Here is a 57,671-nt window from a genome sequence, read left to right on the forward strand (position 1 = left end):
AAATTTGGAGTTAGCATACCTTATATACAACTCTTAAAAGTATCCTTTTATCCATTTTTCGCAGCACTACCAATCTTAACTTTACAGATTTGGTTGTCAATTGTATTCAAAAATCAAGCAATCCCTTTAACTATCGGCATTTTAGGTGGCGTACTATCAATGTATTCTATCATGCTACCAGACTGGATTTTTTGGAAATGGCCCATGCTTATTAATGATTGGAGTAAGGTAGAATACACTGTTTTAGCAGGTATATTAGTAGGTATGATTATTTTTATGCTTAGTCTTATTGATTTTGGGCGAAGGGACGTGAATTAAGTGAAAGCATTTAATAATATTCTACGCTCAGAATGGTTAAAGCTTAGAAAATCACCGATTTGGTTACTTATTTTTGTAAGTCCTGCACTTGCCTTTATTACAGGCTTATTAGCACCGTTAGAAATTCCAGGCGCAGACTGGTTATATACACTTAGTGTGATGACGATCGTTCATGCATTGTTATTTCTACCGTTATTAACTGGCATATTTGCAGCGTTCGTTTGTCGTTATGAGCATGTTGGTGGTAGTTGGAAGCAACTGTTAGCCTTGCCCGTTTCTCGGACTAACGTATATATGTCAAAGCTTCTATTAGTAATGATTATACTGCTCGTTACACAGCTGTTATTTTTAATAGCAATACTCGCTGTCGGTCAAATAAGAGGTTTTGATCAAGCGATTCCTTGGGGTATATTGTTGCGTGGGGTACTTGGTGGTTGGATCGCAACATTCCCCTTAGCTGCTTTACAAATATTTGTATCTATTGCATGGGCCAGCTTTGCTGCTCCATTGGCAATCAATGTTATTTTTACAATACCAAATATTTTAATCATTCAATCAAAATACGGACCTTATTACCCTTGGGCACAACCTATTTTGGCAATGTTACCGAGCGGTGATACTACATTTGGTGTATTAAACTTCTCCTTAATAACGTTGTTATTCGTTATATTAGGTAGCTTTCTAGCCTTTTTCGTTAGCGGTTTAACATATTTCAATAAAAAAGCGATCTAAGAGGTTTATCAATACAGAACTGAACAATTTCTATTAAAAAAGACCACATACACCAAGCACTAATTATAATGATATAGTTGCAATTAGTGCTTGGTTTTATGTGATCTAATCTTTTCAGTTTAATCAAACGTTTGTTTAAATTACCTATGCGAGCATTCTACGAACTCTTTTCTTATAGATTGAATATGCAATGAAGTTTGCTGGGAAAATAAATATGCTAGAATGTGCATTGAAATGGAGTAATTGCTCTTGGAATTCCATTGCATCAAAAAATTCTCCTTGAGAAAGTTGTTTATTTTTCTTTTCCTCCTCAATCTTTTTGAAATAAGCATACTGAATTGGAATCATTACAACATTAATTATAAGTAATAATGTAGCCATAATAATTATGAATAGCACCGAATCATTCATTGAACCAACCTCCAACAGTATATTCATAATACATCTCATATACGTGCCAAACAGTCAAAGCGTTTCATTTTTCTTATATAATTTTCCAAATAAATTTATACACGATAATATCATTATTAATTAAACAACAATAACAGCAGAATGGAGGCGTTGTCACTTTGATGAAGATATCTCAAACACAATTTTATACGTTTGGTACTAAAAATAATTGTTATGTGAATATAGCCATACAAATGAGGCTTATATAATAACTCCCTTTTCTCTAAGAGGATATTTCAAGAGGTTTAATTTACGATTATTCATTTACTGAAGTAATTTTAACTATTGGGTTATTGTTAGCAGGAAATAAATCGACTATTTCTGCAATTGCACTTCCTTGTAAAACAAACATGATTTTTGCCAAACAGTATTCACCAAAAGTATCATATATCCTACCTGCACTCCTCGTACCCCTTGCTACAGTACGAGTGCTATTTGCAATATAACCTATTTTCCCTACATTCGGCATATACACTTCAACCGCTTCATCATCATATGGATTATTATAATCTTTTATAAGTACTACAATTTCTCCCACAGTAATATACTCAGATTTTTCATAATATTTCGCACCAACAATGGTCACAAAAAAAAGCTGAATATTCATCGTTCACCACCTAAAACTTAGCATTTAAACTGTTTGATAATCTCAATATAAAACCTTTTCTTATAGGCGTCCTGTACCATGATAATAAGAACCACACTAAATATGATCATAAATGTTGAATCTACTATTATATTGTTCATTAAGGAAAGATCTCACCAGTATTACCAACGCTAAATGCGTGCACTAGAATTTGAAACATTCAAACGTACCGCTTCTGTCACTTTGTTGCTAGGTTACTATTTGTAGCATATGGTAACGGTTTGGTTGACAGAACCTCTCCTTAGCTATAAAACTAATAAATGTTTACTACTAAATATATAACATTCCTTACTAAAGCCTGGCTAACATCTGATACCAAGAGTAATAAAATTTCCCTGAAGAACCATTGTTGGGAAGTTAGCATAAATAAGTATTCACTTTAATTAAAAGGTGACTCTAGTAACAATTTTCCAAACCCTCTTAGCTATTGTTGGATTTGTGTCATTGTAACCATGAGCCACCTTCTATTATTCCCCTTGTTTAACGTATGAAAATGTATATATTAATCCCCCATTGTTGCATTCGACAAATTAACAGAAATTCCTGCCAATTTTTTATAAAACCCTTTTTTCTCTAGTAGTGTTTCATGTGTTCCTCTTTCTTGGATACGACCATTATTTAATACCAAAATTTGATCAGCCTTACGAATTGTGTTCAGTCGATGAGCAATAATAAAGCTTGTTCTACCGTTCATTAATCGCTGTAGTGCTTCTTGTATTTTAATTTCTGTAATCGTATCGATGCTACTTGTCGCTTCATCTAAAATGAGGATAGATGGATCTGCTAGAATCGCTCGTGCAATAGATAATAACTGTTTTTGCCCTTGACTTATTCCAGAACCGTCCTGTGTTAATACTGTCTCATATTGTTGTGGTAATCGTTGAATAAACGAATGAGCATTTGCTAAAGCTGCAGCCTGTTCAACTTCTTCATCAGTTGCAGTTAGCCTTCCATAACGAATATTTTCTCTTATTGTTCCTTCAAATAAGAATGGATCCTGTAATACAAAGCCCATATTACGTCGCAAGCTCGCTCTATTTACAGTCGTTACATCTCGATCATCAATTAAAATCTTGCCCTTATCCACATCATAAAATCTTGATAGTAAATTAATAATTGTTGATTTTCCAGCACCTGTAGGACCGACAAGGGCAACTGTTTCACCAGGAGTGACAGTAAAGCTGACATCAGTTATCGTGCTTTCAGCTTCTTCATACGAAAAAGAAACATTACAAAAATCCACTTTACCCTGAATAGCCTGAAGGTGAGTCAAATTAGTTCCTTTGACTTCTTCTTCATCTTCGTCTAATACCTCAAACACTCTCTCTGCACCCGCAACAGCTGATAATAGTGTATTAAATTGGTTTGCTAAGTCATTTAAGGGGCGAGTAAATTGTCTTGAATACTCCGTAAAAATAACAATTGTACCGATAGAAATCATACCATTTAATGCAAATAAACCACCGATTCCTGCAATCAAGGCGAAGCTTAGATTATTTAGGACATTCATTACTTTAGGAATAAAGCCTGAATAAGTTTGCGACCAAAACGCTGTCCCTTTTAATCTCTCGTTTTTAACCAAAAATTCAGAGATGACTCGTTCTTCTTGAGAAAAAGACTTAACGATTCTTTGGCCAGATATGATTTCTTCAATGTATCCATTTAAATCTCCTAGATTTCGTTGCTGCTCTTTAAACACTCTTCTCGTTCTCTTTGTAATCCACTTCATCCCAAAAATTAACAAAGGGATAATTGTCATCGTGATCAACGTAAGCAATGGACTCAGCCATAGCATAACTGAAACAGTTCCGATTAACGTAAGTATACTCGATGAAATTTGAATAACTGAACTATTTAACGTTGAGCTCACATTTTCAATGTCATTCGTTACCCTACTCATAAGCTCACCATGCTGACGTTTATCAAAATATGGGATTGGAAGCTTATGGAGGTGTTCAAAAAGTTGATTTCTCATCCTAAAAACTGTTTGTTGCGCGATACCAATCATCCAATAGTTTTGTAATAATAGTGCTAAAGAGCGTAATACATATATAACCGCTAAGCTGATTAATAGCTTTATAAAACCTTCAGTATTTGACGTATTTATGTAATCATCAATCGCTACTCCTACTAAAAATGGCCCTATAATTGCAAGGCCTGAGCTTACAACAACCATAAATAATACTAACGACAGCAAGCTCTTTTTATAAGATAAGTACATCCAAATCCTATTTAATGTTGTTAACCACTGTTGTGGCTTCTTTTTAGATGATTGAACTTGAGTTACTTTGTCATCGTGTTCAACAATTCTTTTATATTGGAAAGGCTTAGTTAGTTGCTTGAGCATCATAAAGTGCCTCCTTTCCAAGCTGTGAATGAACAATTCTGTTATAAAGATCTGAATAAGTTAGTAAATACTTATGATCCCCCTCTTGTATGTTACCCTGTTCATCTATTAGTAAGATCTTATCTGCTTGTTTAGCAGTACTAATTTTTTGAGTAATAACAAATGTAGTGCAAGCATACGTTTTTAACGCTCTTAATAATTTTGACTCAGTATGTACATCCAGCGCACTCGTACTATCGTCTAATAACAGCATTTTCGGTTTCCTCACAAGTGCTCTTGCAATCGAAATCCGTTGTTTTTGGCCACCTGATAAGTTTATTCCTTTTTGACCTAGCTCTGTTTCATACTTATTCGGAAGCTCCCATATCGTTTCATGAATTTGAGCGTGTTTAGCGGCTTCAATGATTTCTTCCATAGAAGCATCTTCTTTCCCCCAGCGTATATTTTCTTTAATTGAACCTGTGAATAATAATACTTCTTGAGGAACGAATCCTATGCTTCTGCGGAGATGTTCAAGCCTCATCGTTTTTATATCGTGATCATCTATAAAAATACTGCCCTTACTCACATCGTAAAGACGAGGAATAAGTTGAACAATAGATGTTTTACCTGAGCCAGTTGCCCCTAAAATGGCGACTGTTTCTCCAGGGTTTACTTCAAAGGATATATTCTGTATAACCGGTTCTTGCTTTTCTGGATATTGAAACGAAACATTGCGAAAAGCTACCTTTCCTGCCCTGATCTGCAAGGACGAATTCGTATCAGATGAATTTATTACATCAATATCTGTTTGAAGCACATCTGTAATACGTTCAGCAGATGCACTGGCACGTGAGAAAGCCATAATGATAAACGAGAATACCGATAGAGCAGCTGTAATTCGAGTCGCATAGTTAACAATTGCAACAACTTCCCCGACTGCTACATCTCCTGCAATTACACCTGTATTCCCATACCAAAGAACAGCAATTACACTAATATTCATAACTAAAAGTAAGATTGGCACAGTTATTTCTAGCAACCTAAACACTGATGTTGTCTGGCCTCTTAACTCAGCGCTAGCAGTTGAGAATCGATTTGACTCGTAATCCTTTCGTACATACGCTTTAATCAATCTCATGCCAGCTAAATTTTCCCTCATTACTCTATTTACAGTGTCTAGCTTTTTCTGCACAGACTGAAATAAGTGCCACCCTCTTCTCATAACCCAAAGAAGAAAGATGAACAATACCGGCACACTTGCTAAAAAAATAAGAGCTAGCTTCACATTCACTACAAGTGCCATAATCGTTCCACCGATAATTAATAACGGTGCACGTAGCATAATTCGCAAGCTCATAAACACTGTATTTTGCACTTGTGTTACATCATTTGTCGTACGGGTAACGAGTGATGATGTCGGAAACTTATTAAAGTTAGCAAATGAAAAAGATTGAACTTTTTTAAACAATTCCTGCCTCACATCGTAGCCGAAGCTCTGACCCACATGCGCAGCATAGAACGTATTAATAATTCCTGATATAAAAGCGATAAACGATAAACCAATCATTAAACCGCCCCACTTCAACACGACGGTCATATCCTGTTGTTGAATTCCATCATCAATAATTTTCGCCATTAACAACGGTTGCCACAGCTCTACTATTAATTCAATAAGCATAAGCAACAGTGCAATAACAACTGGGAGACGGTACGGTTTAAGAAATGATAGCACTCTTGGCATAAATAATCCTCCATACATTACTAATCCGATTTTATATTAAGTTCTATCATACCTTTTCTATCTTAATTTTTAAATTATTTTGGATTAGAACTCGAATTGAAATAATGTAGATAACAAGGGAGCTGTTAAGATTCCTTTTGTTCTATGTTACTATTGGTAAACAATGAGTGGTCACCAGTCATTAAGAGGCACAAGGCAATGAACTTTCTACAATGTAGATGTGGAAGTAGCCGTTAAAATAAATATTATCCATACGATTAGCTTCTCTTATAATTGTAAAGCTAATCGTCAATATATTGGAGTGAAGATGATGGAACCCAAATTAGTTATAGCAACAAAAGCTGATGCACAAGCTATTTTTGATATACAAGTAGCTGCATTTACACCCTTATTACAGAAGTATAAAGATTATGAAACAAACCCTGCAAACGAAAAAATTGATCGAGTAATTACAAGAATTACCGACCCTAACAGAAAATTTTATAAAATCATTGTCAATCAAACACTAATTGGTGGGATATGTATATATTCGAAAGAAGAAACACGATTTTGGATTAGCCCTATGTTTATTCTCCCATCTTATCAGGGAAATGGGCTAGCTCAAAAAACATTACAATTAATTGAGCAAATGTACCCTCAAGCAAAGAGTTGGGAATTATTAACGATCCTAGAGGAAAAGCGTAATTGTTACTTATATGAAAAAATGGGCTATACAAAGATAGGTTTACACAAAAAAATAAACGATAACTTAACACTAGTTTATTATAAACGGGTAGTTCGATAGATTGAAGGGATAAGGAAAGGTGTTTTATTTTTGGAGTAGCTAAACACTTAGCTATTGGAAGCCATTTATACTTCCGCACATTAGAAATCTATTTAAAAATCAAACAAGCTGGAACAAAGCTTTATATAATAAGAATTCAACGAGGTTGAAACTTGATTACAACTCGTTGAATTCTAAAATTGGCTACTTTATATATGTATTTCAATCATTTCACAGAAACATCTCTAGACACCATATCTAATTCATCAAGATGGTTTTGTGACAATTTAAATGTTAGTGCGCCAATATTTTCTTGTGCATGATGGTTTTTTGTTGCACCAGGAATGGCAACGATTGTTTCCCCATGAAAGTGGATGAGCCAATTTAAAGCAACTTGACTTGGTGAAACATTGTATTCATCAGCCAAGTTGTCAAGTAAATCAATCAGTGGTTTCGTTCTTTCAAGTGTAGATGTTTTGAAAGAAGAAAAGTGTTTACGTGGCCCCGACATATTTTTAATTAAATCTGGATTTTTATGAAATTTCCCTGTGAGTAACCCTTGCTCTAAAGGAGAATACGCAATAAGTGTGATACCGAGTTCCTTAGCAGCATCTAATATACCGTTCTTCTCAATTCTCCTGTCTAATAAGCTATATTTCACTTGATTAGAAACCAGTGGAAAACCATGTTGATCCAATACTTTATGTGCTTCCCGCATTTTCTCCTCATTAAAATTACTTACACCCGCATGACGGATTTTCCCACTTTTCAGCAACTCAGCCATTTCATCCATTTCAGCCTTAACACTGGAAAAAGAAAATGGTTGATGAACCATATATAAATCTATCTTTCTTCCTTTTAACGCCTTCAGCCTCTCATCAATTGTTTTTGTAATTGATTTTGCAGTACGCATAGCAGGCCACCATTTTGTAGCAATCAATGCATCATTCGCCTTGTCCCCAAGACCATTCAATGCATCAGCAAGCCCTTCCTCTGACTTCCCTTTCCCATACACCTCTGCAGTGTCAAACCAATTAATACCGCCCTCTAAACTTATTTTTACGATTTCTTGAATCTCTTCTTTTTCTAGCACTGGCCAAAAACGGCCTACCATGCCATTCCCTTTACTAAATTGCCACGTACCAAGTCCCAGTGCAGAAATCTCCAGGTCCGATTTACCTAATTTACGAAGCGGAATCATTGTACTTTCCACTATATTCACCACCCCAATACTGGATATATTTGCTTATTATCATATCATTTAGATATGGTCGTGTATACTATCAACCCTTGTCAATCAGCATTCTCTTATGAAATGATAAAAACACTGATTGATAATACGTGGGATTTATCCTTGTTCAATGAAGCTGTATTACCAAGATAGCATTTTTACTATCAAAGCTTCGACGTTTTCTCTTTTTAGCCAATTACAAATTCGCTAGTACTACATGAATAAGAAACGTACTTCCTAATGATATATTCATATACAAAAAAAACAGAACTAACCTGTCTGTTTTTTTGTCTCTTTTTTAAAATTCTGTTGCTATTTTAAATTATGAAAGTTATATGTGGGATCTCATTAATGGTAAAAGTAAATGCCATAAATGCTTGGTGTATACTTGCTTATATCTTAGAACGACAACAACCAATTCGAGTGACATTTTATATTTATTCCATAGCTACTATTTTGAGTAGCCTGATCTATTTAATGTAAGTTTTGATTTTCTAATTACTTGATTGATCACTTCCGAAAACACAAGACCAATGGCAATAGCACCTGAAATCATAAATGCCTTAGCTGCTAAATTTATTGCAGTATTATAATCATTTTGAACAAAATTCCTCATTGCATCATAGGCTAACCCACCTGGTACTAAAGGGATAATTCCAGATACGATAAAAACAATAATTGGTGTTTTATACATTCTGGAAAAAATCTGACTCATTACAGCAACTACAAACGATGCTACAACTGTTGAAAATACTGAATCGATATCATTATCCGTTAACAAGACATAAATGATCCATCCTAACATCCCAACAAAGCCACACTTAATCAACGATTTTCTTGGAACATTAAACATAATACCAAAGGCTGCTGCTGCAACAAAACTTGTTACAAGTTGTTCTATAATCATTCTTACAGCCCCTTTCTAAAAGATCATAAACACCACTGCTATTCCCGAACCAATTGCAAATGCAGTTAATAAGGCTTCTGCACTTTTTGCTAAGCCTGACATGAGGTGACCAGCCATTAAATCTCTTACAGCATTCGTTAAGAGCAAACCAGGAACTAATGGCATAACTGAACCTATAATAATTTTATCAAGTTCATACCCAAGCTCAATTTGCACAAACAATAAAGCTAACAAACCAATAATGACTGAAGATGTGAACTCAGCAAAAAACTTTATAGGGACTATCCTATGTAAATAAATCACAAAAAACAAGCCCACACCACCAGCAATAAATGCTGGTATGAAATCTCGCCACTCTCCGTCAAACATAATTAAAAAGCAACCGCTGGTAAAAGCTGCAGCTAAAATTTGCACAAAAAATGGAAAAGCTACATTGGACTGTTCTATTTCTCTTAATGATTGATATGCCTGCTCAATAGTTAATTCACCACTGCTAATTTGCCTTGAAATACTATTAACTAAAGTAACTTTATGCAAATCTGTCGTTCTTTCAGAAATTCTAACTAGTTTAGTCTTAGTCGGATCTACCCCTTCAATTGATAAAATGATGACAGTTGGAGTAACAAAGCTATGTGATTCCTTCACATCAAAAGCTCTTGCGATACGCGTCATCGTATCTTCAACCCGATAAGTTTCAGCACCACTTTGTAACATTATTTTTCCTGCAAGTAGACATACTTCCATAATGTCATACGTCTCATTTATTTGATTATTCATTTCCATTCTCTCCAATAAAAGAAGCGTAAGCACCTTCAATTCCACCTAAATACGAGACCTCGTCCTCTGATGACAACGGTGGTATGTTGCCATCCTGCCTCTCCCCAGTAATGCCCTATAATCACATTACACCTGCATGCGCTGGAATTGGTGAAGTCCCCCCGAGTGGAACGTGCCCGAACTAAATATCGTATCTTGTATCGTTAAATTTATACATAATAATACTGTTTACACGTAAGTATCATCATTTGTTTTTCAAGTTTAAATGAAAAACATACATAAAATCAACATCATACTAAAATTAATTTTAAAAACAAAACAGCAGACCCTATCGGGATTTGCTTCTCACCTCTGTTACCCTAACGCTACGTCCAAAATCATCATGACAACAAAGCCACCCATTAGTCCAAGTGTAGCCAAATCTGTGCTGCCAGATGATTGAGATTCTGGAATAAGTTCTTCAACGACAACAAAAATCATCGCACCTGCTGCAAAAGCTAACGCATATGGAAGAATAGGTTGAACGAGTAAAACAGCTGCTGCACCAATGACAGCTGCAATCGGCTCAACAATTGCTGAGAGCTGTCCGTAATGAAATGCTCGTGCCCTAGACATCCCTTCCCCTCTTAATGGAACTGAAAGAGCAGCTCCTTCCGGCATATTTTGAATACCAATTCCTATTGCAAGACCAATCGCACCAATTAAAGATGCTTCACCAATCCCCAACGAAGCAGCACCAAAAGCTACACCTATCGCAAGACCTTCAGGGATGTTATGTAACATTATAGCTAAAAATAACAGTGTAGATTTCTGAAACTTCGTTTCGGGTCCTTCTGCTTTTTCTTTTTTCTCACCTAAATGCAAATGTGGTACGATAAAGTCTAGTAGCCGTATAAACAATCCACCTAGTAAAAAACCAATGGCTGGTGCTAACCAAGGAATTTGACCATTCTGTTCACTAAATTCAATCGATGGAGCTAATAGCGACCAAAAAGACGCAGCAATCATTACACCCGCTGCAAAACCTAACATCATATTTAAAATATGCTTATCAATTTTTCTAAAAAAGAAAACTGTCGCTGCTCCTAGCGCAGTTAACCCCCATGTAAGTATGCCACCTAATAACGCTTGTACCGTTGGATTTAATGAACTAAACCAATCCAAAAACATGATAATCAGTCCTTTCAACCCATAAAAAATTCGACTCAAATCACTAAAAATAGACAATTATTCTTAACTTAAATTATACACCCTTCATTATCTATTTTAAAATGTAGAACATTCAAAGGCTATTTTCTTAAGCTTTGTCTTTTTTGCACTTACATTTGAGCAACTAAATGTTAATAGTCATTAGAGACGAAAAGATGCACCGACGAATATTTACATTCATGCTCAGCTCTTATTATGAAAAGTACTTAATGCAAAAAGAAACTTCCCAATATAAATGAGAAGTTTCTTTTAATATTCCTTTAAAATTATTGCCCCTAAGATGATACTGAATGCTGCTGAGCAATTTTATTTTTTCGACCTTCAAATAATGTAGCTATTATCGCTATTACTAGAAAGATACTGGATAACTGGAACAATGTAGCTATATCAAAAAACGTTGCTAATATACCAAATACTAATCCACCTAAACCAATACCAAGGTCAATAGCTGAAAACAGCATTCCATTCGCTACACCTCGACGGTTAGGAGGTGTTTTAGATAACGTCCACGATTGTAATGTTGGAATTAATGATCCAAAACCAATTCCAAATAAGATACCTGAAATAATAATAAATAAATTAGAGTAAGCCATTGATAGTACCCATAACCCAATAAAGGTTAACGTAAGACAGCTTAACACAATTCCCATTGGACCATTTTTATCAAACCATTTTCCAGAAATTGGTCGAGAAATAGTCGCCATTATCGCATTAAACAAATAAAATAGAAAAATTTGATCTATACCACGTTCTTCTCCAAATATGACGATAAATGTTACAACAGAACCGTAGCCAAATGTTGCGATGATAGTTATAAAAGCTGGATACCAGCTTGATTTTTCAACTAATGAACCCAAATAAGAAAACTTTAAGTCTTCTTTTTTTGTTGCTTTAACTGTATCTGGAGTTTGGTAACGAATGAGAAATAATAAACAAATAGAGATAAGTCCTAGTATTGCAGAAATATATATTAGGTTAGAAAATGATGTAACTTGAAATAAATAAATTCCTAGACTTGGAGCGATAATCATTCCAAGCGTAATAGAAAGGCCAAAATATCCTAACCCTTCCCCTAATCGAGAACTAGGTACAATATCTGAAGCTACCGTTCCATTAACCGTTGTAGACCATCCCCAAGCAAGCCCGTGTAAAAACCTAAAAACCAAAAAAAGGACAACTAATTGAGATACTGGATATAGTAACGTAACTATTAATAAAGAGATGACACCTATTAGCACAAGTGACTTTCTTTCCTTATATTCAAGCATATACCCAATAAACGGACGACTCAATACAGCACCTATTGAAAACAACGCTGTAACTAAGCCAATTTCTAATCCTGACGCACCTATTGACTTAATATATGGAGGTAACGTTGGAATCAACATTTGAAACGACATGAAAACAAATAAGTTACCTAACATAAGCATAATATACGATTTAGTCCATAAAGGCTCTTTAGCTTTCATCACTTCATCCCTCCCCCAAAACTTATAACGATTTATAACCAAAAAAAGATACTCCCTTTATCAAGATTGTTGTCGCAACAAACCCAAGAACGAGAGCAATTTTTTATCGAAATATTCATCTTACACCTAAACAATAATAAAACTCTAACACTTATAAACAATTAAATCAAATTTGCGGTCTTACCTCAATTGCGTTAATCCGGTGATGTGTAATAGTTACATATAGAAGAAGTTATAGATGTTGTCATCTAATGTTTTCGAGGATAAGCTATCGTATAGTTTAGTTGTTCCTTAAGCGACATTTATTTTTATAGAAAACCAACCATCCTAAAGTCAGCAAGTTATTGTAAACATAAATTTTCAAACCAAAAATTAATTACAATCTCAACAAACTCTACGAAAATAAGCCTACTGTTTTGAAGAAAACACCCGTTAAAGGATCCTTATTAGTGCTTGTAATCGTCATTATGGTAAGATGAAAATATACATAAAAAGGGGATGATAGTTAATGTTGAAGAATGAAATGATCGAACGATTTACTTCTTATGTAAAAGTGGATACTCAGTCCAATGAAGAGAGTCAAACATGTCCTTCAACTCCTGGTCAGCTGACACTTGCTAATATGTTAGTAGATGAACTAAAGGAAATTGGCATGGAGGAAGTTTCAATTGATGAAAATGGTTATGTTATGGCTACTCTCCCATCCAATACCGATAAAGAAGTCCCAACGATTGGCTTTTTAGCACATGTTGATACTGCAACTGACTTTACTGGTACGGGTGTAAATCCACAGATTGTTGAAAGCTATGATGGAAACGATATTGTTTTAAATGAAAAATTACATATCACACTTTCTCCAAAGGACTTTCCTTATCTAGCTGACTACAAAGGACATACACTCATTACAACAGATGGTACGACTTTATTGGGAGCTGATAACAAGGCTGGTATTGCAGAAATTATGACCGCAATGGCTTATTTAATTAAGCACCCAGAAATCAAACATGGTAAAATTCGAGTAGCATTTACACCTGATGAAGAAATTGGTAGAGGACCTCATAAGTTTAATGTTGATGCATTTAATGCTACATATGCTTATACGATTGACGGAGGGCCACTAGGAGAACTTCAATACGAAAGCTTTAATGCAGCAGGAGCAAAAGTTAAAGTAAAAGGAAACAATATACATCCAGGCTCTGCCAAAGGAAAAATGGTCAATTCAGCTAAGATTGCAATGGAGTTTAATCGACGCCTTCCAAAAGAGGAAGCACCAGAATACACAGATGGATACGAAGGGTTTTACCATCTCATTTCCATTGAAGGAGACGTTGAGCACACTGTATTGAATTATATTATCCGTGACTTTGATAGAGAAAAATTTAATGCTAGAAAAGCTATGATTCAAAAGATTACTGATGAACTCAAAGCGGAATATGGAAATGACAATATTGTTTTAGAAATGAATGATCAATATTACAACATGAGAGAAAAAATTGAACCCGTTAAAGAAATCATTGACATTGCACATGAAGCAATGGAAAAGCTTGAAATTAAACCGATTATAGAACCAATTCGTGGTGGTACGGATGGTTCGCAACTCTCATACATGGGACTGCCTACACCTAATATCTTTACAGGTGGTGAAAACTTCCACGGTAAATATGAGTTTATCTCGGTGGAAAATATGCTTAAAGCAACAAATGTAATTGTAGAAATAGCCAAATCATTTGAAGAAAAAGCTAAATAAATGCATTATTAAGCGAGCAAAAAAGCTTCTACTTCGTATAATTACAAAGTAGAAGCTAGTTTTTTAAAATCACTATCTCGTGAATATGGGTATCCTCCTTACATAGCAGAAAAGCAAGTATGCCATTTATAGGCTGACTACCAATCCCATTATTTTACTCGCACTGTATAAATTCAATTAATTCACCGTCCAAGCCACTTACAAAGACCGTTTGCCATCCATTATCCAATTCCAATGGACCTTCTACAATCTTGATTTCATTCTCATTTAGCCAAGCAATAATATTGTGTATGCTTTCAACTTCAAACGCAAAATGAATATCGTCACTAGAAGATGCCCGTTCATTTTCATACAATTCAAGACGGAACTGATCAAATATTAGAAACGTGATTGGCTCATCTTCAACAATGATTGTCTTTTCAATTTCAAAGCCCAGTTTTCGATAAAACTGAATGGACTTGTTGACATGCTGAACCTCAAGCGCAATATGGTGAAAGCCTTTGATTAAGCTCATAAGATCATATTCATATCACCGAATTCATGCCATAAATAGCCTTCTTCAATGGCTTGCTGATATGCCTCCATTAAGTAACCCTCATTAATAAATGCTGATAATAATTGTAGGTGACTAGCTTCAGGTTCATGAAACCCAGTAATTAAGCCATCGACAATTTGTAAAGGATAATTTTTTGTTATATATAAATTCGTCCACCCTGTTTGTGATGATAATATATCCCCTTCGTTTGCAACAGTTTCCAATGCTCTGACAACAGTCGTACCGACAGCTATTACTCTATTACCATTTCGTTTCGCTTCTCTAATTATCTTAACTGTTTCTGGAGGTACATCATATGATTCATTATTTTCAGATGGTTGCTGATGGTATTTATCATCCAATAAATAACTTAATCCTGTATGAAGCTGAATAAATGCTACTTTAATTCCCTTTCGCTGAAGCTTTAATAAAAGCTCCCAACTAAATGCACGCCCTGCAGATGGCATTTCAACAGATCCTGGCTGTGCTGCATAGACAGTTTGATAATAATCTAGGCCCCACGGCTCTGTTATATATTCGTATCGAATGGGCTCACCTAGGGAATAAATTTGCTCATAAAGCTCTGAGCCTTTTAACGAGAACTGTAGTAAAAAGAAAGGCTCTCTGTCTGCTCTCTCCTTCACGGTAGCACATAATGTAGGTGAAATCATCAAGCGATCACCGGCCATAACATCATCATTCACAACTAATGCTTCCCAACTACTCTCTGTTAGTCGATGTGCTAAACGTATTTCAACTCGTTTCTTTACTTCATTATGACCCCGAAGTTGCTCACCATATAAAATGGCAGGGACTGTTCGACTATTATTTAAAACGAGTACATCTCCTGCTCCTAAAAATTTGTCTAAGTGAAAAAATGTTGAATGATTTACTGCGCCATTCGTACGATTCAGTACCAGCATTCTCACAAAATCCCTTCGAAGCCCTCGCCTTTCTGGAGGGGATGATGCATTGAGTTGATCAGGTAGTTCAAAGTTCAAAGCAGTCTGCATCATAAACCCTCCTTGTCTTCAAGGTATGTTTGTGCATTTAACCTTTGTCCATTAACCTTACTAGCTTTATCAGAAGCTAAATAGAGAAAAACATCTGTTAAATCGTTTGGATTTGCAAGAGGATAATCGCAATCTGGAACAGCAAGATCATGCATTTCAGTGTCCATCTCTCCCGGGTCAACCATATTTACTCGTACTCCTGTTTCAGCAACCTCATCTGCCCACGTTTCTGTTAATCCTTCTAATGCAAATTTTGAAATACCATAAGCACCCCATCCAGCATAACCAACATGACCAGCTTCAGAAGTAACATTAATAATTGACCCTTTATTTCGTTGAAGCATACTACTAATGACGCGTCGAGTTACAAGAAACGGACCAACTGTATTAACTTTTAAAACTTGCTGAAAATCCTCTTCAGGATAATCAAGTAAATATGGCATCGGACTTGGACCTAGCATTGAAGCGTTATTAATTAGCACATCAATATGACCAAAAGTATCTTCCGTTATTGCCACAAACCTTTCCACATCTCTAGGCTCAGATGCATCAGCCTTCATTGCTAACACCTTTACACCATATGAAAGTAACTCTTGCTCCACTTCCTGTAAGGCTATCTTACCCCTTGCACAAATGGCTAAATTTGCACCTTCCTTTGCAAAAGCTATCGCTAATGCCTTACCTAACCCTTTAGACGCTCCAGTTATCATCACAACTTTATTCTTCATCTGTCCCTCTCTCCTTTGTCTAGTGTTACTTTAATCATAAAAAAAAGCGACGTTGTTAACGTCGGAGAAAGGTATATATTTTTCATCAATAATTAGATTTAGAAGCTCTACTCCAAAAGGTTGAAAAAAGAGTTAAACTAGCTCAGATGTTTCGTACAATTATAAAGGTTACAAGCCCACTTACCTTCTATATTATTTAATATGGTAACTGACGTATTATGTAAATATACTTTCTGAAATTTATCAGGAAGTAAGTGCTTCAAAGTGAGACCGATTAAAGCGCCATGGCTTATTAATAGCACTCTTTTATGTTGATACTTATGTGCTATTTCTTCTATAAACTCGGAACCTCTCTTTGCAACATCGTCAAATGTTTCCATGCCAAGGTCCATCTCAAACCATTTGCTACCCCATCTTTCTACTCTTTCCTCTTCAGTTGTACCTTCAATTTCGCCACAGTTAATTTCACGTATTCTTTCATCGACAAAAGCAATAGGTAATTTTAATTTCTCACCAATAATTTGTCCCGTTTCTATTGCTCTTTGTAGGTCACTTGTAATAAGTACGTCCCAATTCTCTTCCTCAAATAAGCGATTCGCGACAGCTAAAGCTTGTTTCCTGCCTTCTTCATTTAAAGGGATATCTGATATACCTTGAGCTTTGTTTAAATCATTCCATTCAGTAACTCCATGCCTTATAAGCCCTATTGTTATCATGTAAAAACCCTCTCTTATCTACTATTCTATTAATCTATATAAGTTACCCTAGTTCTTTTTCTACTTGTTAACATAGGTCAGCTACATCACGCTTTATCCTATTACGTATTGTTGCTGTTTACTCATATATTGTTATACTTCGTCCTAGAAATATTAAAGAGTATACATCTAATGCACATGGTAACTATGCTACGTTAGATGGCGCTCGGATAGCACACTATCTACTATCTATTTTTAGTTACAAAACAATAAAGTTTACAAAAAGAGCATGTTCTGAAGACAGAATGCTAGGAATATTAATTAGTACGAGGGTATACGAACCAGAATTAGCAAGCTGGAATGACACATTAAACAAACGTTTGTTTAAAAAAGACTCTTTTTTCGGAAACTTTATTGCTATCGTTCGAAAACTTTGAGATAAAGATGTCGCTTTATACAACAGGCACTGTTTTACAGAAGAAAAGTTGCCACGTAATCTAATTGTATACGTGTTTATTTTTTAGAACGAAAACAACAATCTATGCGAGAGCAGCCTTAAATAAATACTAGAGCCTAACTTTACAATTAGACTCACATGTCATAGACCTTAGATACCAATAAAAACAACTCTACGATTTATATTCACTATTTGTAACAAATTGCTCCTCTTTGTTCTCTTTGCTTTCAGAACATTTATCATCGAAATAAACAGTTCATTGAAGGAATGGCATGATAAGAAATCCTTACTAAGGATTATCTACTCCCAATGCCATTTTTAAATATTCAATAAACATAATAGACTGTTCCTTTATCTTAATATCTTCCTTTGGTAAAATAGAATGGAGCGCTATGCCATCATTAAAAGCGACAATCGATCTTGCGATAATTTCACTATTATACTTCTTACTAAACTCACCACTATTTTGTCCCGCTTTAATGACAGAGTCATATATTTCAAAAACATTATAATACCGGTCTCTGCCATATTTTATTCGACGCTCATCATTTCTACCTGTGATAAAGAACTCTAAATTACTTGGAACAAATTTATCCATTTCATCACTAGGCTCCATTGCTTTACCATGCATGCTCGTTAATAGTAACTCCCAGTATGAGTCTACGCTTCCTTCCAACAATTCTTTGTTTTCTGAAACTTCTTTTACTAAGGCTTCCTTTAAAATCGTTTCATATAAATCTTCTTTATTTGAGAAATATTGATACAATCCACCCCTACTTACTTCAGCTTCCTCCATCACGTGCTTCATCGTAGCTCTTTCGTACCCATGTTTTATAAACACTTGTACTGCTGCCTTTATAATTTTAGCTCGGCGCTTCTGTAGATGCTCCTGGCTTACTTTCGGACACATTATCCTTTCCCCTCTCTATGCTGTTTTTTGCGAAAAACCCTATGAATGATACCATAATCAAGAGTGAGGCAGTAATCATAAACGTTGGAATAACTCCTATTGACGTTGCAAGCCATCCACCTAGTAGCGGCCCAATAATCGTTGCTGTTGTTGTAACACTATTAATGACCCCAAATACCCTTCCTGTCATATGACCAGGTGTTTCAACCTGTGCAGTGGCATAAAATGGTACAAAAACAACACCCGCTGCAAACCCTGCAAAAAATCCAAGTACAATACCCCATATAATCGAATAGTCTAAATCAACATAAGTTAATACGGACATCATACCAAAACTAAGACCGATTCCACAAACACCTATTAACATTAACGGAAAAGCATTATATTCAGTTTTTTTCGCTAATAGTAATCCGGAAAAAAACGTCCCTACGCCAGCTGCTGCAACTACATACCCAAACAAATCAGGAGATGCTGTCGTTAACTCTCTAATTAACACAATAATTTGAGAATCAGATAACTGTAATATCAATAGACTAAAACCTAAAAAGAACATTCCTACAAGCATAAATCTATTAGATTTAATAAACGACATCCCCAAAACAAAATCAGCTTTAAATGACGATTTAACGTTTTCTTCTTCATTATTTTCATCTTGTAACGAATTTACCGCATTTGGTAAAAACAAAATGATTAGAGCTGACACGATGAAAGTTGCTGAATCGATATAAAATACTAGTTTTGCACCAACCGCTGCAACTAATAACCCACTTAATAATGGCCCGATTACCTTCGTAGTTGAATCAATCATAGATGTAATTGACATGGCACCCTTCATATCATCTTGAGGTACTAGTTCTTTTAACTTACCGTTTTTCGCAGGAACAAACACCGCCGAAAACACACCAATTATAAACAAACAAATATATACCATCCATATAGCATCAGCAATCGTCAATATAAGGATGAGTCCTGCACGTACAACATCGGATACTATCATTAACGTCTTTCTATTAAGCCTATCTGCCACAACTCCTGCTACTGGACCTAACAGCGCCATTGGAACAGCCAAACACAAAAAGATAAGGGATACTTCCATCGGTGTAGCATTCCACTTTAAACCAACGAGAGTTATGATAGCGACAATACTTAACCAATCCCCAATACTTGATATAGCCTGAGCGACCATTAATGTTACATAACCTTTATTTTTCATTAAACTTTTCATTTAAACTTTCCCCCCTGCTTCCCTATAATAGACATTGATGTCGTTTTTTATTATTATAACGACATCAATGTCGATATTCAAGAGGTTTTTACAAAATTTTTCTAACTTATTGATTTTTTTGGGAACATTTCACTCTCAATCCGACGCGAGACGTAAAGAAAATCCAACTTACAGCATAGAATACTTATCATTTATCGGTAATAGAATATTAGTGCGTGTTCATAAAAGTTAATAGTGAAAACCTTTGGGACCATGTATTACCTGCTGTTTTGACTAAGCTCTTTTCATAGATTTGGTACTATTTATGCTTTGTTGTTATGCAAATAACAAAGAACAACGCGTTAAGTCATATGCAACTTGCATCGTTTATGAAAAAGCCTTGGCACCACGAAAACTAATTGAATAAGTCCGTACAATATCAATCCAATGCGAAAACAGCCATTGATAAACAATAATCAACTATAAAGCGCCCATTGTTCATCATAGAACAGCAGTTTTTTCATGATTTTTTTGACAGCTTCTCATTCAATTAAAGGGGGAATTTTGAGTGGAAATGTATAAAAAACCGGATGTTGAGCAATTTTTACGTGCCTACACAATTCAAGATTTTGTCGTAAGTAATGATGAAAGACAGCTCGTTTTCAGTACGAATATTAGTGGAAACTATAATTTATGGGGAATGGATTTACCAAGTCAATTTCCGTATCCACTCACATTTAATAATCAGAGCTGTCATGGACTTTGCTACGATATGGCAGGTAGATTTATCATTACAGCATTTGACCATGATGGTGATGAAAATTCACAGCTATACATGCTACCACCAGAGGGGGGGCAGCTTCAGCCTATTAGAATTGCTGAAGGGTTCCAGCATGTATCGCCTATCTTATCAGATGATGGAAAGCGCCTATATTACACTTCTAATAAGGAGGATCCAACCTTTCTGAAAAGCTATTGCTATCACATAGACACAAAGGAAGAAGAAATAATCATAGAAGGGGATGGTGGCGCTACATATTTATATGATATTAGCCCAAGTGAAGATAGTTTTCTTTTTATAAAGTATTTCTCTACTACACATATGCTAGCTTATGTAAAAGTAGATAATGAAGTGATTCCCCTAACACCAGAATCAGATGAGCAGCACATAGTTACAAATGGTGTTTATGCCTCAGACTCAGACATCTATTTCATTACTAATTATGGAGCAGATTTTTCATATATTGCGAAATTTGACTTAGCTGAAAAAGAATTTAGTAAAGTCGTTTCACTTCCACGTGAGGGCTTTAAAATGATTAAGTTCGATGAAAAACATCACCTTTTATATTTTGTGAGTGAGAAAGGTGTAGAGGATCAGCTATACTCTTATGATATTATTACAAACAAATTGACAGAACTTGAGAGTCCTATTAAAAGTATCGACAAACTAGAAGTGACTGCCCAAGGAAATGTATACCTCGTTGGTACATCTGCTACAAAACCTTCAAATATGTTTAGAAAACAAGCTAACAAACATCGTTGGGAACAACTTACGAATAACCGTGTTATGGGTGTACATGAAGACGAGCTTATTGATCCAACTGTCTTATCTTATCAATCATTTGATGGCCTTGACATAGAAGCGCTTTACTTTAAAGCAAATCCTGTGACTAGTAACGGTCACGTTATATTATGGCCACATGGAGGTCCTCAGCATGCTGAGCGCAAAGTATTTAACGGAGTTTTTCAGTGCCTTTTAAATGAAGGATATAGTATTTTTGCACCTAACTTCCGTGGTTCTACCGGATATGGTTTAGCATTTACAAAGATGGTTGAAGGCGACTGGGGACACGGACCAAGACTTGATAACATTGAAGGTCTAGAATTTTTATTTAAAAATGGGCTCGCTGCCCGTGACAAAGTATTTCTTATGGGCGGAAGCTACGGTGGTTACATGTCCCTATTACTTCACGGTAGACATTCACAATATTTTAAAGCGGTTGTCGATATTTGTGGACCTAGTGATCTATTCTCCTTCGTTGAGTCAGTACCAGAGCATTGGAAACCAATGTTGACCCAGTGGGTTGGGCACCCAGAAAAAGATAAAGAAAAGCTAATCGAGTTTTCACCGATCACTTATTTAGAAAATATGTCTAAGCCGATGTTGGTCATTCAAGGAGCTAACGACCCACGAGTAGTCAAGGAGGAATCTGATAAAATTGTCGCTGTTTTAAAAGAAAAAGGTCGTGAAGTTGAATACCTCGTTTTAGAAGACGAGGGGCATGGGTTTTCCAAAAAAGAAAATGAGGTAATAGTATACAGAGCAATATGCGAGTTTTTTAATAAATATTTATAGTCTGTAAGTATTAATTAAACTAGCCTTGTTGCTATTCTTTAGCTCTTTTCGTATGAGTCAACGATATATATTATGTGTTTAAGTCATTAGAGAAAAAAATAGTGCATAAATTCGAATGACAATAGCCTTAGATAAACAAACACACGACATGTTAATTATGTCGTGTGTTTTCTATTGTATTTATTTTTTCACCTTACCGATAAGTACAACTAATCCTAAAATAAAGAGAACTAAAGAAGGCATTGCTGCGCCCATACCTTGGCCCGCATTCAAGTGTGAAAATACAGCCCCTCCCATAAGAATGACTAATCCTGTTGAAGCAAGTAAAGCAATTGTTGATTTCCAGTATCCAACAATTAGCCCAATCCCTCCTAAGATTTCACAAGCGGCTATAAAGTACATAAACCCAACAGCATACCCGAATCCCCCTGCCATCATTTCAAGTTGTTCTGTACCACCTACAAATTTCATTACACCAGATAAAATAAATGCAACTGCAAGTAATCCTTGAATAATACGAGTAACCCATTTCATATATTTACACTCTCCCTTTGTTTTTTATAATTTTTGTGCACCGAAACCAATTTTCTTTAATAATTCAATTAACTGTTGTTTCTCATCGTTCGTAACAAACGATAGATTTTGAGAAATTGTTTCAACGTGTTTCGGAAATATCGTATCAAATAATTCCTTTCCTTTTTCTGTTAGGGTAACATTGAACGCTCTTCTATCTGAAGGAATTGGTTCTCTTTTGACCATGTCTTTCTTTTCAAGCTTATCTACAACATATGTGATACTCCCACTTGGAATAGAAAAAGTTTCGCTAATCTTTTGAACAGGATGTGGACCTTTACTATACAGAAGCTCAAGAATCATAAATTGTTCATGACTAATTCCGTAACTGTCTATATCTAAGCTAATGTTTTTGAAGACAGTATTAAAGGATTTCATCCAAACGCGAAACAACCTTAGATCAAGTTCACTTTGATCATCTCCTTGAAACATGATTTTCATCTCCTTTTATCATTGGGATAAATTAATCAACACAAGAACAACGTGAATATGTGACTCCTTTATTGCTTTCTCTTTATAACGAGTTAAATCATGTATAAGTTATCCTATAATTATTTATCCTATCTTTAGGATGTTTTTATCCTAACATTAGGATAAATGTTTGTCAACAAAACTTGAGCTAAAATTTTTCCTTTCTATTAACATTAATTTACAACATGAAAACATATCCTTAAATTACTTAAAATCACATTTTAAATAAAGGCTCTTTTCGTAAACTTTGTTGCTATTTTCACTAAGATTCGACAGTATGACGAGCTTTATGAGAGCTCACTAATTGTATAAGTAGAAAAGATGCCACGAACACTGGGTGTATACATGACTATACATTTGAACGAAAAACAACAATCAATGCGAAAACAGCCTAGATAAAAGACCCTTATAAATGATTATGATAATTTGGGGAATTTTTTATGCATAAAATCCGAGCGTTTTCTAACGGGTTACGAAATAGTGCTTGGAGTGAACAAAAATTTACTAACCTTTATTTAAAGGCTCTTTTTGTAAACTTTGTTGTTCTTTCACTTACATTTCAGAAACTGAGGTTGTTTGATATAATTTTTTTGTCTTTAGCGAAGAAATGATGCCGCGAACGTTTGTTAAATTCGTGTTTAGCTCGTGTTACGGAAAGCAACAATTAATTCGAAAACAGCAACTTTAAAAGATGTATTGTTCCATGAACTAGGACACCACGTTGAAAATATATCACATGATTTTAAGAAAAAGAACTATGAAGAAAGAGAGCGTTTTGCATAATGGTTTGCATTGGAATTTCGAATAAAAGGAAGAGGTTGATAGCTAATTGTGCAACACAGGGAAATAACATGCGATTCTGTTAGTCCTAAAAGTATATAGAAAAAAATCAGAAAGTGAAAATATATCAAGGTTGGGGGTAGCTCTATGCGAGCCCCCCCTTTTTTTATTGATTAGATAAAACCCGATTAAAGGATTAATGAAATAAATAGCATTCTCCCCTAGTCTCTCCCTTTAAGACTTTTACTATAAACAGCTTTTTCTTTCGGTAATAGCTGACCAATTAATGCGGGCAAACTCCAATTCACCTTTTCAAATGGTCCGATAATTGACGTTGCAAATGGCAAGTGACTAAAGATAAAAGAAAATCCTATAGATAAAACTGTTGTTATAATAAAAATTGCTATACTTAAAGAAATATAATGGCCTGTAATATGATTATTCTCAATAAATGTAACGACTAGTTGAAGGAAAAACAAATGAGCTAAATACGAACCATAAGTAAACTTTCCTATAAATGCTAACAATTTGTATAAAAATGTTCTCGTTTGAACAATGATCATAGACAATCCATATAATAAAATAATTTCAGAAACGACATACAAAAACATAGATGGCTTTAAATATGTTGATGCTTGTAAATCTATTTGTGTAACACCATTAAATGCTACTAATTCATAACCTACTACAATAAATAAACCTAAAAAAATAAAAGTGTTTAATGCTACATATTTTGAAACAAATTTTCTCCATGCGGTCAGTTTTAATGCAACTAATCCACCTAGGAAGAAATAAAAAGAATAGAATAACAAACTTCTGTCTGTATACTTTAACCACGCCACGTCTGTTAACAAATTACCATTAAATATAAATCGAGATGACAACCACATAAGCAATAAATAACTTACTGCTACGCAACCAACCGTATAAGCAATGTGCTTAGCAGATGTGAATTTCTTATCCAGCCATTTAAATATCACAAAGAGCAGCGGAAATACTAGATGAAATTGAAACACCATCACTACATACCATAAATGCGGAGCAGCTGACCCTGTAAATATCGATTTTATCATTTCACTTAATGTAAGAGTTGAAGTACTCGTAAAGTTTGTGAAGAAAATCACATATATAGCCGACCAAAATAAATATGGCACTATTAACTCAGACCACTTTTGAGTAATGTAAGGTGCATACTTCACTTGCTGTTTATGATGATATATTAAGTGAAATCCAGTTACGAAAATAAAGACAGGTGCAGAAAATTTTACGAAGTTAAATAACATACCAATCATCACTGTCTCTTCTGGTGAAATATTTCCTTGATCTACAGCAAAGATCAAAGAACTTTGGAAAACGACAGCTAAGAAAGCTAAACTTTTTATAATATTTACTTCTGAAGCTTTTCGTTGGTGATTTATAATCTGAGACATGTTAATCACTCACTCCTAGAAATCTATGCTTCTAGTATATACCTCCTACCTATTATTTTTATATATAGATTTGCTCATAAGTCTTAACAATTTATTGGATATTTAAAACAATTGTAGAATGAAGCGTTTACATCCTAACTTTTTTCCGGCATTCAATAGATGTAAGCATCCCGAAAGCGTTCATCAGCCACAACTAAATAACCTGCATTAAGTAAATGACTAGTGAGTCTTCCCTCACTGGACAATTACTAATTCTAACCTTGTACAGTCTGACTTTGTTCATCAAGCATCCGAAATGCTTTTTCCACCTTCTCTTCTGGTATATTGTTATACCTATCTCCAATGCTTACCTCGAAATAACATGTATTGTTTAGTGACTCTTTTACATAGCTCGTTAAACCAACTTGCGTCTCACGATATATTGAGACTAGTATTGGTATAATTACATCTTTTGGCGCATCAACATGCACATGGAACATATTAGAAACCGGATTGAGTGGTCTAGTTGATATAAAGTCGCATTCATTAATCATTCCTGCAAGCTTCTTTGTGGCATCAAAATACTCTCCCATTCTATGTATCCGTTCATTAAAATAATAATCAGCACTAATGATATAAGGATATAAGCTAATTAAGTCACCACCGTGACGTCTTTTCCAGACTTTCGAATCATCAGTAAATTTGTTATCACCAGCAAGAATCGCTCCAGCAATCCCACCAATCCCTTTATAAAGAGACACATAAACACTATCAAAAAGGCTACAAACTTCAGCTGCAGTCTTCTCGTAGTACGGAAGAATTTCAAATAATCTAGCTCCGTCCAAATGTAGCTTAATCCCCTTATCTCTACAGTATAGAGAAATAGATTTTAGTGTTTTATAATCTGGCAATTGCCCCCCAATCTCACGTTGAGGTAGCTCTAATAATATGCAAGCCACATCCTCATCAATACTTACAATATCCTCCAAAGTAATGAGTCTATCTTTATCCGCTAATAACACAGGTTCAATATGGTGTAATTCTTTCAACCCATCCTCTTCATGAATTTCTAAATGACATAATGGATGATAACCAACTTTTTTTAGTCCTTTATGTTCACACCATATTCTTAATGCGATCTGCTGTGCCATCGTTCCACTTGGAAAAAACACAGCTGATTCTTTCCCTAAAAACTCTGCCATTTTCACTTCGAAATTTTCAATTATTTTACCCTTACCATAAATATCACTCTCAAGCCCTTCGGCAATATCTTTAAAAGATTCCTTTAAAACTCGGATATCTCGTTTGCTATGACCTGCTATTTGATATGTTGTTTCTTTATAAGCTTCCAGTAAAGGATTCATTTCACTCATTACAACTGCTCCCATCTTTATTTTTTTTTGGCTTTTTTCGTTAACTTTGCTGCTACTCAGCAAAATCATCTTGGGATAAAAAATAACCGCACTATTATTTACAATTAGTTGCTAGTTTTCTTACGGTTATTCTTAACCGTAAGTACTAAAATGAGTACAGCTGGAATGAACGTGACAATGTTTGTTAATATAATTGCTAAATCTCCTATGATGAAACCATATATTGCCCAAATAAACACTCCCAAAGTAAAAGAACTGTACATTAAAATTGATATATCTTGTGTTCTATTTGTTACCAATACTTTAATAGCCTGTGGAATAAATGCACAACTCGTTAATATACCTGCTAAAATACCTAGATAAGTAATAGACATGTCCTTCCTCCGTTTGCGATCGCATTTATTAAATTCTATTGCAATATTATTCGTCTAACATGTTATACTCTTTTTCTCCCAGATGCTACAAATACCCCGACCTTTAGATTTTGAAACATCTTCACTTCCATCTATAAGACCACAATCTTATTTAACTACCCTTCGCTGTTTTTAATTGAGTCATTATAACGACACTGAAAACACATAAATGGCCCTTAATAATAGGCTGTTTTCACATTGATTGTGGTATTTCGTCATTAGATATAAACACACATACTCTAGCATTCATCTTTTCTTCTGTACAACGATGATTGACATGTAAAACCACTTTTTATGGTACTCATTCGATAACAATAGCAACAGAGTCTATGAAATGAGCCTTTACTAAAAATAGCACTACAGTTAATGAAAAGAGCCTACTAATATTAATCATGCTTATATTCAATTAGCCAGCAGTCTCGATGCTCGCCTTCATGGAATTCATGTTTAGGTAACATTTTCACTTTGTTAAAACCACACTTTTCATAACAGCGAATGGCTCTGTCATTCCACGTTTGAGGATCCATTACTACTCTATCTGCTTGCTTTTTTTCACATAAAAACTTCACCATAGACCGTACGAGAAGCGTACCAATACCTTTATTCCAATATTCTACTTCTCCAATAAACTGATCGATACCGTATACACGTTCAGGAATTTTCACATAATCGTAAGCTTTTCTTGTTGCATCATCTAATTCATAAAATTGAATGTAGCCAATCTCAACTCCTTCATACTCAACGATACAACCTGTTACACCGTTCAGTCTGTTATAAAACTCCATATTTACTTTTTCAACATTAAATGGGTTATCTCTGCCTTCATAATATTTGAGAACGATAGGGTTAGAAAGCCATTTAGCTAATAATATATTATCTTTTAATTCTAGTTGACGAACTATTAACTTGTTGTTTTGAAATAACACCTAGATATCCTCCACTAAAAGAACTTATGTAATAATTCGTTGTTTTAATGGTAATTCCTTTTTATACAACGTCTACACTACCTGTTCAATGTTTTATAGCGCTTAAACACCAGCTACCACAACTTCAATTCGATTAATAAAATTCACCGATCGTAATTTTTTAGCAAGAGCATAAGTCGGATAAATATTACGTGTAGTGCTATCAACTCCCATAATTAAAATACAAAAAAGTGAACAACAGCTCCTAAAACCATACTTCTTTTAGCATGTAATGGGTTGTTTTTCGTATTAGGAAGTAAACACGTACACAACTAGAATTCTTGGCATCTTTTATTTTGTACAACAATGTTAACAAAACGAGCCTTAAAAAAAGAAAAGCGCTCGGAAAAATTTCCGAGCGCTTGTTGAGTGCTATATTTATTACTAAGGCTGTTTTCGCGTTACTTTTCGTACAATAAATAAACACGCATAAAGCCAAGTTTTGGGGCATCTTTTCTTGTATTTTAGAAACCGCGGCAACAAAGTTTAGAAAAGAGCCATTCTGAATTTCATCGTTTATTAACATGCTTTTACATTTAGACCGACGAGACTTAATGTTCAGGTTTTACTTGAACAGCCATGCTTTTTTTCAATAACTGTTTTGCTTCTTTGAAAGTAACAAAATCCTTACCTTGTTCATCCCATAAACGATACTTTAAAGACTGTAAACTTTTCGCCATTGTTATTGTTGGTACATTTTCTAAAGGCTTAGTATTGTTGTGTGCCTTCTCTAATTCATAGTTTGGTACTCTTGGACTTAGATGGTGCACGTGATGGTAGCCAATATTACCAGTAAGGAATTGTAAAATTTTTGGTAGTTTATAAAATGAGCTGCCCTCTACTGCTGCAAGTACATATTCCCATTCTTGATCTTTTTCAAAATACGATTGTTCAAATGTATGTTGTACATAAAAGAGCCATATACCTGCTGAACCTGAGATCATGAAAATGGAACCATGTATGATTAGAAATGATTGCCAGCCTATTCCCCAGCATAACAATCCTATCAGAGCAGCGATAAGAACATTTGTTAAATAAGTATTCATGCGCTCTTTCTTTTTCGCACCCTTGCGGTTAAATCTATTTGTCAAAAAGAAAACGTAAATTGGACCTAATATAAACATAACGAACGGATTTCTAAATAGACGATAAGCTAAACGAGTTCTAAATGGTGCTGCTACATATTCATCTATTGTAAGGGTCCATATATCCCCTGTCCCACGTTTGTCTAAATTACCACTTGTAGCGTGATGAACGGAATGCTCATGCCCCCATTTATCAAACGGAAATAACGTGATGACTCCTGTGATTGTCCCAACCAAGCGATTGACACGTCGATTTTTAAAAAACGAATGGTGTGTACAATCATGGAAAATAATGAAAACCCTTACTAAAAATCCAGCAGCTAGCACAATAGGAACGAGTGCTAACAAATAAGATACTGAAAGACTTATATATGCAAGGTACCATAAGATAAAAAATGGTCCGATTGTATTTATTATCTGCCACACACTTTTTGCTGTAGTCGACTTCTCAAAAGGAGAAACTTGTTTTCTCAAATTTTTCATGCTCTTTTGTAAGGTCATATCCGTCGAATTCCCTTCCGTAACGTAGATAATTTATATTATAGAGCAATGAAATAATAATGTTAGTAGCAGGTATCATATACAAACTATGATAAATGTCATATAGGAGGTCAGTAGCCCAGTGATATTAAGCATTGGGCTACCTACCCCCATCACATTATTGTATTAAAGAATGTAGCTCCTCCATTTTCAACAGACGTTAAGATGAAAAATATGGTAAAATATACGTAGGTAGTGAAAAAGAAATCCTACTTTTGAAAAACTTTGTTGCCATTGTTCCTATATGCAAAAGAAATAACTATCGTTTTACGTAACAGCTAACTTATTATAAGGGAAAAACGCCACATAATTGGGTTGTGTACGTAGTTAATCGTTAAACGAAAAACAACAATCAATGTGAAAACAGCTAAAAGGAAAGAGACAGGACGTGACTAAATTGAAGCGCATGCTTGCTGTAAGTGATATTCATGGAGATATAGAAAAGTTTGAGAGACTTTTAACATTAGTTAAATATAATAAAGAACAAGATCAATTACTTTTATTAGGAGATTATGTCGATAGAGGTCCACATTCAAGAGCAGTCATTGATAAAATTATTCAATTGAAGAATGACGGTGCCATTGCTTTACTTGGTAACCATGACAAGATGATGATAGATGCATTTGCTAACCAAGATGATCCAATGAACCTAAAAAGATGGTATTACAACGGGGGTATTAAGACGCTTCAAAATTATGGGTATGAGATCAAAAGAGATGATGCTAAATATTGGTATACAACGGCTGAATTCCCAGATCCTATAGCAATCAATGATGAAATTCACCCACACATTGAGTTTTTAAAGGACCTTCCCTATTATTATGAAACTGAAGACTATATTTTTGTACATGCTGGAGTTCATCCCGAAACACCTATACATGATACAGATCCATACACATTAGTGTGGATTCGAGAAGAATTTCATCAGGGCTATACAGGGGACAAAACCGTAATCTTCGGACACACACCTACAAACTATTTACATAAGCGTCCTGATGTTTTTTTTGGCAAAAATAACATTATCGGAATTGATGGTGGATGCGCTTACGGTCGCAGACTTAATTGTTTAGAACTACCTAGCATGAACGTTTTATATGTTGAATAGTGAATGTTATAACTTCCTATTTTTGTATATTATGATGAGTATATTATAATGCACTACTATCATAAACCAGTTTTCGCTAAAACAAAAGTACTCCAGCCATTACATATATAGATAAAAAATCCGACCTAAACTCTCATGTTAATAACGAGAATTTAGGCTTTTATTTTAACAAACCCTTATTATGATTTTTGAAATATCACAGCATATACTCACTAAAATTGGACACGATACTAAAATTTTTCTGCCAAGTACAACAAACTCACTTGAGAAGGCTTTCGGTATTAGAAAGGACTCTTTTCGTTAACTTTGTTACTATTTTTTTGAAAAATGGATTATATTACGATTTTTATGAGAGCTCAATAATTGTATAAGTAGAAAAGATGCCACGAACGCTAGATGTATACGTGCCTATATCTTTGAACGAAAAGTAACAATCAATGCGAAAACAGCCTTAGAAAAACAAGCTTTTTACCCTACAATCCTTCTGCCTAATTTGTTACTTGCATAGGGCAATTCTTTCTCTATCTTATTTGTACGAATTAACAATATAAGTTGAATGATCACGATTGGTAAGAATGTTTTTTTATAAGCTAAATATTTCCCGTTCCATGTATGTGTGAATTTCGCTTTAAATTCCATTAAACCTTTAAATCGATAGGAAAACTTATTAGAATTGAAAACTAGCTTCGATATTTTTTCAATAGTTTTTGCATCCTTTGTATTCCCTACATTAGCAAGTGGTGACATTCCTAGACTACAAGATTGATAACCTTGCTCGTGCCCCCAGTAAAATATCGATGTAAATAATACATCCATCGTCCCGTTCGGACAAGTTGGGTAATAACGCATTAAATCGATTATAATACCATGCTTTTCTTCACTGTTAGTAGAAGCTAAAGTAGCAAAAGCAATTACTCGCTCATCTTCATCTCTTATGGTCGCTACAGGAAAGTGAGAAACATATTTATTACTATAAAATCCTACAGAAAAGCCTTTTTCCTTACGATCTCCAAGCCATGAATTTGAGACACTTTCTAATTCTGCAAGAAAGTCATTTGAGAAAGGTGGGGCAGTTACCGTAAAACTATAGCCTTGTCGTTGAAATTTATTCCTGCTTGAACGTAGCTTTGCACCCTTTTTTCCTACCAATGAATAACCTACAAGATCAACTACGGCTTCTTCCCCTAATTTTACAAATTGATACTTCTCAAATTCGTACAAAGATAAGTATTTACAACTAATTTGGTAAAAAACAGGCTTACATCCATAACGATGAGCAAATTGTTCAAATTCTAGAAGAGCATCTTTAATATATTCATTCTTTCCAATTGGGTCACCTAAAACGACTAATTTATTCATAATTTTTTTATAAGAAATGATTGCATTGCCTTCTTGTGCCCAGAACACGCTCTTATCCTTTAAAAATATTAAATGAGCATTAGTATGTTCGTTATGGCGTTTCAAAAATTCAGCAACCTGGTCATAATCAATCCTGTGATTTGTAGGAAAGATCTCTTTAGGTCTAAAAAAATAGAAAAATATAATTGCAATAATAATGATTGCCGACAAAGTATGTAACCCCCTAAAGCACAAACATTCTAGAAAAGTGCTAATCCGTTGTTAATATTCTAACTGAGCTGTACTTGTTAGTTTTTCAATTGTAGGAAGATCTGCTGGAGCCCAGTCTAAATTCTCTAACTCGTCACAGTGTAACCATTTTATTATTACATGCTCAGTTAAAATTGGCTCCCCTTCAACCAACTTACAATAAAAAGTCCTTAAATGAACAATGCCAAAATCATATTCATGCACAGTAAGTTCAATTTGATCTCCTACCTCTATCTCACATTGCAATTCTTCATAAATTTCTCGTTTCAATGCTTGTTGAGGTGATTCCCCTTCTTCTATTTTCCCACCCGGAAACTCCCATTTGAAGGGTAAAACTCTTCCTTTACCTCTTTGTGCACACAGAATTTTCTCATCTTTAATAATTACAGCTCCAACCACATGAATGTTCTTCTTCATCGCTTCCTCCCTATTTGATAACAACAAACTAGAAATATAACTATTATGTAGACTCATGTTAATCGTTATTTTTATTTATACGTTCATTTATGGCATCTACCTTCTTCTCTATACTATCAAGTTGATTTCTTCGTTTTGAAATAGAACGAATGAATAGCACAATTAGAATGATAGCTAATATTAGACTTCCAAAAGTAAATAATTGAAATATTAAGTCGCCTAAATTAACATCCATCATAAAATCACCTCCATAATTTCATTTATATATCATGTCACATACCCATATAGTATCATAACTGTATTATTGTACTATTAGTAGTCACTTCATCACTAAAAAATATAGAATTCCTAATCCTTTACCTCAAAAAAACTGTTTCTTTATTGGTATTTTTAGAAGAAATAAATACTATATTTCCTTATCCTATTCCTCAAAGGAAAGAAACAGGCTGTTTAAGAATCCCTGTTTCTTTCATAATAGCTATTTTAGTAAAAAACCACACTTCGCCAATTTATCTTTATAACTTCTCATAGTTTCTACCCATACGTTCATCCTAGCATTTACATGTCCATCCATAATTAACAATTAGAAGTGTAAACAACCTGTAGCACTGTTAATTGTTATTTAATCCATAGACACCTTAAAAAATATAATATATAATCTTACAAATAATTATTATTTATTAAATTTTCTGGTGATTCTGCAAACAAAATATTAGATCATATTTCATATGATTTGGAGGTGAGCTTATGGAAATTGAAGAAATATACGGTGATTTACCAACATTGGAGACAGAGCGTCTTATTCTGAGAAAAATCACACTAGATGATGTTGATGACATTTATTCATACGGTTTTAATGAAGAAGTAGCTAAATACGTGACTTGGGACGCACATAAAACATTATCTGACACTAAAGCATTTGTAGACTTTGCACTATGCCAATATGAAAATAAAAATGTAGCTCCTTGGGGTATCGAATATAAGGAAGACGGTAAATTAATCGGAACGGCAGATTTTATTTTATGGCAACCAAACCATAATCGAGCTGAGGTTGGCTATGTCCTTTCTCCAGCGTATTGGGGAAAAGGCATAGTAACTGAAGCTGCAAAAGAAATTATAACATTCGGTTTTAACCATATGGATTTAGTCCGTATTCAAGCAAGATGCTTCATAGAAAACATCGGTTCAGAACGAGTAATGCAAAAATTAGGCATGACCTTTGAAGGCATCATTCGAAAAGGAATGCTCGCAAAAGGCAAACACCAAGATTTAAAAATGTATTCTATATTGAAAGAGGAGTTTTTGGCTGCGGATAGATCTAAATAGTTCGGATAGCTTGAAGAGGCTGGGACAAAACCCAATTAAAATGAAAAAACCGCACGAAATCATATTTATAAACCTTGATTTCGTGCGGTTTTATTTTTGCTTAATGTATAAAAACCAGTTAGTTTTCCACTTATGTCCCAGCCTCTTCTTAATTATACTATTTTACATACATTAGATGTGAAATTTCATTAATGTCAATTTCGGTAGCTTCTGGTCATAGGTAGGATATAAACTGTACCTGTCAAACCTCTAAGATATTACACATTGTAAAAAAGTTATTTTAGAGCATTCTCCACTAAGTAATTAATATGTAGTGAAATGTTTTTAGAGCAGAGATTTATGATAAAGGAACTTTGTTAAAATGCTCAACTGTTGGAAATGGATCATAGAAATGATGCAATTTCTTTTTCCATTCCTGGTACTCTTTTGATTGCCTAAAGCCAACCGTATGGTCTTCTAACGTTTCCCATTTCACTAATAGTAGATACTTTCCTTCTACTTCTATACAACGCTGTAATTCGTGATTAATGTACCCTTTCATTGAGGAAATGATTTCTGATGCCTGACGAAAAGCCTCCTCATACTCCTCCTCCATACCTTTCCTAACTTGTAGCATAACCGCTTCCAATATCATATAACCCCTCCTTATTATTGCTAATGTTACATCTATCTAGTTCTTTTTTTCAATACAAAACATAATAGGAGGGGTTTTATATGATAATCGACTTTTGTAAAAAGCTGCTTTCGCAAAAACTATTGTTTTTCGTTCAAAACGAATACAACTAGCTATCGTGGCATTTTTCTTTTTTTAAACCGATGACTGTATAACAACACCTTTATGTTCCCAGTTAGGAACAATAGCAACAAATTTAACGAAAAGAGCCTTGTAAAAAGAATAACGCTAAGAGGATGTCCATCCACTAAGGTTGATATTTTCCTTCTAATCCAAAGCAGATAATAACTGTTGGAGTTTACATGTTATTGCAAGAAGATGATACTAATTCACAAAAAAGAGGAGGTTAACTTCCCTCAAAAAAGTATATACTTCCTACCTCAAATAAACTGTTTAAATTAAACCTTCAAATCTTTTTATTTGAAGAACGTTTGCCGGTGTCCTTATGAACATGTTTTAATTCCTATGACCTGATTTATAGTATAAAGTTGTTGTTTTGCTTTTCTAAAAACAACTTCAATATGTTTTCTATTTATGACATCTCTATAGATTGGTTACTATCCTTCTCTATTCGTTCCAGCAATTAATCATATTTAAAAAACCGCAACGACAATATTCCTGCGATGATTGTAATTGCCAAAACAAATACTAAATGATATGACTGCCATATATCTCCGCCATTCCAAGAGATTTGAAGTATTTTCACAGCATGTGTTGTCGGAAGTATGTAAGCAACTTTTTGCATAAAATCTGGCATTAATTCAATTGGGTATGTTACCCCACCAAAAAAAATAATAACAAAATAAATGATCATTGATAAAGTTTGGGAGGTTTTCGGGTCTGTTGTTAAGTTCCCTATAAATACACCAATAAAGTAACACATGATAAAGGAAAGTAACAATAGAGATCCAAATGTAAGATAGCTTTTTCCTTCTAAAGTTAATGAGTATCTAGTCGCCGCAACAACTACTAATAATACAACGGTGAAAATAGCACATAATAACTGTACAAGAAAGTTGGCAAAAATAAAGTGGGTGCTTTTAACTGATGCTAGTCTTAATCTTCTAAAGAAGTATATACTTCTCATATAAGAAAAGCCAATTCCAACGTTACCAATTGCAAGTACGACTACACTTAGAAACGCAAACATCGGAAATACAAAATCAATTGGCGCAATTTCCATACCGTATATTTCTATAGAATTATTACTAACCTCTGTTTGCATGACAAGAAATATAATTGGAGCAATGACCCCAAACCCCAAAATAATCCATGTCCTTAGCAGCTTTTTTACTTCTAATTGAAATAGAGCATTAACTGTATTCATATTTTCCTCCCATTTAAACACACTCTACAAAATAATCTTGTAAGCTATTATATTTGTTACCTAGTAAAGCTTTTGGGGTAGTCGTTTGTTCAACTTTTCCATCCTTTAACACAACGACTTTATTACAAAGATCCTCCACCTCATCCATATAGTGACTAATCATAATAATTGTTTTACCTTGCTCATTCAGTTGCTTTAAATATTTCCTCATTTCATATCTGCTAATTGCATCAAGTGAGGTCGTTAGCTCATCCAATATTAAAAGCTCTGGATCATTTAATAAACTTAATAAAATGTTTAATTTTTGTTTTTGCCCACCTGAAAGTGTTTTAATGTATTGCTTTCTGACTTCTGTTAAGTCCAACCTTTCGAGTAATGCCTCGACTACGGACTTTTCTACCTTATATATTTTTCTCCAAAGTGTACACATATCATCTACTTTTAAACGATCGTCAAAGTCACCTGATTGAGTTTGAACACCAATTTTTGTGTATATTTCATTCTCATTAAATCCGTAAGTTATGTTTCCACTATCTTGATTAACAAGTTTACAAATAATATTTGTAAGTGTAGTTTTGCCTACACCGTTTTTACCGATGATTGCTAAAAAGTCACCTTTTTCAACTGTAAAGGAAACACCTTTTAATACTTCTTTTTTCCTGTATTTTTTCTTAATATCTACTATTTCCAGCATCAAAACCTCTACACCTCACTTACACTTTCATATAATTTTATATATTACAAATAATCTCTATTAATCCGATTAAGCGCTTGAATAGTTAAGAGTTACATTTAAATATTGTTAGTACTGCCAGGAATGGTAGTTGAAAAGAGTAGCTGATAAAGTTAGGGGGATAATTATTGGTAAACTCCTACGTTTCGCCACCTCCAATATTTGTTATATTTTGATATAATAGTAATAAATATTTTCCAATAAACGAAATCTAACCTCCTATGATATGAGCTTATATAACATTAGTTAGGGAGAGAATACTAGTTATAGCTGCCTTTTTTATAAAAAATAAGAATTTTTTCATATTTTTTGGTGGGGTGATATTTTGATAAGTAATGAGGATTTAGGGGCAATCATAAAGAAAATCCGCAAAGAAAGGAATATTACACAAAAAGAACTTGCTAGTGGGATTTGTTGTCAAACGACGATTAGTTATTTAGAAAAAGGAAAAGCCTCTCCTAGAATTGACATTATGTATTATATTGCTTCACGCCTAGGAGTTACTGTTGATTACTTCTTTCATATACTGGAGAAAGAGCAAAATATGTATACAAGTGACACGATTATGTTAATCGAAAAGTTAATTAAAGAAAAAAAATATGATGACATTTTCGAGTTAACTTTAAGAGAGAGAAAAATTCTAAACTCTAGTTTGTTTTCTCAAAAGTATATTCAATATATTAACTGGCAATACTGGCGCTCTGCTCAATACCTCGGCAAAATTTCATGGAAAAAATGTGTCGAACAACTAAATCAATTAACTAATCAGCAAACAAAAGAAATTCCTTTATTCCAAGACTTACGTATCAAAAATGTTATTGCAAACGTGTTAGCAGAAAATAAACAAGAGGAAAAAGCAAAGAAAATCTATCAGGAATTACTAGAATATGATATTGAAATATATGAATATCACAAATTTAAATTAATAATTTATTACAACTTATCGAAGTTATACACAGAAATCGAAGAATATCGCTTAGCAATAGACATCGCGAACAAAGGAATTAATTTCTCTAAAAAAATTGAAGACATGTCTATTCTAGGCAACCTCTTCTTTCAAGTAGCAATATGTTTATTTCAATTGAATGAAAACAAAGATTATACAAAACATTATTTTGAACAAGCTACGTTCTTTAATAAATTCTTTGGTCATTCTATGAATATAGAATATGTTGATGTATAAGCAATTATAATCACAGTGAAACCTCAATCGTTATGATATTTTTAGAATAATCAGTAATCTATTGGATAACGCAATATAAAGTCATAACATTCAGAAAAGAGAGTTGACATAGAACAATTACTGAAAATAAAAACTGGATTCGATATTAAAAGGGTCTTCGGTAGAAACTAATAATAAAGAAAACTTTTGGGTAAGGAAAAGCAGCTTAAAAAAGCTGCTTTTTGTTGGCTTTATGGTATTTCTATTACAACTTTCACATCACTCCATCACAAATAGTAGACTAGTAATCACTCTGAACACCCTATTTGTCAAGGAATGCAATTGATTTTAGCACCATATGCTATTTTTCTTTTGCTGAAATAACGACCCCAGTCATAGCATCAATGTACTTAATGGAAGTTTTGGAATACCGGTCACATGCTTGGTAGACAAGAATATAGGATTCTGTTTCACCACCATAATTTTTGTTCCAAGCCAATTCAAAGTCCAAATGATTGAAAAATATATCTCTCGCTTCTTCTTTTGAAATTGTAGGCTCTGCAGGGATTTGACTCAATTGTTCTATGTCAAAGCTCGGCCCACTATAATGATCAATTTGTCCTGTTTCACAATTAACTGTAACTACTACTTTTTCTAACTGAACTGGTATGCCATTACCATTATGAATACGGAAAGAAAATGTTTCTTTTTTTCTCGTATCTTTCACCTCTTCCCCATTCTCTCGAACAACCAATTGTATATATTTATGATAATTTGGAATGACCCCTTCAAGAAAACGGGTCGCATGTTGAAAACATTCTTCACGAGTAAGTCTGAGATCGCCACTTCGTTCATTGAACCACACAAAACTTCTAACTTTTCCTGTTTTCTTTGATATGAAGGCTTTAACTGTACCTTCTGTATGTCTCTTCAAAAAGCCTTCAAAAGATAAGTCCTGCTCCTCCATCTTCCAGTTCCGGTTCCGCCATACAATGCCTATTTCTTCCCCCATATCTACTTCCCTAATAACTCCAAATTCATCTGGTATTCCAATGACCTCTTCAATAGATAAATCTTTTTGTGTGGTTGTATTTAAAGGAGCTGGCAGTAGAACGTAGGTTTCTGGAATATCTTCATCAGGTATAATGCTCAAGGTTGGGGTCAATACATCTGCTTTGAACTTCATGGAAGATGGCTCTAGTTCATAAACAAGGCTTAGTCCATCATCCGCTACATTATGATTAATAGTATATAGGTTTGTAATAGTTTGCTCAAAATTCAGGTTATTTTTTACGTGTTCAATTAGTTTCTCTTTTGAAATCAAAGTTGTTGGTATTTCGGGTATCTGATTCGCAACTTTATAAGAAAATTTCACAATATTACCCATATGGTCTACGTCAATAATACAGCCTGTAGACTTAAGTGGTAAGTCCATGACGACCAGTTCATAGTTAAAGCGATATGCATGATCCAGCTTTCTCATTTCAGAGAAAGTTAAATCATTTAAAGCGTCAGGGTAATGACTAAGTAAAAATTGCTCCGCTCGTTCTTTTCTTTCCTCTACATCTGAAAGAACCGTATTGGAATTTCCACCATCACCCATGTCAATTGTTAAACTTGTCAAATTACCGGACAAATCAAGATTGATAATAACCCCTTTATCTCTTTTTTCATTCGCCCATGAAAACATTGCCTGACCTGCTCCATTCTCTCCCCCAGCATACTCCTCTATGATAGGTTGAAAATTAGCTGGAATTTCGACTATCGACAAGGCTCGTTTCCTTAACTCTTCTTTTAGCATACTATATACCTCCTAGATTCTAGCATGTATTTTTTATATCTATCTTATTTGATATTTTCATTTATTATTCTTGATTATTTGTATAGTTAAGCTGCTAGATAACTTTATTATTAATCCCCAAAATAGATTTTCATTAATTCCATCTTTAGTTAAGAATACACATTTGTTGCAGATACTCCCTATAATCTTAAATTAAGGTGTCAAATAGAAATCTCTAACTACTCTTCTTCCACGATGTTAGTCAAGTAATAACAGAGTATGAGCCTTAATTTTTTCCTCCAAACATTTCCTAGTTTATTTTTATTTTAGTCTATTAGAAAAACCAACTTTTTACAATAGTGTCCCTTCATCGATAACTCTGTTTACCATAGGATTAAAATCAATTGTTTAAAAAAATGATAGTATACTAGTTTCAACAACTACAATGAGGTGCTATGATGTGGAATATATGTACAGAAGCACAAGAGAAATTTTTAAAATGTAACCTTCTCCCCATTTATGAATCCGATCACGATTGGGAAATTGCACTTAGAGGTGGGAAAGAAGAAAAGGACGCTCTCTTTACCTATTTGAAAGAACAACTTGCTAGAGTAAAAGGAGAATTACTACATACGTTGCCAAATCGTTTCAAGTCTTTTTTTCATCATATTTTACGAAATTGTTTCGTATATAGCCCCTTCTCAATCTGTTTGCGAAGTAGTGATTCATCCTCTTTTCCTTCATCATCTTTACCCCAAGCCTCTCTTTCTATATTCACTGTTCTATCGTGAATACATCTTCTTTAAGTACCTCTTTTTTAAATCTTCAGCTCTAGAATCTACCATTTTTAATTCTTAAAATTCCTCTCCAGTTCTGAAGTTTATTGTACTTTTAGCCTTATCACATTATAATATTTAGTGACGAGATAAATTTTAAAATCTGATTCAGAAAGGAACATATAATGAAGAAAACACCAAATTTGTACTTAGGAAATGCATCTTTGCACGCTGAAACGAAAGCGGTTTCGCTTGAAACGGTAACTATGAATAAGGACACATATTTTAAGATTGAAAACTACAATCAAATGAATCCATTCTTTATGACAGTAGTAAGTGATGTTGACCTTTGGATGTTTATATCAAGTACTGGCGGGCTGACTTGCGGTCGTAAAAATGCAGAGACAGCTTTATTTCCGTATTATACAGATGATAAAATCCATGACAGTATTGAGACAACCGGATCACATACAGTCCTAATCGTCAATAAAGACGATAGGAACTTCCTGTGGAAACCTTTCTCTTTTCATAATGACAATGTATATAAGATTACAAGAAACCTATATAAAAACACTATAGGCAATAAAGTTATGTTTGAAGAGATCAACCATGACCTAGAGGTTAGTTATACCTATACATGGAAGAGTAGTGATTTATTTGGATTTATTAAAGAATCTAGAATAGTTAACATGGCTGATAAGGAAGTAGATATTAGAGTCCTAGACGGAATTCGTAACTTACTACCATATGGTGTCAATACGCTTTTACAAACCACAAAAAGTACGCTTGTCGATGGATATAAACGATGTGAATTAGTAGAAAAAGCAGGGCTTGGTATTTACACACTTAGTTCGATCATAACAGATAAAGCTGAGCCAAGTGAATCATTGAAAGCAACGACGGTTTGGTCAAAGGGACTTGAGAATCCTAGCTACCTTCTGTCAGAACAACAGATTAGAGCGTTCTCACAAAACGAAGAGATTCAAACAGAAGTTGATATTAAGGGTAGAAGAGGTTCTTACTATGTTGTAGATTCTATCCATCTTAATGGTAATGAATCTAAAAATTGGTATATAGTAGCTGAGCTTAATCAAAGCGCTTCGAAAGTTGAGAAACTTATTAAAGACGTTATGAACAATCAATCGATTCTTGAAGAGATTGAAGTTGATGTTTCAAAGAGTGAGTACAATCTTAAAAAACTAGTGTTTAATGCAGATGGATTCCAATGTACTTCAAATGAGAAAGAGGGTTATAGACATTTTTCAAATACCCTTTACAATATTATGCGAGGTGGCATATATGTAGATGGCTATGAGATTGATAGAGAGGATTTCAAAGCATTTGTAGGGAATTGGAATAAAGAAGTATATACGAAGCAACTGGATTTTATGAGCCGATTACCTGAAACAATTAACTATAATGAACTGATTGCTATGGTAGGACAGCTTAATTGTAAGGATTTTGAACGTTTAGTATTAGAGTACTTACCACTTACATTCAGTAGGCGACATGGAGATCCAAGTCGTCCATGGAATAAATTTAATATAGAGATTACCAAAGAGGATGGAAGCAAGGAGCTAAAGTTTGAAGGGAACTGGCGTGATATATTTCAAAACTGGGAAGCCTTATCCATTTCCTACCCTGCATTTACAGAGAGTATAATTGCTAAATTCGTAAATGCATCAACAGCAGACGGGTATAACCCATATCGAATTACGAAAGACGGAATTGACTGGGAGAAGCTTGACCCTGAAGATCCGTGGTCAAATATTGGATACTGGGGAGATCATCAAATTATTTATCTTTTAAAGCTAATGGAATTATCAAAGTCTTATAATCCTGAAAAGCTACTGGACCTTCTTCATAAAGACATTTTTGTATATGCGAATGTGCCCTATAGAATTAAAGGATTTGATGCATTAGTAGACGACCCAAGAAACAGTATTGTTTATAGTGAAGAGAGTGAACAACATATTGACAACAAAGTTGCAAGTCTTGGATCAGATGGTAAGTTAGTTTACAACAGGGACGGAATCTACAAAGTTAATTTAATGGAAAAACTTTTGGTTACTATGCTTGCTAAGTTCTCTAACTATGTGCCAGAGGGTGGTATTTGGATGAATACTCAACGTCCAGAGTGGAACGATGCTAACAACGCTCTTGTTGGGAATGGAATGTCAATGGTTACCCTTTATTATTTACATCGTTTCCAAGCTTATATGAGTCAAATAGTTAATGAAATTAAAGAGGACTCTGTTGAGGTTTCAGTTGAAGTGCTTCAGATGTTCAATGATACAATGGAGGTATTAAAGGAAAGTCAACAATATCTTGGCGATAATATGTCCGACAACACTCGTTTTAATATTGTAAAAGCGTTAGGTAAGATTGGCGAAACATATAGAAATTCTATATATGACAATGGTTTTGTAGGCGAAAAAGCGGCACTTTCTATAGATTCCTTTAAAGAATTTATTGAGGTTTCAATGATTCATTTAAAAGATTCAATTAAAAAGAATAAACGAGAAGACGGTCTATACCACTCATACAATCTCATCCGATTTGATAACGAAAACTGTAGCATATCAAATCTTTATGAGATGTTAGAAGGTCAGGTTGCCGTTCTAAGTTCAAAAGCTTTAGATGGAAAAGAAGCCATTAATGTACTAGAGGCACTTAGAAATAGTTCTATTTATCGCGAAGACCAAGACAGCTATATGCTCTATCCAAACCGTGAATTGCCAAAGTTCTTAGAGAAAAATGTGATTCCTGATGAACAAGTTATGTCATCAACTGTTTTAAAAGCAGAACTGAATCAGAATCACACACGGTTTATAGAAAAAGATGTGAATGGGAAGTACCACTTTAACGGTCAGTTCAGAAACGGTGAAGAGATTCGAGAAGCACTAAAAGCCACAAAAGAGTATAACGATGAGGATATTAAAATTGTTGAAGAAATCTTCTCAAACCTTTTTGACCATCATGCTTTCACAGGACGCTCCGGTACCTTTTATAAGTATGAAGGGTTAGGATCTATCTATTGGCACATGGTATCAAAGCTAGTTTTGGCGACACAAGAAAGCTTCAATGATATATATTGTCAAAGTGGTATGAATGAAGAAACTAAGGCGCTTATGACTGAGTATGAAGCTATTAAGACAGGAATAGGATTAGAAAAATCACCGGAACAATACGGCGCATTTCCAACAGATGCTTATTCCCATACTCCGAGCTTTGCGGGAGTACAACAACCTGGTATGACCGGACAGGTAAAAGAAGACTTTATCTCTAGACTAGGTGAGTTAGGAGTAAAGGTAGAGGAGGGGCGTATTCGTTTCAAACCGGAGTTATTAGCAAAGTCTGAGTTTTTAAAAGAAATGAAATCCTGGTCCCTACCTAGGAATAGTAATGCTACCGAAACTGAAACAATCCAGTTAGATGAGAATTCCTTAGGATTTACATTCTGTGCAGTTCCGGTAATTTATTACCTAGAAGGCAACAAGAAAATCATCGTTTGTTATAAAGATGGTACAGAAAGCATTTTTGAAGATGTGGATACTTTAGATCTTGTAACAAGTCAAACTATTTTCAATCGTGAAGGTAAAATTGATAAAATTAAAGTGTATATCGACGGTAATAAATTGAAATAATCTTTGAGTTCTGAGTAGATTTTCTGCTCAGAGCTTTTTCTTTTTTGGTGCCCGACCCCTGCTAGGATAAATTATTTAAGTTCTATCAGGTTGATAACAAGTGATAGCAAAAATCCCCCGAACCATTCATCCGTTTTATGCCTTCAAAATCTGATTATCCAGACAAATTTATGGTAACACATTAAATGATTTTAGAAATCCAGTGCTAGATTTAAAAGGGACTCAAATAGAATTAGAGGCTGCTATGACTGTAGAAATAATGGTGCTTATTCTAACTTATTTCTTTGTACCTAAACCATATACTACAGCTGTAGCAATTATAGAATCTTTAGGTGTCGTTGTTGCAACACTATCTTACTCTATAATGCTTGGAGAGTTGCAGATGATTGCAGAACTTACTTTAATCAAATTACACCTTACTATCCTTTTTAAAATATTGTGAACGAGGTTAATCCATTTAACCTCGTTTTTTTGTTATCAAATAGCGTTGACAATTTAACAATGCTATCTATAGAATAAAAAAAAGGAGTGAGGATAAATGAACGCTCTATTGAACAAATACTTTATTGCATTTATTTATGTCATAACTATGACAACTGTATTGATACTTTTTTTAAATAAAACTATGATTATGGCTACGAGTGAATCTCCTTCTGGAACTATTTTAATTTATACAATAGGACTTATTATAATCGTAATGATTATAGGTAAATTACTAAAGAAATATATAAATTTTATATCTAGTGATAGGCAAGAAGAAAACAAACATAAAAAGTTTTTTGCAATTAGTTCACTATTTACTTTCCTATTAGTTTATTGTTTGAGGTTTTTTTAACTTCTTTTTACATTTTCCAACAATTATGATATTCTAATCATAGACAAGCAGTAACTGCATACAATAAGAAAGACCGAAGGTGCAGCAACACCTACGGCCTAACAATAACGATTCCTTCAGGAGTCGGCTAAATCATGTGAAATAGACCACCCTCATCTTATCAGGATACAAAGGGTGGTCTATTTGTCGTTTTTGTTAAAAGACAGTACTGAAATGATCAGCCCGCAAAATGCAATTGCCAACATCAACGCTTCAAATACCGTCATACGCCTCACCCCCTTTCAGGGAATGAAGCCGACCACCCTTAGAAATTCGCTATTGTATTCCAATTATACCATAGTTGCCCATATTGACGCAGACAAACAAAAAAGGACTGACTGCAGCCCTTTAATAACCTCAATAATCATTGTGTTGCATAAAATTGATTAATTTGACCTATCACATTAATACAAGATCAATTAAATTATTATATACCATAAAGTACACCCTTTATTATCACTCTCCCTCCCTGATGTCTCCTCCATTCATGAACCATCAGGGAGGGCTTACATATACTCTGGATGTTCACCATAATTTCTATTCTGTTTCATATAACCTTATTATGGACTTTATTTTTCCCGATTAACTGACAAATCAATCACTGGGCATTATAGACAATACCCACAAAAATCCTATTCCTAAGAATCCAATTGATATAGCAAGAAAAAAAATGGATAGATTAATGATCCATCTTTTTTTGATGTCAAATCCTAAATTTAACATTATCACACCGATGGTAAGTATAAAAATGTTAATATGGACTATCCCCAATTCTACACTCCCTCTTTTTGTTTATTCAATGGATATATTACGAAACACAATAACACTTGTGTTCTATAGTCATCAAAAGTCGAACTTTACTCGTATACTTTTTGCCACCTTGCTAATGGGTTTAAGATTAACCAAAAAGCTGAAACGCCAACACAAATAATAGTTAATAACACATCTATTATAATATTATCCATACTTAAATCTCGTAAAAAAATAGTTGTGATGTATGTTAAAATCGCTAGTATGGTACTACAAATTAGGATAGTATTTACAAAAATCCTTCCAAAAACAGAAACAGGATATTTGCTTATCCATTTAAGAATTATATACATTATTAAAGCATAAGGTATAATAGACAATATATGGGAGGTTTCCTTAATTTCCCCTTCAGTAAAACCATAGATTGAGGCAGGATTGATTATGGTTGATGTAAAGAAAAAGATGATATATTGAAGTGGTTTTAACAAATACACATTTATTGTTTTTTCGTTCTTTTGATTTTTGCTTCTGACTTTTTTCTTTTGTTTTTTATTTCTTGTTTTGTTCATAATTGAGCCCCTTTACATATGTTAGCCCTAGAAAATTTTACCTAGTTGTTTTCCTATCCCACTCACAACATTATCTGCGAAATCTATTACTTCATCTTTAATGTCATTTCCAAGCTCTATTACTTCATCTTTAATGTCTTTTCCAAACTCTATTGCTTCATCTACTACAAAATTTGCTATATCTTTTGTTGCTTCTACAACACTTTTATTAATATAAGGTATTTTTGTATTAAGAGCATAAAACACTCCTGCTCCTGCTACAATGCCCACTACAGTACCAACTGGAGGTAACAAAAAAGATCCGATTGTTCCACCAGCTGTAGCAGTACCAATTGCTGATACAGTTGCTGTCCCTACCGCTATAGCCGCACTACCAAAGCCTATATCAACAGTTGTATCCACAAAAAAATCTACAGATTTGTCAAAAGTAAAAGAAAATTCACCGGATTCATCTCTTAAATTAGCGTTTATGTTATCTCGCACTGTTAAACCGTACCCCAATATTGATAATCCTTTTCCAAGTCTTTTCATATTCGAAACACTCTTCCAACCTATGAAATCGTCCCAAAATTTCATACCTTCTTTAAAAGTACTTGTCCAAACTTTTGTTGGAGGCTGACCAACACTGTTTATGTAATAATTTAAATCATCGAATTGAGTATTTTTAAATTTATTTATATTTTTATTGTAAAATGTGTTACCATCTTTTTCATACAGTTGAACCCCACTGTTGACAAGTTCATTAACAAATTTTCTTCCCCATTTCCATGTTCCCCCTAACTCAGTTGATAACATTTGTCTATATTTCATAAAATCACTATGGTTTAACCGGTTTCCACTCATCATATCTCCAACCACTTTTATAAATACATTCCCGTCTTTTTTAAACATTTTAAAAGTGTATCCAGGAATAGCTTTCAGGTTATTCCTTTTTAAAAATGCCGACTCACCTGTAATAAACGTGTTCATAATTACTTTCCAATCAATGCCCATATTTAAATTATTGTTAACATTCTTTCCATCCACTATAGACATTGCTTCTTTTACTAGATAATCTTCAGCCTTATTATATCTATCAACTGATTGAACAATAAACTTCTCTATTTCTTGTAGTAATTCTTCTATTTTATTTATAGAAATACAGACTTGACTTATTTGAGAGCTAACGTTTGTACGAGATATGATTTTTCCATCTATTTGGTATTTCACCGTAGATAATCTGTTTCCCATATTAGATAACTCTCTTTTATTTTTTACTAAGTCAGGTACTGTATTGTTCACTTCATTTGTTTTTATATTAATGGTAGACATGTAAATTCCCCCTATATTTTAAAAGATTAAGATAAAATCTAATAATAATTGGAATTACTGCATGATTATAACATAAATAACCTTGCTACTCTATGTATCTATTGAAGCTATAATATATAAAGAATTCATTGTAATCATAATTTCCAAAAAGGTTACTAGTTTCAGTATTAAGAGTAATCCTTTGAGTTACATTTTCTTCTTTTAATACGATGGATAATGACAAGGTATTATTTTTACATATATAATGAATAATTGGAAGTTATTATAATATAAGGTCATGTTGAAAATGAGGAGGTAATTATTGATGTCTAGTTATCTATTATTAATTGCTATGCTATGTTTTATTATATGGTTTAAGATTAGGCTTCCTTTGTTTTAATCAACTCTGGGGGTACCTGAATTTGATCATGTGTTTTTTTATATAAGGGCTTGAAGAACTCCGAAGTTTGAAATCTTAAATTTAAAGTTGGTAAACTTGATGGACGAAAATATTTTGATGATACGCAACTGAGTCCATTTGATTCCGTAATAACATATTCATCACCTCATACTTTCAGCTTATGGGCGAACAAAATATATGTGAAGGACCAGTATCTCTCATCATTTCAACAATTATATTTAAGAAAATCGACATTTCGCTTTATTAAAATTAGTTATCTGGTTTATGAAGATACGATACATAATATCACTTGTGTTTAATAAAAAAAGCCCAAAATCTGAGGCTTTAAACATTTTTCAACTATTCCAATGGTGTAGCTTCAAGAATGACAGAAGCTTCATTTGAATTATAATACTCAAATTCATCATTTACACTATCGTATGTGCTTCCATTAACTACATAATAGTATGTTACTCCATCTTCTACTCCTGTATCAGTAAATGTTGTACCAGAGTAACCTTTAGTAAGTGTAGTATACGGGCCTCCTGGAGTCGTTGACCTTAATACATAGAAAGAAGCATCTGGTATTTCATCCCAAGTAAGAACAACTTCAGAGTCATCAGGAGTTGCTATTAGGGAAAAAACATTTTCATTATACGGTAATAGTTCACCGTCTGCATCTATGTCGATTGCGTCAAGAACAAAAAAATAATCATCACGGTCACTTACAGTAATTTCAACCGTATGCTCCTTATTCTCTAAACCTAATTTCTCGAAAAACACTGGGTTATATCGTTTTGGATCTGATATATCATATTGTGGAAAATTATATATTTGGTCATCAATTTTTATTGTTGAGTTAATTGCATAAAATGCCTGAAACGACTCTATTAATCTAATTTTCGTCCCCGTAAAATTAAACTTTATTTTTTTATCAAAACCATTTTTTGGACCACTTTTAGTAGCCGTATTATTAAACTTATAAATAGTATCTGTCACTCTCATTAATCCATCGCTTTGTATATTTTGATTTTGATCATCATATCTTTTCCATCCATCTTCAACATATGGTAAGAGCTCAGCACCTTTCTCTATATCTATAGCATCTAAATATATTTTCTCACCAGAAACTTCAACAATATGTTCTTTATCTTCTAAATCTAATTTTTCAAAGAATACAGTTGGCAGAAATCCACCTATTCCAGATTCCGAAATTGTATAAGACTGATCATCAATTTTTATTGTCAGGTTTATTTCAGTGTTCAAATCAGGATATAATAACCTAATCTGTTCGCCTGTGAATTTATACCTTAGCAAGGTATCCTCTGCGCCTTTTTTAGTAAGAGAGTATGAATCTCCCGAATATAAAAGCCCTATATACATGCCAACAGATCCGTAATGTGAAATATTCCTATTTGTATCTTCGAATCTTTTCCATCCATCTTCAGGACTTTCTAATACATCTCCTACCCCAGCACTTGCTGCATTTGGAGTCCCTACTTACGGCAACAGTAATGCAAATAAAGAACAAATCAAAAACCCTAGAAATTTCTTCGTTGATTTCATGCAATAAATCCTCCTACGTATTGTCTTTATTTTAGTAAAATTAAACATTTAAAAAATGCATTACTACAATATTACTTATTTTTCTAGAAGATATGTAGTTTTGTGACAAACGAGAAAAAGGAGTGAATATATCTATGAAATCAACACAATGTCTATTATGGTTAATAAACAAATCTCCCCTTACACAGTTGACTTATTTTCTATAAACTTTCTTTATTAATATAGTTTATTCATATAAAAAATATTTTTCCTGCATTTGGTTTGTATGGTAAACTATTCTACGAATTATATTTTTTATATACTAAATCTATTAAACAGAGAGGTAGAGATTAATTGAGAAAACAACTTTTAATTTTAATAACAAGTGTGGTATTAATCGTAAGCTTATTTCCAGTAAATATTTATGCTGAAAATACGTTCACTGATGTAGGAGAAAATCATTGGGCAAAGAATGAAATTGAATTTTTAGCTAATAAAGGAATTATTAACGGGTATGCTAATGGCCTCTTCGGTCCAGATGATAATTTAACACGAATTCAAATTGCTTTAATGATTAATAGGGATAAAAATTATGACTTTGATGAAGAAACGCATACATTTAATGATGTACCTCAGGAATACAAGAATGTAGTATCTGCCGTTTCGAAACATGGATTATTTGATGATGTAGTTAAAGGTAATATTTTTGATCCATATAAAAAAGTTACTCGAGCAGAAATGTCTTCAATTTTGTCAGTAGCATATCAATTAGAAGGTAAAAGTGAAGTTGATTTTCAAGATGTACCTTCAACTCATTGGGCATATAGTTATGTACAAGGTTTGGCTGCCAATAAAATAACAACTGGTGTCACTGAAACAACATTTAACCCTGATGGTTTAGTCACTAGAGCTCAATTTTCAGTTTTTATGACTAGGATAATAAAAAGCACAGCCCAAGATAATGAAGAGATTGATGATTCAAATGGTACCGATGTTGAGAACAATCTGGATGAAAATCTCGATGAAACAAAGGATTCTCTCGAAACCTCTTTATTTGAACATTCTTATAAATGGAGTAATTTCTGGATGGGAGGTTTTGTTTTTTCAGATACAGACACAATTTATGTGGGCCATGATGGACTTACTTTGTTTGATAAAGATGGAGAAGTAACGTTATCTAACGACACTGCAAGTTGGATTAATGCTGTAGGTGATTATGTTTATTTTATAAGTATGTCTGACTACGCTGGTTATAAAGTGAAAAAGGATGGCACACAGCTTAAGAAAATAATCGATGAAAGTTTATTTGAATTGTACGTACAAGATGAGAACATTTTTTATACTTCTGATGATATAAATTCAGGAATAATTAAAACAGACTTAGAAGGAAAAAATCCCCAAACAATTGTAGATACTGTAGACAGTTTTTATATTGAAAATAATACGATATATTTTACGAAAAGAAATGACAATGACTCATTTGATATTTATAGTATTAGTACAGAAGGAAAAAATGAAAAATTACTAAAAAATAATACATTTGCTTATGCTATGTTGAGCGATGAAGAGTACCTATATTTTCAAAACGAAGAAGAGAATGTTTATAAAATGAAAAAAGATGGATCTGATTTTAAAAAGATAATAGATCAAACATACCACTTCTTCTTATACGAAGACAAAGTAATAGCTCTTGAATATCTCGGTGTAGAAAATGATCAATACACATATAACATTTATTCTTATGATAAAGATGGAAATAATAAAACAAAATTAACAATTGAACCTATTACTTCTTTTTATATTATAAGCGAAATAATCTTCGCAGGAAAAGTAGACTCCAACAATCCGGAAATTATCGTTATTCCTTAAGTATTATTATAACAAATTCTGGAATATCAAAACAAAAAACAGCCTACTAAGCAGGGCTGTTTTTTTGTGGGGTATAAATCTTGCTGTAGTTTATATTATGTTTAATCCATATGTTGTATTTTTAAAGCACGATATAGCATAAGTAACATTTGCGCCCTTGTACAAGACACGTTCAACTGTTCACCATTTGAAATGTTGTTTTCTTTTGCCCATTTCACAGCTTATACAAGTTCATGAGCGTATTCACTTGGGGTACTTGGTTTAGGTTTTGAAGCTTTTTTCTTCAGCTTACAGTTTTCTACCAAACCGTTTACAATTGCTCGAGCACATTTCCTACGATAAGATTCAGATTTTAGTAAGTGAGCTTCTTCCCTATTGCTCATAAATCCACACTCAGGCAGAATTGCTGTCATGTTTGATTTTCTAAGTATGTGAAAATCTGCTGTTTTAACCCCTCTGTTCTTTCGACCAGTTTCTCTTAATAATTGATCCTGAACCTTCACAGATCCCTAACCTGTTGTGGTATTGGTACGCCTAACTTTGCTCCGTTTTCGGTGATACTTATAAACTCAGTAACTATAAATGCAATTGCTACGCCATCTGCAATATATCCAGTTTCAAACATTAGTGTTTCTATCATATAAACGCCACCAATGAGCAACAGAATATATACCTTCCTCATTAACCATTTGATGCCCATTTTGCTGCTAAGATTCTTTTCTATAAAACCAACAATTAAACCAGTTGCATTATCAATAACCATCATCCCTAGCAAAATAGTAACTGCCAATCCCATCCTCCCACTAAATATGAAACGAACGAGCCTACTAAAAATGTTATTCCTATAAAAATTGAGCTAATATAGTCCATGATTTTTCTCCTTTCCATTATAAAAAGCCCTATCACAAGGACTTTGATTTTTATTTAGTAACCATATTGGGTATTTTGTTTACTAAAAATGCACATAAAAAATACACCTTTGTTGGTGTGTTCTTTGTGCTTTATTCTTCTACTGCATTAGCTTCATCAATCAATGTTTGAACTTCACCACGCCACCTTGTTGGCACTTCTGCTACTGTACGCAATCCTTTATTTATCAGACTCACATAAATTTTAGCCATCATTCAACACCTCCCATAACGACTTCAGCTAATTCTGCAACCGCTAGTTGTGTATTGGTGTTTTCCTGCTCGTTAGCCTCCGCTGTTTCAGCAATACCAAGCATTAGATTTGTGTTTTGACTTTCTAGCTCTTCATTCTTTAGTTTCAATGTGACTATTTCATCCTGTAACGTTCCGTATAACATATACTCAAAACTATCCATAGTACCTTCCGGCTATCAGTCAAGCTTTTTAAAGAGAGAAATTGTTACACCTATTGTGGAAAAATTAAAATTAGAAGTAAATCAATACACGCTTACAGTCCCAAACACTAGTAAGGAAATCGACAGCGAATATGCTTACTTTAATTCTGGAAATTTATCCGATTAGCCCAGATCCATTAAATAACAAATATATATAAAGGTGGTCATTACTTTGAAAGGACACTTTAGAAAACGTGGAAATAAGTGGTCATTCACTGTAGATATAGGAACAAACCCTCAAACTGGAAAAAGACAACAAAAGACTGTATCTTGTTTTAAAACAAAAAAGGAAGCTCAAAATGCTTGTTCTGAGCTTATAAATAACATGAACAAAGGTGTAAACATAATAACTAAAGACCAACTTTTTCGTGATTATTTATACTCTTGGTTAGAATTACATGGAAAACAAAAATTTAAAGAAACCATGTTTAAGAATTATATAAACGTTATTGAGTATAGAACAATCCCAATACTTGGTAATTTAAAGTTAAATGAAATTACGCTATACACGGACAAGGCTTTATTAAAGATTTAATAGAACAAGGATTATCTAATAGTTATATTAAATATGTTTTCGCTATTATAAAGGGAGCTTTGGACAAGCCGTCAAATGGGAACTTTTATATAAAAACCCATTTCAGCATGTAGAAATTCCAAGAGGTAAAAAAGAGAAGGATAAACATGGACAATTGAGAAGGTAGACTGTTTCTGAAGATTTTCAAAACTCAAAAGTCCTTTTTACCACTATTTATTCTTGACTGCTATTCATACTGGTATGAGAAAAGGTGAAGTTTTAGGGTTAAGATGGAATGATATAGACTTAACTACAGGTAAAATAAGTATTGTTCAATCTTTAATATATGAAGAAGAAGGATACCTCTTTGGAGATTTAAAGAATTCAAGTTCAAGAAGGTTAATAACTATACATGATTCTCTAGTCCACGATTTAAAAAAATACAAATCATATCAAAATGAAATAAAGCTTTTCACAGGTAAAGAGTATACAGATTTAGGGCTTTTATTTTGCAAAGAGAACGGTGAGCCTATACACCCTAGAACTTTAACAGCTTTCTTTAATAGTATTTAAAGATGCAAGTGTGCCTATAATTAGATTTCATGACCTTAGACACACTCACGCAACTTTATTATTAAAATTAGGTAAAAACCCTAAAGTAGTTCAAGAACGATTAGGACATTCTTCAATTAAAACAACGCTAGATACATACAGTCATGTTACTCCAGATATGCAGGAACAAGCTGCTAATAAATTTGGAGATGCCCTACAAAATGCAAAACAATAATATGGTCAAAATGTGGTCAAACACAAAAAATATTGTTTACAACCCTTCATCTACAGCGTTAAGACTGCGACTGCCCCTACATGGCTTAAGTGGTGATCGCAGATAAAAGGATGTAGTGGTGTTTACCTAATTTTTTTAACTTGATACTGAAAGTCAAATCGATGGTCATTTATTTAAACAAATAAGGTGAATTATAACGAACAAAACATAGGAGGTTACTTTAGTGGATTTTAATGATAATAAAATGAATATATACATAAAAGAAATGCAACAACTTATTAAAACCCATGACAAGCTCTTGGAAAAAATGAATGGTACAATTAATGAAAGGAATAAAAATATCCTCCCTCTTCAAAGGACAGTAGAAAGGCTTATTCAACATGGTCTTTCAAAGGAGGAAATAGTTGAGATAACAGACATAACATCTGATCAATATGATAACCAAGTTGCACTAGAAAAAAGGCTTCAACTACCTTATGTCATTTAACTGAAGAAGAAACAGCTGTGTATGAACAACTCATACAAGACATTCATCAAGCTAAAGCTATTGATGAACTCATTGATCCATCAAAAGAAGAGGAACGTATAGTTTTCATTCAAAAGGTACTACAAAGACACCTAAGTGACTATAGAGGTGTACAGGATTCAGATGAAGATATATATGGGAAATTTGTTGAAACAGCTGTATCAAACAGTAAGGCCAAAGGAGCCTATTCATCACTAGTTCGTATATTTAGAAATGAAATAAGGCGAAAACGGGAGGATGTATTAATAAATATTTCTAAATGATTTGGGATATTATTCCCTCTTTTACTGGAGCAACTTTAATTAAAACCACTGAAATGGAAAAGTTCAAAATTTTCCTATTGGAGATACAGTTGAATTCTTGATTATTGTCCAAAATCAAAAAAGTATATATCTTCGATATAACTAGGGCGATTGCTTGTTGAATCAAACGGTCTGTCACAGTTAGAATACCTAATAATTGAATATCGCCATCAGGCTTCGGGATTTCAACTCTTCCGACATGCATTGGCTCATATGTATCCTCGAAACTTGCCTATCGAATGGAATGCCAGTTTTCGACTATGTGCTTTCGTAGGGTACGTCCTTAACATAGTATTCAACAACATCATGGCAACCTTCACAGAAAGCTTACATTTGATGTCCTCCTTCATATTATCTATATCTGTTTATGTTTAATTAACAAAAAGGTACCTAATTGATTTATTTCTTTTGTGAAAGGAAACAACAATAAGAAAGTCGCTTCCTTTCCTTGTTTTGGTCATGTTTGTTTTAATATAAATATCATCAACTTCTAGGTCCCCCCAATTATCTAGCTCTTGGAATTTACAAAAGACATATAGTTTTTCATGTGCAACTTCTTTCATTTTCATTATCAACGGCATATCAGAAATCCGTACATTCGAGACTTAGTAAAATTTCCTTTTCTTTATCAGAATTAATTTTATAGTCCTCTATAAGTTCATTATTTCATGTCAATACTTCTTTACAATTGTATATTTTCCTTCATTGATCAATTGTTTAAAACTTCGTAAGTCCTCGTTAATTTCTTCTTTAGTGAAATTTGTGTACTTCTTGGTTTCCCCCTCCGAATGGCTCAAATTACTTTCGCCTCTTTAGTTTCTATTCTTACTTAAATGATACACAAAACATAAAAAACAACAAAAATGCACTAATTGATACATTTTTGCTGTTTTGCAAAGTCTTCTTATTCGGCCATCCACTAAATAATCAAAGACACTAATAGTTTTAAGTTTGTATAGGTTGTCTTTTTATTGCTCTTTGGAGAATTGCAGGGGTTTTGTGTTCCAGGTATTCTTTCATATATTTGAAATAGATCCTGTTCATAAATAGGTGGAGGATTCTTTGTGTTCCTATAAACTACTTCACATATATTATATTGCGGATACTTAGATGCTCTTGAATTATAATCAATAGAAGCCATCTTTGCATGCTTTTTATTAAAGTTCGAAAGGTTGAATGTAAGTGGAGCATTTCTATTTACAACAATATTCTTTGGTAATTGAAAATTATTATTTGTGTACCATGTAGCAGCTTCCTCATGGCTAACCATAGTTTCTTCAACTAAAAGCACCGCCACTAACTTCCAGTGTTTTATTTTTTTATCATAGTACCCCTTCTTAGACAAGTATATAACGATATCACCTTTGTTTAGCTTAGGAGCAAGTTTTGACTTTCTACATAAAGATGATATTCCAGGATAATCATGTTCAAAGCTAGGCTCAGGTCTAATTGAACCATCTCTATAAGGATCCAATTGTTTATTATCACTAAGCACTTTTCTTCCCAAAGAATTGAAACATAAGGGATTAAATGTTGCAAGTCGAATTTTGGCCATATACAAACCTTCCTATTTATATAGGTCTTCGATATATTTTGCATTTACAAGCTGAGGTAAGCTGGTCGTTTTATTTACCAAGTATCTTGCTTCCAATCCATTTTTTAATGATAATGTATTATTAATTTCTCCTATATCACTTAAAATCACTATATTTGTACTACCCCACTTGCTAATTCTAGGCCAAAACTCTTCATCGTCAATTAATGAATTGAGCTCTGGAATAAATTTGTAATCATTAGGATTAATATCAAATATGATCTGATCTACTTTTCCATAACTCGCAATTGTTCGAGGGTGTTGATTTTTCGTACCATCTTCCTCTTGCTTAGTTGTTTCATAGAACAGAAGGTATGACATTGGAGTTACTCTCCCTAATTTTGGATTAAAGAAGTATATTTGGTGTTTACGCAACAATTCCATGTACCAAGGATGCTGTGTAACTATCACAGCTTCTCTTAACTCAGATCTTCTTTTATCACCAATACTTACTTTCGAAAATGATAAATTCGTCGCCACTTTAAAACCAACCCTTTCTTCATTAATTTTATTTTGGATCGACTCCTTAATATATTCATTTAATGATTGCTCCTTAATTTTTGCATGTTCAGCAGCTAGTTCATGGAGCTCGGGAGGGATCCTTAATAAGATTCTACCATTACAATGCTTCATAATTTCACCTCTTTCAAACTATACCTTTTGATATTTACATAAGTAATGGTAGATGATTAATTTATATGATACAGGATATGATATCATTACAGTAAAATTTGCAAAATAATAAATATCTAGCAGGATTCCCGATATGATTTCATCTTTATTATTTAAAAAATACTTTTTATTGAAAAATGCATAGTTAAAGCCCTTTCTCTACGGTGGATACGGCTTTTTTCGTTATACTGAATTCTATTCTGTACCTGCTGATGATTAACATTATACTTTTTGTC

52 protein-coding genes and 1 pseudogene (1 of these 53 running past the window's edge) are annotated in these 57,671 nt (G+C 33.7%); 14 read left to right on the top strand and 39 right to left on the bottom strand.

The genetic code is table 11. The annotated features are described in order from the left end of the window. Both SLH48_RS12285 and SLH48_RS12290 read left to right on the top strand, forming a co-directional pair. Nucleotides 1–318, top strand: partial view of an ABC transporter permease gene (locus SLH48_RS12285; RefSeq protein WP_320258400.1) — the 3' end only. 396 nt of this gene lie to the left of the window's left edge; only the last 318 of its 714 coding nucleotides appear in the window; its start codon lies off the left edge, out of view; its stop codon occupies nucleotides 316–318. Continuing rightward, entirely contained in the window at nucleotides 319–1,050 is a 732-nt protein-coding gene (locus tag SLH48_RS12290; RefSeq protein ID WP_320258401.1) for an ABC transporter permease, read from the top strand. Between the two features lie 144 nt (nucleotides 1,051–1,194). On the opposite strand, the gene SLH48_RS12295 is transcribed toward SLH48_RS12290, so the two are convergent. From SLH48_RS12295 to SLH48_RS12310, 4 genes are all read right to left on the bottom strand, one after another. Further along, nucleotides 1,195–1,461, bottom strand: coding sequence for a DUF3949 domain-containing protein (locus tag SLH48_RS12295; RefSeq protein WP_320258402.1), 267 nt, complete (start codon nucleotides 1,459–1,461; stop codon nucleotides 1,195–1,197). Between the two features lie 295 nt (nucleotides 1,462–1,756). Beyond that, on the bottom strand, nucleotides 1,757–2,107 hold the full coding sequence (locus SLH48_RS12300; RefSeq protein ID WP_320258403.1) for an HIRAN domain-containing protein: 351 nt from the start codon (nucleotides 2,105–2,107) through the stop codon (nucleotides 1,757–1,759). Nucleotides 2,108–2,648: 541 nt separating this feature from the next. After that, the gene (locus tag SLH48_RS12305) at nucleotides 2,649–4,493 is read right to left on the bottom strand and encodes an ABC transporter ATP-binding protein (protein ID WP_320258459.1); all 1,845 of its coding nucleotides are present in this window, start codon (nucleotides 4,491–4,493) and stop codon (nucleotides 2,649–2,651) included. After that, nucleotides 4,474–6,216, bottom strand: coding sequence for an ABC transporter ATP-binding protein (locus tag SLH48_RS12310; RefSeq protein ID WP_320258404.1), 1,743 nt, complete (start codon nucleotides 6,214–6,216; stop codon nucleotides 4,474–4,476). Before SLH48_RS12310 ends, SLH48_RS12305 begins: the two co-directional genes overlap by 20 nt. Nucleotides 6,217–6,526: 310 nt before the next feature. Between SLH48_RS12310 and SLH48_RS12315 the strand changes: the two genes are divergently transcribed. Continuing rightward, nucleotides 6,527–7,000, top strand: coding sequence for a GNAT family N-acetyltransferase (locus SLH48_RS12315; RefSeq protein WP_320258405.1), 474 nt, complete (start codon nucleotides 6,527–6,529; stop codon nucleotides 6,998–7,000). A gap of 205 nt (nucleotides 7,001–7,205) precedes the next feature. On the opposite strand, the gene SLH48_RS12320 is transcribed toward SLH48_RS12315, so the two are convergent. From SLH48_RS12320 to SLH48_RS12340, 5 genes are all read right to left on the bottom strand, one after another. Continuing rightward, on the bottom strand, nucleotides 7,206–8,180 hold the full coding sequence (locus SLH48_RS12320) for an aldo/keto reductase (RefSeq protein WP_410629403.1): 975 nt from the start codon (nucleotides 8,178–8,180) through the stop codon (nucleotides 7,206–7,208). 481 nt (nucleotides 8,181–8,661) lie between these two features. After that, nucleotides 8,662–9,117 carry a threonine/serine exporter family protein gene (locus tag SLH48_RS12325; protein ID WP_320208897.1) on the bottom strand — a complete coding sequence of 152 codons (456 nt, stop codon included), beginning with the start codon at nucleotides 9,115–9,117 and terminating at the stop codon, nucleotides 8,662–8,664. A 15-nt stretch (nucleotides 9,118–9,132) separates the two neighbouring features. Then, complete coding sequence (locus SLH48_RS12330; RefSeq protein WP_413785414.1) at nucleotides 9,133–9,894, bottom strand: threonine/serine exporter family protein; 762 nt, start codon at nucleotides 9,892–9,894, stop codon at nucleotides 9,133–9,135. A 354-nt stretch (nucleotides 9,895–10,248) separates the two neighbouring features. Further along, nucleotides 10,249–11,064 (bottom strand): ZIP family metal transporter, encoded by an 816-nt coding sequence (locus tag SLH48_RS12335; protein ID WP_320258407.1) that lies wholly within the window; start codon nucleotides 11,062–11,064, stop codon nucleotides 10,249–10,251. A 314-nt stretch (nucleotides 11,065–11,378) separates the two neighbouring features. After that, complete coding sequence (locus SLH48_RS12340) at nucleotides 11,379–12,572, bottom strand: MFS transporter (protein ID WP_320258408.1); 1,194 nt, start codon at nucleotides 12,570–12,572, stop codon at nucleotides 11,379–11,381. A gap of 511 nt (nucleotides 12,573–13,083) precedes the next feature. Here SLH48_RS12340 and pepT point away from each other — a divergent pair. Beyond that, the gene (gene pepT / locus SLH48_RS12345) at nucleotides 13,084–14,319 is read left to right on the top strand and encodes a peptidase T (RefSeq protein WP_320258461.1); all 1,236 of its coding nucleotides are present in this window, start codon (nucleotides 13,084–13,086) and stop codon (nucleotides 14,317–14,319) included. Between the two features lie 154 nt (nucleotides 14,320–14,473). Here the strand turns inward: pepT and SLH48_RS12350 are convergent, their stop codons facing one another. From SLH48_RS12350 to SLH48_RS12375, 6 genes are all read right to left on the bottom strand, one after another. After that, nucleotides 14,474–14,833, bottom strand: a complete 360-nt coding sequence (locus SLH48_RS12350; protein WP_320258409.1) for a VOC family protein — start codon at nucleotides 14,831–14,833, stop codon at nucleotides 14,474–14,476. After that, on the bottom strand, nucleotides 14,830–15,867 hold the full coding sequence (locus tag SLH48_RS12355) for an S-adenosylmethionine:tRNA ribosyltransferase-isomerase (RefSeq protein WP_320258410.1): 1,038 nt from the start codon (nucleotides 15,865–15,867) through the stop codon (nucleotides 14,830–14,832). Before SLH48_RS12355 ends, SLH48_RS12350 begins: the two co-directional genes overlap by 4 nt. Continuing rightward, nucleotides 15,867–16,595, bottom strand: coding sequence for an SDR family oxidoreductase (locus SLH48_RS12360; protein ID WP_320258411.1), 729 nt, complete (start codon nucleotides 16,593–16,595; stop codon nucleotides 15,867–15,869). Before SLH48_RS12360 ends, SLH48_RS12355 begins: the two co-directional genes overlap by 1 nt. A 137-nt stretch (nucleotides 16,596–16,732) precedes the next feature. Further along, complete coding sequence (locus SLH48_RS12365; protein WP_320258412.1) at nucleotides 16,733–17,311, bottom strand: histidine phosphatase family protein; 579 nt, start codon at nucleotides 17,309–17,311, stop codon at nucleotides 16,733–16,735. Between the two features lie 725 nt (nucleotides 17,312–18,036). Beyond that, nucleotides 18,037–18,657 (bottom strand): TetR/AcrR family transcriptional regulator, encoded by a 621-nt coding sequence (locus SLH48_RS12370; protein ID WP_320258413.1) that lies wholly within the window; start codon nucleotides 18,655–18,657, stop codon nucleotides 18,037–18,039. Further along, the gene (locus tag SLH48_RS12375) at nucleotides 18,611–19,882 is read right to left on the bottom strand and encodes an MFS transporter (protein ID WP_320258414.1); all 1,272 of its coding nucleotides are present in this window, start codon (nucleotides 19,880–19,882) and stop codon (nucleotides 18,611–18,613) included. The genes SLH48_RS12370 and SLH48_RS12375 overlap by 47 nt, the downstream gene beginning before the upstream one ends. 553 nt (nucleotides 19,883–20,435) lie before the next feature. On the opposite strand from SLH48_RS12375, the gene SLH48_RS12380 reads away from it, so the two are divergent. Next, nucleotides 20,436–22,217, top strand: a complete 1,782-nt coding sequence (locus SLH48_RS12380; protein ID WP_413785418.1) for a S9 family peptidase — start codon at nucleotides 20,436–20,438, stop codon at nucleotides 22,215–22,217. A 180-nt stretch (nucleotides 22,218–22,397) separates the two neighbouring features. On the opposite strand, the gene SLH48_RS12385 is transcribed toward SLH48_RS12380, so the two are convergent. The 7 genes from SLH48_RS12385 to SLH48_RS12415 form a co-directional block, all read right to left on the bottom strand. Continuing rightward, entirely contained in the window at nucleotides 22,398–22,751 is a 354-nt protein-coding gene (locus SLH48_RS12385) for a DoxX family protein (RefSeq protein WP_214483997.1), read from the bottom strand. A gap of 24 nt (nucleotides 22,752–22,775) precedes the next feature. Then, on the bottom strand, nucleotides 22,776–23,222 hold the full coding sequence (locus tag SLH48_RS12390; RefSeq protein WP_214483996.1) for a MarR family winged helix-turn-helix transcriptional regulator: 447 nt from the start codon (nucleotides 23,220–23,222) through the stop codon (nucleotides 22,776–22,778). Between the two features lie 1,040 nt (nucleotides 23,223–24,262). Continuing rightward, nucleotides 24,263–25,471, bottom strand: coding sequence for an acyltransferase (locus SLH48_RS12395; protein ID WP_320258416.1), 1,209 nt, complete (start codon nucleotides 25,469–25,471; stop codon nucleotides 24,263–24,265). A 254-nt stretch (nucleotides 25,472–25,725) separates the two neighbouring features. After that, nucleotides 25,726–26,823, bottom strand: a complete 1,098-nt coding sequence (locus tag SLH48_RS12400) for a threonine aldolase family protein (RefSeq protein WP_320258417.1) — start codon at nucleotides 26,821–26,823, stop codon at nucleotides 25,726–25,728. Nucleotides 26,824–26,927: 104 nt separating this feature from the next. After that, complete coding sequence (locus SLH48_RS12405) at nucleotides 26,928–27,197, bottom strand: SemiSWEET transporter (protein WP_214483994.1); 270 nt, start codon at nucleotides 27,195–27,197, stop codon at nucleotides 26,928–26,930. Nucleotides 27,198–27,622: 425 nt separating this feature from the next. Further along, a complete protein-coding gene (locus SLH48_RS12410; RefSeq protein ID WP_320258418.1) occupies nucleotides 27,623–28,162 on the bottom strand; it encodes a GNAT family N-acetyltransferase in 540 nt (179 codons plus the stop codon). A gap of 590 nt (nucleotides 28,163–28,752) precedes the next feature. After that, nucleotides 28,753–29,787: a fatty acid desaturase gene (locus SLH48_RS12415; RefSeq protein WP_320258419.1), complete on the bottom strand. Its 1,035-nt coding sequence runs from the start codon at nucleotides 29,785–29,787 to the stop codon at nucleotides 28,753–28,755. A 436-nt stretch (nucleotides 29,788–30,223) separates the two neighbouring features. Between SLH48_RS12415 and SLH48_RS12420 the strand changes: the two genes are divergently transcribed. Continuing rightward, nucleotides 30,224–30,931, top strand: a complete 708-nt coding sequence (locus SLH48_RS12420; protein ID WP_320258462.1) for a metallophosphoesterase family protein — start codon at nucleotides 30,224–30,226, stop codon at nucleotides 30,929–30,931. Between the two features lie 468 nt (nucleotides 30,932–31,399). Here the strand turns inward: SLH48_RS12420 and SLH48_RS12425 are convergent, their stop codons facing one another. Genes SLH48_RS12425 through SLH48_RS12435 form a run of 3 tightly spaced genes read right to left on the bottom strand, consistent with a single transcriptional unit; the run spans nucleotide 31,400 to nucleotide 33,194 of the window. Continuing rightward, nucleotides 31,400–32,500, bottom strand: coding sequence for a phosphatidylglycerol lysyltransferase domain-containing protein (locus SLH48_RS12425; protein WP_320258420.1), 1,101 nt, complete (start codon nucleotides 32,498–32,500; stop codon nucleotides 31,400–31,402). Between the two features lie 51 nt (nucleotides 32,501–32,551). Beyond that, nucleotides 32,552–32,956, bottom strand: a complete 405-nt coding sequence (locus SLH48_RS12430) for a (deoxy)nucleoside triphosphate pyrophosphohydrolase (RefSeq protein ID WP_320258421.1) — start codon at nucleotides 32,954–32,956, stop codon at nucleotides 32,552–32,554. A gap of 58 nt (nucleotides 32,957–33,014) precedes the next feature. Then, nucleotides 33,015–33,194, bottom strand: a complete 180-nt coding sequence (locus tag SLH48_RS12435) for a DUF4083 family protein (RefSeq protein ID WP_320258423.1) — start codon at nucleotides 33,192–33,194, stop codon at nucleotides 33,015–33,017. Nucleotides 33,195–33,703: 509 nt separating this feature from the next. Here SLH48_RS12435 and SLH48_RS12440 point away from each other — a divergent pair. Continuing rightward, entirely contained in the window at nucleotides 33,704–34,282 is a 579-nt protein-coding gene (locus SLH48_RS12440; RefSeq protein WP_320258424.1) for a GNAT family protein, read from the top strand. 337 nt (nucleotides 34,283–34,619) lie between these two features. Here SLH48_RS12440 and SLH48_RS12445 read toward each other — a convergent pair whose 3' ends face one another. From SLH48_RS12445 to SLH48_RS12455, 3 genes are all read right to left on the bottom strand, one after another. Further along, on the bottom strand, nucleotides 34,620–34,916 hold the full coding sequence (locus SLH48_RS12445; RefSeq protein ID WP_320258426.1) for an antibiotic biosynthesis monooxygenase: 297 nt from the start codon (nucleotides 34,914–34,916) through the stop codon (nucleotides 34,620–34,622). Between the two features lie 622 nt (nucleotides 34,917–35,538). Next, nucleotides 35,539–36,282, bottom strand: a complete 744-nt coding sequence (locus SLH48_RS12450) for an ABC transporter permease (protein ID WP_320258427.1) — start codon at nucleotides 36,280–36,282, stop codon at nucleotides 35,539–35,541. A gap of 13 nt (nucleotides 36,283–36,295) precedes the next feature. Continuing rightward, complete coding sequence (locus SLH48_RS12455; protein ID WP_320258463.1) at nucleotides 36,296–36,976, bottom strand: ABC transporter ATP-binding protein; 681 nt, start codon at nucleotides 36,974–36,976, stop codon at nucleotides 36,296–36,298. A 364-nt stretch (nucleotides 36,977–37,340) separates the two neighbouring features. Between SLH48_RS12455 and SLH48_RS12460 the strand changes: the two genes are divergently transcribed. After that, a complete protein-coding gene (locus tag SLH48_RS12460; protein ID WP_320258428.1) occupies nucleotides 37,341–38,198 on the top strand; it encodes a helix-turn-helix domain-containing protein in 858 nt (285 codons plus the stop codon). 340 nt (nucleotides 38,199–38,538) lie between these two features. Here SLH48_RS12460 and SLH48_RS12465 read toward each other — a convergent pair whose 3' ends face one another. After that, the gene (locus tag SLH48_RS12465) at nucleotides 38,539–39,978 is read right to left on the bottom strand and encodes a YcdB/YcdC domain-containing protein (RefSeq protein WP_320258429.1); all 1,440 of its coding nucleotides are present in this window, start codon (nucleotides 39,976–39,978) and stop codon (nucleotides 38,539–38,541) included. A gap of 437 nt (nucleotides 39,979–40,415) precedes the next feature. On the opposite strand from SLH48_RS12465, the gene SLH48_RS22495 reads away from it, so the two are divergent. Continuing rightward, nucleotides 40,416–40,748, top strand: coding sequence for a DUF4085 family protein (locus SLH48_RS22495; RefSeq protein ID WP_413785415.1), 333 nt, complete (start codon nucleotides 40,416–40,418; stop codon nucleotides 40,746–40,748). Nucleotides 40,749–40,918: 170 nt separating this feature from the next. Then, the gene (locus SLH48_RS12470) at nucleotides 40,919–44,380 is read left to right on the top strand and encodes a hypothetical protein (protein ID WP_320258431.1); all 3,462 of its coding nucleotides are present in this window, start codon (nucleotides 40,919–40,921) and stop codon (nucleotides 44,378–44,380) included. Between the two features lie 1,014 nt (nucleotides 44,381–45,394). Here SLH48_RS12470 and SLH48_RS22500 read toward each other — a convergent pair. From SLH48_RS22500 to SLH48_RS12485, 4 genes are all read right to left on the bottom strand, one after another. Next, nucleotides 45,395–45,481, bottom strand: coding sequence for a putative holin-like toxin (locus tag SLH48_RS22500; protein ID WP_413785419.1), 87 nt, complete (start codon nucleotides 45,479–45,481; stop codon nucleotides 45,395–45,397). A 630-nt stretch (nucleotides 45,482–46,111) separates the two neighbouring features. Next, the gene (locus tag SLH48_RS12475) at nucleotides 46,112–46,573 is read right to left on the bottom strand and encodes a hypothetical protein (protein WP_320258432.1); all 462 of its coding nucleotides are present in this window, start codon (nucleotides 46,571–46,573) and stop codon (nucleotides 46,112–46,114) included. 27 nt (nucleotides 46,574–46,600) lie between these two features. Continuing rightward, nucleotides 46,601–47,884, bottom strand: coding sequence for a YtxH domain-containing protein (locus tag SLH48_RS12480; protein ID WP_320258433.1), 1,284 nt, complete (start codon nucleotides 47,882–47,884; stop codon nucleotides 46,601–46,603). Between the two features lie 739 nt (nucleotides 47,885–48,623). Next, nucleotides 48,624–49,580: a hypothetical protein gene (locus SLH48_RS12485; protein ID WP_320258434.1), complete on the bottom strand. Its 957-nt coding sequence runs from the start codon at nucleotides 49,578–49,580 to the stop codon at nucleotides 48,624–48,626. Nucleotides 49,581–50,162: 582 nt separating this feature from the next. Between SLH48_RS12485 and SLH48_RS12490 the strand changes: the two genes are divergently transcribed. After that, nucleotides 50,163–51,677 (top strand): S-layer homology domain-containing protein, encoded by a 1,515-nt coding sequence (locus SLH48_RS12490; protein WP_320258435.1) that lies wholly within the window; start codon nucleotides 50,163–50,165, stop codon nucleotides 51,675–51,677. Nucleotides 51,678–51,898: 221 nt separating this feature from the next. Here the strand turns inward: SLH48_RS12490 and SLH48_RS12495 are convergent, their stop codons facing one another. The 4 genes from SLH48_RS12495 to SLH48_RS12510 all read right to left on the bottom strand — a co-directional run bounded on the left by SLH48_RS12495 (nucleotide 51,899) and on the right by SLH48_RS12510 (nucleotide 53,001). Next, on the bottom strand, nucleotides 51,899–52,180 hold the full coding sequence (locus tag SLH48_RS12495) for an N-acetylmuramoyl-L-alanine amidase (protein ID WP_320258436.1): 282 nt from the start codon (nucleotides 52,178–52,180) through the stop codon (nucleotides 51,899–51,901). Beyond that, the gene (locus SLH48_RS12500; protein ID WP_320258437.1) at nucleotides 52,177–52,467 is read right to left on the bottom strand and encodes a phage holin family protein; all 291 of its coding nucleotides are present in this window, start codon (nucleotides 52,465–52,467) and stop codon (nucleotides 52,177–52,179) included. Before SLH48_RS12500 ends, SLH48_RS12495 begins: the two co-directional genes overlap by 4 nt. Nucleotides 52,468–52,678: 211 nt before the next feature. Further along, nucleotides 52,679–52,801, bottom strand: a complete 123-nt coding sequence (locus SLH48_RS12505) for a CD1375 family protein (protein ID WP_320258439.1) — start codon at nucleotides 52,799–52,801, stop codon at nucleotides 52,679–52,681. Then, complete coding sequence (locus SLH48_RS12510) at nucleotides 52,798–53,001, bottom strand: hypothetical protein (protein WP_320258440.1); 204 nt, start codon at nucleotides 52,999–53,001, stop codon at nucleotides 52,798–52,800. Before SLH48_RS12510 ends, SLH48_RS12505 begins: the two co-directional genes overlap by 4 nt. A 211-nt stretch (nucleotides 53,002–53,212) precedes the next feature. Here SLH48_RS12510 and SLH48_RS12515 point away from each other — a divergent pair. The 3 genes and pseudogenes from SLH48_RS12515 (at nucleotide 53,213) to SLH48_RS12525 (ending at nucleotide 55,130) form a co-directional block, all read left to right on the top strand. Then, nucleotides 53,213–54,341, top strand: a pseudogene (locus SLH48_RS12515) (tyrosine-type recombinase/integrase). A 223-nt stretch (nucleotides 54,342–54,564) separates the two neighbouring features. Then, complete coding sequence (locus SLH48_RS12520; RefSeq protein ID WP_320258441.1) at nucleotides 54,565–54,828, top strand: hypothetical protein; 264 nt, start codon at nucleotides 54,565–54,567, stop codon at nucleotides 54,826–54,828. Between the two features lie 17 nt (nucleotides 54,829–54,845). Continuing rightward, entirely contained in the window at nucleotides 54,846–55,130 is a 285-nt protein-coding gene (locus SLH48_RS12525; protein WP_320258442.1) for a hypothetical protein, read from the top strand. 958 nt (nucleotides 55,131–56,088) lie between these two features. On the opposite strand, the gene SLH48_RS12530 is transcribed toward SLH48_RS12525, so the two are convergent. Then, the gene (locus SLH48_RS12530) at nucleotides 56,089–56,724 is read right to left on the bottom strand and encodes a hypothetical protein (RefSeq protein ID WP_320258444.1); all 636 of its coding nucleotides are present in this window, start codon (nucleotides 56,722–56,724) and stop codon (nucleotides 56,089–56,091) included. 12 nt (nucleotides 56,725–56,736) lie between these two features. After that, nucleotides 56,737–57,396: a toxin-antitoxin system HicB family antitoxin gene (locus SLH48_RS12535; protein ID WP_320258446.1), complete on the bottom strand. Its 660-nt coding sequence runs from the start codon at nucleotides 57,394–57,396 to the stop codon at nucleotides 56,737–56,739. Nucleotides 57,397–57,671: the final 275 nt, after the last annotated feature.

Origin of the sequence: Cytobacillus sp. IB215316, assembly GCF_033963865.1 — a bacterium.
Taxonomy (GTDB): Bacteria; Bacillota; Bacilli; order Bacillales; family SM2101; genus Nanhaiella; species Nanhaiella sioensis.

Excerpts from the sequence above, each read along its gene's own strand:
- SLH48_RS12370 (WP_320258413.1), bottom strand. The coding sequence starts at position 18,657 with ATGTGTCCGAAAGTAAGCCAGGAGCATCTACAGAAGCGCCGAGCTAAA.
- SLH48_RS12475 (WP_320258432.1), bottom strand. The coding sequence starts at position 46,573 with ATGAACAAAACAAGAAATAAAAAACAAAAGAAAAAAGTCAGAAGCAAA.
- SLH48_RS12390 (WP_214483996.1), bottom strand. The coding sequence starts at position 23,222 with ATGTTTCAAGGAGATGATCAAAGTGAACTTGATCTAAGGTTGTTTCGC.
- SLH48_RS12395 (WP_320258416.1), bottom strand. The coding sequence starts at position 25,471 with ATGTCTCAGATTATAAATCACCAACGAAAAGCTTCAGAAGTAAATATT.
- SLH48_RS12480 (WP_320258433.1), bottom strand. The coding sequence starts at position 47,884 with ATGTCTACCATTAATATAAAAACAAATGAAGTGAACAATACAGTACCT.
- SLH48_RS12335 (WP_320258407.1), bottom strand. The coding sequence starts at position 11,064 with ATGTTTTTGGATTGGTTTAGTTCATTAAATCCAACGGTACAAGCGTTA.
- SLH48_RS12505 (WP_320258439.1), bottom strand. The coding sequence starts at position 52,801 with ATGATGGCTAAAATTTATGTGAGTCTGATAAATAAAGGATTGCGTACA.
- SLH48_RS12535 (WP_320258446.1), bottom strand. The coding sequence starts at position 57,396 with ATGAAGCATTGTAATGGTAGAATCTTATTAAGGATCCCTCCCGAGCTC.
- SLH48_RS12450 (WP_320258427.1), bottom strand. The coding sequence starts at position 36,282 with ATGAATACAGTTAATGCTCTATTTCAATTAGAAGTAAAAAAGCTGCTA.
- SLH48_RS12315 (WP_320258405.1), top strand. The coding sequence starts at position 6,527 with ATGGAACCCAAATTAGTTATAGCAACAAAAGCTGATGCACAAGCTATT.
- SLH48_RS12300 (WP_320258403.1), bottom strand. The coding sequence starts at position 2,107 with ATGAATATTCAGCTTTTTTTTGTGACCATTGTTGGTGCGAAATATTAT.
- SLH48_RS12510 (WP_320258440.1), bottom strand. The coding sequence starts at position 53,001 with ATGGATAGTTTTGAGTATATGTTATACGGAACGTTACAGGATGAAATA.
- SLH48_RS12455 (WP_320258463.1), bottom strand. The coding sequence starts at position 36,976 with ATGCTGGAAATAGTAGATATTAAGAAAAAATACAGGAAAAAAGAAGTA.
- SLH48_RS12355 (WP_320258410.1), bottom strand. The coding sequence starts at position 15,867 with ATGCAGACTGCTTTGAACTTTGAACTACCTGATCAACTCAATGCATCA.
- SLH48_RS12365 (WP_320258412.1), bottom strand. The coding sequence starts at position 17,311 with ATGATAACAATAGGGCTTATAAGGCATGGAGTTACTGAATGGAATGAT.
- SLH48_RS12360 (WP_320258411.1), bottom strand. The coding sequence starts at position 16,595 with ATGAAGAATAAAGTTGTGATGATAACTGGAGCGTCTAAAGGGTTAGGT.
- SLH48_RS12440 (WP_320258424.1), top strand. The coding sequence starts at position 33,704 with ATGGAAATTGAAGAAATATACGGTGATTTACCAACATTGGAGACAGAG.
- SLH48_RS12325 (WP_320208897.1), bottom strand. The coding sequence starts at position 9,117 with ATGATTATAGAACAACTTGTAACAAGTTTTGTTGCAGCAGCAGCCTTT.
- SLH48_RS12405 (WP_214483994.1), bottom strand. The coding sequence starts at position 27,197 with ATGTCTATTACTTATCTAGGTATTTTAGCAGGTATATTAACGAGTTGT.
- SLH48_RS12340 (WP_320258408.1), bottom strand. The coding sequence starts at position 12,572 with ATGAAAGCTAAAGAGCCTTTATGGACTAAATCGTATATTATGCTTATG.
- SLH48_RS12470 (WP_320258431.1), top strand. The coding sequence starts at position 40,919 with ATGAAGAAAACACCAAATTTGTACTTAGGAAATGCATCTTTGCACGCT.
- SLH48_RS12295 (WP_320258402.1), bottom strand. The coding sequence starts at position 1,461 with ATGAATGATTCGGTGCTATTCATAATTATTATGGCTACATTATTACTT.
- SLH48_RS12435 (WP_320258423.1), bottom strand. The coding sequence starts at position 33,194 with ATGATGGATGTTAATTTAGGCGACTTAATATTTCAATTATTTACTTTT.
- SLH48_RS12430 (WP_320258421.1), bottom strand. The coding sequence starts at position 32,956 with ATGAAGAAGAACATTCATGTGGTTGGAGCTGTAATTATTAAAGATGAG.
- SLH48_RS12305 (WP_320258459.1), bottom strand. The coding sequence starts at position 4,493 with ATGCTCAAGCAACTAACTAAGCCTTTCCAATATAAAAGAATTGTTGAA.
- SLH48_RS12375 (WP_320258414.1), bottom strand. The coding sequence starts at position 19,882 with ATGAAAAGTTTAATGAAAAATAAAGGTTATGTAACATTAATGGTCGCT.
- SLH48_RS12310 (WP_320258404.1), bottom strand. The coding sequence starts at position 6,216 with ATGCCAAGAGTGCTATCATTTCTTAAACCGTACCGTCTCCCAGTTGTT.
- SLH48_RS12530 (WP_320258444.1), bottom strand. The coding sequence starts at position 56,724 with ATGGCCAAAATTCGACTTGCAACATTTAATCCCTTATGTTTCAATTCT.
- SLH48_RS12400 (WP_320258417.1), bottom strand. The coding sequence starts at position 26,823 with ATGAGTGAAATGAATCCTTTACTGGAAGCTTATAAAGAAACAACATAT.
- SLH48_RS12330 (WP_413785414.1), bottom strand. The coding sequence starts at position 9,894 with ATGAATAATCAAATAAATGAGACGTATGACATTATGGAAGTATGTCTA.
- SLH48_RS12350 (WP_320258409.1), bottom strand. The coding sequence starts at position 14,833 with ATGAGCTTAATCAAAGGCTTTCACCATATTGCGCTTGAGGTTCAGCAT.
- SLH48_RS12445 (WP_320258426.1), bottom strand. The coding sequence starts at position 34,916 with ATGATATTGGAAGCGGTTATGCTACAAGTTAGGAAAGGTATGGAGGAG.
- SLH48_RS12415 (WP_320258419.1), bottom strand. The coding sequence starts at position 29,787 with ATGACCTTACAAAAGAGCATGAAAAATTTGAGAAAACAAGTTTCTCCT.
- SLH48_RS22500 (WP_413785419.1), bottom strand. The coding sequence starts at position 45,481 with ATGACGGTATTTGAAGCGTTGATGTTGGCAATTGCATTTTGCGGGCTG.
- SLH48_RS12320 (WP_410629403.1), bottom strand. The coding sequence starts at position 8,180 with ATGATTCCGCTTCGTAAATTAGGTAAATCGGACCTGGAGATTTCTGCA.
- SLH48_RS12380 (WP_413785418.1), top strand. The coding sequence starts at position 20,436 with ATGTATAAAAAACCGGATGTTGAGCAATTTTTACGTGCCTACACAATT.
- SLH48_RS12465 (WP_320258429.1), bottom strand. The coding sequence starts at position 39,978 with ATGCTAAAAGAAGAGTTAAGGAAACGAGCCTTGTCGATAGTCGAAATT.
- SLH48_RS22495 (WP_413785415.1), top strand. The coding sequence starts at position 40,416 with ATGTGGAATATATGTACAGAAGCACAAGAGAAATTTTTAAAATGTAAC.
- SLH48_RS12385 (WP_214483997.1), bottom strand. The coding sequence starts at position 22,751 with ATGAAATGGGTTACTCGTATTATTCAAGGATTACTTGCAGTTGCATTT.